Annotated in this window: 51 protein-coding genes (1 of these 51 cut by a window edge); 21 read left to right on the top strand and 30 right to left on the bottom strand. The window is 52.4% G+C overall.

Features of this window, described 5'->3' with window-relative positions:
• The 7 genes from pdxJ to djlA form a co-directional block, all read right to left on the bottom strand.
• Positions 1–222, bottom strand: partial view of a pyridoxine 5'-phosphate synthase gene (gene pdxJ, locus OCL06_RS00745; protein ID WP_262991809.1) — the start only. It extends 519 nt beyond the left edge of the window; the window shows 222 of its 741 coding nt (coding positions 1–222); it begins with the start codon at positions 220–222; its stop codon lies beyond the left edge, outside the window.
• A gap of 170 nt (positions 223–392) precedes the next feature.
• Positions 393–1,121 (bottom strand): DNA repair protein RecO, encoded by a 729-nt coding sequence (gene recO / locus OCL06_RS00740; protein ID WP_262991807.1) that lies wholly within the window; start codon positions 1,119–1,121, stop codon positions 393–395.
• Positions 1,122–1,134: 13 nt separating this feature from the next.
• Complete coding sequence (locus tag OCL06_RS00735) at positions 1,135–1,410, bottom strand: hypothetical protein (protein WP_262991806.1); 276 nt, start codon at positions 1,408–1,410, stop codon at positions 1,135–1,137.
• Positions 1,400–3,127: a single-stranded-DNA-specific exonuclease RecJ gene (gene recJ, locus OCL06_RS00730; RefSeq protein WP_262991804.1), complete on the bottom strand. Its 1,728-nt coding sequence runs from the start codon at positions 3,125–3,127 to the stop codon at positions 1,400–1,402. The genes OCL06_RS00735 and recJ overlap by 11 nt, the downstream gene beginning before the upstream one ends.
• A 111-nt stretch (positions 3,128–3,238) precedes the next feature.
• The gene (gene dsbC, locus OCL06_RS00725; RefSeq protein WP_262991878.1) at positions 3,239–3,934 is read right to left on the bottom strand and encodes a bifunctional protein-disulfide isomerase/oxidoreductase DsbC; all 696 of its coding nucleotides are present in this window, start codon (positions 3,932–3,934) and stop codon (positions 3,239–3,241) included.
• A gap of 148 nt (positions 3,935–4,082) precedes the next feature.
• Positions 4,083–4,988: a site-specific tyrosine recombinase XerD gene (gene xerD, locus OCL06_RS00720; RefSeq protein WP_262991802.1), complete on the bottom strand. Its 906-nt coding sequence runs from the start codon at positions 4,986–4,988 to the stop codon at positions 4,083–4,085.
• Positions 4,989–4,990: 2 nt separating this feature from the next.
• Positions 4,991–5,845, bottom strand: coding sequence for a co-chaperone DjlA (gene djlA / locus OCL06_RS00715; RefSeq protein WP_262991800.1), 855 nt, complete (start codon positions 5,843–5,845; stop codon positions 4,991–4,993).
• A 328-nt stretch (positions 5,846–6,173) separates the two neighbouring features.
• On the opposite strand from djlA, the gene OCL06_RS00710 reads away from it, so the two are divergent.
• From OCL06_RS00710 to OCL06_RS00675, 8 genes are all read left to right on the top strand, one after another.
• Complete coding sequence (locus OCL06_RS00710; RefSeq protein WP_262991799.1) at positions 6,174–8,411, top strand: LPS-assembly protein LptD; 2,238 nt, start codon at positions 6,174–6,176, stop codon at positions 8,409–8,411.
• 59 nt (positions 8,412–8,470) lie between these two features.
• Positions 8,471–9,754: a peptidylprolyl isomerase SurA gene (gene surA, locus OCL06_RS00705; protein WP_262991798.1), complete on the top strand. Its 1,284-nt coding sequence runs from the start codon at positions 8,471–8,473 to the stop codon at positions 9,752–9,754.
• 17 nt (positions 9,755–9,771) lie between these two features.
• A complete protein-coding gene (gene pdxA / locus OCL06_RS00700) occupies positions 9,772–10,755 on the top strand; it encodes a 4-hydroxythreonine-4-phosphate dehydrogenase PdxA (protein WP_262991797.1) in 984 nt (327 codons plus the stop codon).
• Positions 10,752–11,576 (top strand): 16S rRNA (adenine(1518)-N(6)/adenine(1519)-N(6))-dimethyltransferase RsmA, encoded by an 825-nt coding sequence (gene rsmA, locus OCL06_RS00695; protein WP_262991796.1) that lies wholly within the window; start codon positions 10,752–10,754, stop codon positions 11,574–11,576. Before pdxA ends, rsmA begins: the two co-directional genes overlap by 4 nt.
• On the top strand, positions 11,576–11,953 hold the full coding sequence (gene apaG, locus OCL06_RS00690; RefSeq protein ID WP_262991795.1) for a Co2+/Mg2+ efflux facilitator ApaG/CorD: 378 nt from the start codon (positions 11,576–11,578) through the stop codon (positions 11,951–11,953). Before rsmA ends, apaG begins: the two co-directional genes overlap by 1 nt.
• Positions 11,954–11,963: 10 nt before the next feature.
• Positions 11,964–12,782 carry a symmetrical bis(5'-nucleosyl)-tetraphosphatase gene (locus OCL06_RS00685; protein WP_262991794.1) on the top strand — a complete coding sequence of 273 codons (819 nt, stop codon included), beginning with the start codon at positions 11,964–11,966 and terminating at the stop codon, positions 12,780–12,782.
• Positions 12,783–13,010: 228 nt separating this feature from the next.
• The gene (locus tag OCL06_RS00680) at positions 13,011–15,035 is read left to right on the top strand and encodes a methyl-accepting chemotaxis protein (RefSeq protein WP_262991793.1); all 2,025 of its coding nucleotides are present in this window, start codon (positions 13,011–13,013) and stop codon (positions 15,033–15,035) included.
• Positions 15,036–15,250: 215 nt separating this feature from the next.
• Positions 15,251–15,475, top strand: coding sequence for a hypervirulence associated TUDOR domain-containing protein (locus OCL06_RS00675; protein ID WP_262991792.1), 225 nt, complete (start codon positions 15,251–15,253; stop codon positions 15,473–15,475).
• 30 nt (positions 15,476–15,505) lie between these two features.
• On the opposite strand, the gene lysC is transcribed toward OCL06_RS00675, so the two are convergent.
• From lysC to OCL06_RS00655, 4 genes are all read right to left on the bottom strand, one after another.
• The gene (gene lysC / locus OCL06_RS00670) at positions 15,506–16,855 is read right to left on the bottom strand and encodes a lysine-sensitive aspartokinase 3 (RefSeq protein WP_262991791.1); all 1,350 of its coding nucleotides are present in this window, start codon (positions 16,853–16,855) and stop codon (positions 15,506–15,508) included.
• A 66-nt stretch (positions 16,856–16,921) separates the two neighbouring features.
• Positions 16,922–17,368, bottom strand: a complete 447-nt coding sequence (locus OCL06_RS00665) for a DUF192 domain-containing protein (RefSeq protein ID WP_262991790.1) — start codon at positions 17,366–17,368, stop codon at positions 16,922–16,924.
• A gap of 72 nt (positions 17,369–17,440) precedes the next feature.
• Entirely contained in the window at positions 17,441–20,053 is a 2,613-nt protein-coding gene (gene acnB / locus OCL06_RS00660) for a bifunctional aconitate hydratase 2/2-methylisocitrate dehydratase (protein ID WP_262991789.1), read from the bottom strand.
• Positions 20,054–20,239: 186 nt separating this feature from the next.
• Positions 20,240–21,340: a PQQ-dependent sugar dehydrogenase gene (locus OCL06_RS00655; protein WP_262991788.1), complete on the bottom strand. Its 1,101-nt coding sequence runs from the start codon at positions 21,338–21,340 to the stop codon at positions 20,240–20,242.
• 100 nt (positions 21,341–21,440) lie between these two features.
• On the opposite strand from OCL06_RS00655, the gene OCL06_RS00650 reads away from it, so the two are divergent.
• The 3 genes from OCL06_RS00650 (at position 21,441) to OCL06_RS00640 (ending at position 24,608) form a co-directional block, all read left to right on the top strand.
• Positions 21,441–21,911 carry a hypothetical protein gene (locus OCL06_RS00650; protein WP_262991787.1) on the top strand — a complete coding sequence of 157 codons (471 nt, stop codon included), beginning with the start codon at positions 21,441–21,443 and terminating at the stop codon, positions 21,909–21,911.
• A 94-nt stretch (positions 21,912–22,005) separates the two neighbouring features.
• Positions 22,006–23,580, top strand: coding sequence for an AMP-binding protein (locus OCL06_RS00645; protein ID WP_262991786.1), 1,575 nt, complete (start codon positions 22,006–22,008; stop codon positions 23,578–23,580).
• Between the two features lie 200 nt (positions 23,581–23,780).
• Positions 23,781–24,608: a substrate-binding periplasmic protein gene (locus OCL06_RS00640; protein WP_262991785.1), complete on the top strand. Its 828-nt coding sequence runs from the start codon at positions 23,781–23,783 to the stop codon at positions 24,606–24,608.
• A 574-nt stretch (positions 24,609–25,182) separates the two neighbouring features.
• On the opposite strand, the gene OCL06_RS00635 is transcribed toward OCL06_RS00640, so the two are convergent.
• The 11 genes from OCL06_RS00635 to phoB all read right to left on the bottom strand — a co-directional run bounded on the left by OCL06_RS00635 (position 25,183) and on the right by phoB (position 39,255).
• Positions 25,183–26,520, bottom strand: a complete 1,338-nt coding sequence (locus OCL06_RS00635) for a tetratricopeptide repeat protein (RefSeq protein ID WP_373318418.1) — start codon at positions 26,518–26,520, stop codon at positions 25,183–25,185.
• Between the two features lie 5 nt (positions 26,521–26,525).
• Entirely contained in the window at positions 26,526–27,134 is a 609-nt protein-coding gene (locus tag OCL06_RS00630; RefSeq protein ID WP_262991784.1) for an energy transducer TonB, read from the bottom strand.
• 3 nt (positions 27,135–27,137) lie between these two features.
• Positions 27,138–27,545 (bottom strand): ExbD/TolR family protein, encoded by a 408-nt coding sequence (locus OCL06_RS00625; protein WP_262991783.1) that lies wholly within the window; start codon positions 27,543–27,545, stop codon positions 27,138–27,140.
• A gap of 32 nt (positions 27,546–27,577) precedes the next feature.
• Positions 27,578–28,096 carry a MotA/TolQ/ExbB proton channel family protein gene (locus OCL06_RS00620; RefSeq protein ID WP_262991876.1) on the bottom strand — a complete coding sequence of 173 codons (519 nt, stop codon included), beginning with the start codon at positions 28,094–28,096 and terminating at the stop codon, positions 27,578–27,580.
• Between the two features lie 5 nt (positions 28,097–28,101).
• On the bottom strand, positions 28,102–29,466 hold the full coding sequence (locus tag OCL06_RS00615) for a MotA/TolQ/ExbB proton channel family protein (RefSeq protein WP_262991782.1): 1,365 nt from the start codon (positions 29,464–29,466) through the stop codon (positions 28,102–28,104).
• Positions 29,467–29,479: 13 nt separating this feature from the next.
• Positions 29,480–30,238, bottom strand: a complete 759-nt coding sequence (locus OCL06_RS00610; protein WP_262991781.1) for a DUF3450 domain-containing protein — start codon at positions 30,236–30,238, stop codon at positions 29,480–29,482.
• Between the two features lie 180 nt (positions 30,239–30,418).
• On the bottom strand, positions 30,419–33,067 hold the full coding sequence (locus tag OCL06_RS00605; protein ID WP_262991780.1) for a TonB-dependent receptor domain-containing protein: 2,649 nt from the start codon (positions 33,065–33,067) through the stop codon (positions 30,419–30,421).
• A 121-nt stretch (positions 33,068–33,188) separates the two neighbouring features.
• Positions 33,189–35,963 (bottom strand): beta-helix domain-containing protein, encoded by a 2,775-nt coding sequence (locus tag OCL06_RS00600; RefSeq protein WP_262991779.1) that lies wholly within the window; start codon positions 35,961–35,963, stop codon positions 33,189–33,191.
• A 266-nt stretch (positions 35,964–36,229) separates the two neighbouring features.
• The gene (locus OCL06_RS00595) at positions 36,230–37,159 is read right to left on the bottom strand and encodes a PstS family phosphate ABC transporter substrate-binding protein (protein WP_262991875.1); all 930 of its coding nucleotides are present in this window, start codon (positions 37,157–37,159) and stop codon (positions 36,230–36,232) included.
• Between the two features lie 23 nt (positions 37,160–37,182).
• Positions 37,183–38,487, bottom strand: a complete 1,305-nt coding sequence (gene phoR / locus OCL06_RS00590; protein ID WP_262991778.1) for a phosphate regulon sensor histidine kinase PhoR — start codon at positions 38,485–38,487, stop codon at positions 37,183–37,185.
• 78 nt (positions 38,488–38,565) lie between these two features.
• A complete protein-coding gene (gene phoB / locus OCL06_RS00585) occupies positions 38,566–39,255 on the bottom strand; it encodes a phosphate regulon transcriptional regulator PhoB (RefSeq protein ID WP_262991777.1) in 690 nt (229 codons plus the stop codon).
• Positions 39,256–39,456: 201 nt separating this feature from the next.
• Here phoB and OCL06_RS00580 point away from each other — a divergent pair, with 201 nt between their 5' ends.
• Entirely contained in the window at positions 39,457–41,208 is a 1,752-nt protein-coding gene (locus tag OCL06_RS00580) for a sensor histidine kinase (protein ID WP_262991776.1), read from the top strand.
• A 102-nt stretch (positions 41,209–41,310) separates the two neighbouring features.
• On the top strand, positions 41,311–42,216 hold the full coding sequence (gene rdgC / locus OCL06_RS00575) for a recombination-associated protein RdgC (protein ID WP_262991775.1): 906 nt from the start codon (positions 41,311–41,313) through the stop codon (positions 42,214–42,216).
• Positions 42,217–42,263: 47 nt separating this feature from the next.
• Here rdgC and OCL06_RS00570 read toward each other — a convergent pair whose 3' ends face one another.
• Positions 42,264–43,100 carry an HDOD domain-containing protein gene (locus tag OCL06_RS00570; RefSeq protein ID WP_262991774.1) on the bottom strand — a complete coding sequence of 279 codons (837 nt, stop codon included), beginning with the start codon at positions 43,098–43,100 and terminating at the stop codon, positions 42,264–42,266.
• A gap of 331 nt (positions 43,101–43,431) precedes the next feature.
• Here OCL06_RS00570 and OCL06_RS00565 point away from each other — a divergent pair, with 331 nt between their 5' ends.
• Both OCL06_RS00565 and OCL06_RS00560 read left to right on the top strand, forming a co-directional pair.
• On the top strand, positions 43,432–45,114 hold the full coding sequence (locus OCL06_RS00565; RefSeq protein ID WP_262991773.1) for a dipeptidyl-peptidase 3 family protein: 1,683 nt from the start codon (positions 43,432–43,434) through the stop codon (positions 45,112–45,114).
• 276 nt (positions 45,115–45,390) lie between these two features.
• Entirely contained in the window at positions 45,391–45,738 is a 348-nt protein-coding gene (locus OCL06_RS00560) for a Fis family transcriptional regulator (RefSeq protein WP_262991772.1), read from the top strand.
• A 22-nt stretch (positions 45,739–45,760) separates the two neighbouring features.
• Here OCL06_RS00560 and OCL06_RS00555 read toward each other — a convergent pair whose 3' ends face one another.
• From OCL06_RS00555 to OCL06_RS00540, 4 genes are all read right to left on the bottom strand, one after another.
• Entirely contained in the window at positions 45,761–46,129 is a 369-nt protein-coding gene (locus OCL06_RS00555) for a histidine triad nucleotide-binding protein (protein WP_262991771.1), read from the bottom strand.
• A 103-nt stretch (positions 46,130–46,232) separates the two neighbouring features.
• Positions 46,233–47,033: an undecaprenyl-diphosphate phosphatase gene (locus tag OCL06_RS00550; RefSeq protein WP_262991770.1), complete on the bottom strand. Its 801-nt coding sequence runs from the start codon at positions 47,031–47,033 to the stop codon at positions 46,233–46,235.
• Between the two features lie 6 nt (positions 47,034–47,039).
• On the bottom strand, positions 47,040–47,537 hold the full coding sequence (folK, locus tag OCL06_RS00545) for a 2-amino-4-hydroxy-6-hydroxymethyldihydropteridine diphosphokinase (RefSeq protein ID WP_262991769.1): 498 nt from the start codon (positions 47,535–47,537) through the stop codon (positions 47,040–47,042).
• Positions 47,534–47,890, bottom strand: a complete 357-nt coding sequence (locus OCL06_RS00540) for a dihydroneopterin aldolase (RefSeq protein ID WP_262991768.1) — start codon at positions 47,888–47,890, stop codon at positions 47,534–47,536. The genes folK and OCL06_RS00540 overlap by 4 nt, the downstream gene beginning before the upstream one ends.
• Before the next feature lie 179 nt (positions 47,891–48,069).
• On the opposite strand from OCL06_RS00540, the gene plsY reads away from it, so the two are divergent.
• Both plsY and OCL06_RS00530 read left to right on the top strand, forming a co-directional pair.
• Complete coding sequence (gene plsY, locus OCL06_RS00535) at positions 48,070–48,672, top strand: glycerol-3-phosphate 1-O-acyltransferase PlsY (RefSeq protein ID WP_262991767.1); 603 nt, start codon at positions 48,070–48,072, stop codon at positions 48,670–48,672.
• A 254-nt stretch (positions 48,673–48,926) separates the two neighbouring features.
• Positions 48,927–49,109, top strand: coding sequence for a hypothetical protein (locus OCL06_RS00530; RefSeq protein ID WP_262991766.1), 183 nt, complete (start codon positions 48,927–48,929; stop codon positions 49,107–49,109).
• A 28-nt stretch (positions 49,110–49,137) separates the two neighbouring features.
• Here the strand turns inward: OCL06_RS00530 and OCL06_RS00525 are convergent, their stop codons facing one another.
• Together OCL06_RS00525 and tsaD are read right to left on the bottom strand one after the other, a co-directional pair.
• Entirely contained in the window at positions 49,138–50,388 is a 1,251-nt protein-coding gene (locus tag OCL06_RS00525; protein ID WP_262991765.1) for an alkaline phosphatase family protein, read from the bottom strand.
• A 133-nt stretch (positions 50,389–50,521) separates the two neighbouring features.
• Positions 50,522–51,535: a tRNA (adenosine(37)-N6)-threonylcarbamoyltransferase complex transferase subunit TsaD gene (gene tsaD / locus OCL06_RS00520; RefSeq protein ID WP_262991764.1), complete on the bottom strand. Its 1,014-nt coding sequence runs from the start codon at positions 51,533–51,535 to the stop codon at positions 50,522–50,524.
• Positions 51,536–51,770: 235 nt separating this feature from the next.
• Here tsaD and rpsU point away from each other — a divergent pair, with 235 nt between their 5' ends.
• The 4 genes from rpsU to rpoD all read left to right on the top strand — a co-directional run bounded on the left by rpsU (position 51,771) and on the right by rpoD (position 56,539).
• The gene (gene rpsU, locus OCL06_RS00515; RefSeq protein ID WP_012517258.1) at positions 51,771–51,986 is read left to right on the top strand and encodes a 30S ribosomal protein S21; all 216 of its coding nucleotides are present in this window, start codon (positions 51,771–51,773) and stop codon (positions 51,984–51,986) included.
• Between the two features lie 149 nt (positions 51,987–52,135).
• Positions 52,136–52,582: a GatB/YqeY domain-containing protein gene (locus tag OCL06_RS00510; RefSeq protein ID WP_262991763.1), complete on the top strand. Its 447-nt coding sequence runs from the start codon at positions 52,136–52,138 to the stop codon at positions 52,580–52,582.
• A 90-nt stretch (positions 52,583–52,672) separates the two neighbouring features.
• The gene (dnaG, locus tag OCL06_RS00505) at positions 52,673–54,454 is read left to right on the top strand and encodes a DNA primase (RefSeq protein ID WP_262991762.1); all 1,782 of its coding nucleotides are present in this window, start codon (positions 52,673–52,675) and stop codon (positions 54,452–54,454) included.
• Between the two features lie 255 nt (positions 54,455–54,709).
• Positions 54,710–56,539, top strand: coding sequence for an RNA polymerase sigma factor RpoD (rpoD, locus tag OCL06_RS00500; RefSeq protein ID WP_262991761.1), 1,830 nt, complete (start codon positions 54,710–54,712; stop codon positions 56,537–56,539).
• A 91-nt stretch (positions 56,540–56,630) separates the two neighbouring features.
• Here the strand turns inward: rpoD and OCL06_RS00495 are convergent, their stop codons facing one another.
• A complete protein-coding gene (locus OCL06_RS00495; protein WP_262991760.1) occupies positions 56,631–57,587 on the bottom strand; it encodes a YihY/virulence factor BrkB family protein in 957 nt (318 codons plus the stop codon).
• Positions 57,588–57,671: the final 84 nt, after the last annotated feature.

Here is a 57,671-nt window from a genome sequence, read left to right as displayed (position 1 = left end):
TGCCATTTCAAGATTCAGACGTGTATTAATGGTTTCGGCCAACAACCGCACGTCGCGGTCTTTAATGTGGCGACGATCCTCACGCAAATGCACGGTGATGCCGTCGGCACCCGCACGCTCGGCTATATCGGCGGCGTGAACCGGATCGGGGTACTGAGTCCCTCTGGCGTTGCGCAAGGTAGCTATGTGGTCAATATTGACCCCCAGGAAAATGCTCGTCATAGGTTTATCGCTCTGCAAATGATGGGAGGAGTTTATCAAAAATTTTCACGGTTGCGGGGATATACCTGCGTGACAGATAAACTGATCAGCGCAGTAGATCACGTAGGCATGGCCACGCTGCCAGTGTGTACACCCTGCAAACCAATCCGCCAGCGTTGTCCGGCACGGGATCATTGTGACACTTTGCGGCCTGACGGTGGCTGCATACGAATAAACAACTCGCGGCTCTTAAGGGGCTTACTGCCCAGCAACGGCTTAAGTGCTTCCCTGTTTATCAGCTTGGCCGCTTTTTTGGCCGCCGGCGTCCACTCTCCCTGCGCCAGTGCCAGTAGCGCATAACCGGGAATGGCAGGCATGCCGGGACAACGGGCCGCCTCGGCTATCCCCACCTCGGATAGCCAGCCGTAACCGGCGTTTTCCCTGACCGGCGCACCGGAATCCCCCACTTCTGTGAAGCTCCCCAGCTGCCCCATATCTTCCAGCAGAGCCAGCTCAAACTGCCGCAGTGATAACTCGATATCCGGGCTGGTAAGCAGATTGCCGAGCGCCTCGGTATACGCCTCATACAGGGTTTCGCTGGCCAGTCCCACCGGCATCACGCGGTTCATGACTTCATTCACGTACATGCCGCAAAACAGTGCCTGCGCGGTGAGCGGCAATGCCGGCTGAAACGCTTCGGTCTGATTAAGGTTTTTTAATTCGCTTTTACCACTGAACTGCACCCGTATTTGCTGAAAAGGCTGCAGCAGGCTTTTTTTATCGCCCTTACTGTTGCGCACCCCTTTTGCCACCGCACTGACCTTGCCCTGTTCAAGCGTAAAGAAGTCAATCAGGTAACTGGTTTCCCGGTAAGGGCGACGATGCAGGACAAAGGCGTGGTGCCAAACGGCATTTTTCATGGTGTAAACTCAGTTACGCGCGTTTAATGCGCACCACTTTCATATATTCGAACTCAATGCCGGCCACCATCTCTGCGTGAGGATAATAGGTCACATTTACCCGGGCCCCCTGTAAACTGCGGTACACCCCTTTGCGGCGAAAAACGAAAGGTACGTCATAACCAGTTAGCATCAGCGTATGTCGCACCCAGTCACCTTCATCCCGTTGCACATGGCTATGCACCCGGGCATTTTCAGTTTCGGTAAGCTGGGCGTGCTTTTTCAGCAGCGACTTGCTGTCACTTTTCATAAACAGAAAGCTGTTCAATAAGCATTTGCACCGACTCCCGCCCGCGAAAAACATTCACATCGAGCTGATAGGCCACCTCGACGAACCGTACATCTGGGGCAGGCCACACACTGGTATCAACATTAAAGGCAATGCCATCAATCTCGTCGCCCTCTGGCGTACGCAGAACCAGCTTAAGATGCTTTTGACCCACAATTCGCTGATGCACCAGCTCAAATACCCCATCAAATACGGGCATTTCAAACCCCTGCCCGAACGGGCCGGCCTGTCGCAACTGATGGGCAAAAGCCAGACCCAGCTCGGCGGCTGACAGCGGCCCGTCTGACCAGATGGCATCGGTGTCGTCCCGGTTGGCAAGGTGAGCACCCGCAACTTCACTGAATGCTGACTCAAACGCCGTTAAATTAGCCAGTGGCAGACTCAGTCCTGCAGCCATGGCGTGACCCCCGAATTTATCAATTAACCCGGGATTCGCCGTACTCACTTCTTCCAGCACATCCCTGATGTGAACGCCGGGGATTGAACGAGCGGAGCCTTTAATAATGGTGTCGTCCTGGTGAGCAAACGCAATCACCGGCCGGTTATATTGTTCTTTAATGCGTCCCGCAACGATACCGATTACGCCCTGATGGAAGTCCTTTTTGTATAACACCAGCGCCGGTGGCATGTCGTCTTCTGACAGGGTAATGGAAGCGACGGTCTGCATGGCTTCTTCCCGCATTCCGGCTTCAATTTCACGGCGCTGCTGATTCAGACTGTCGAGCTCTGCAGCCATCATGCGGGCCTGCATGGGGTCATCTTCCAGCAAACAGGCAATGCCCATTGCCATGTCGTCTAACCGGCCCGCCGCATTCAGGCGAGGTCCCACCACAAACCCCAGGTCGGATGCACTTAAGTAGGCGGGTTCACGATTAGCCACTTCCACCAGCGCCTTGATACCGGGCCGGCATTTTCCGCTGCGGATACGCTGTAGCCCCTGATGAACCAGGATACGGTTATTCTTATCCAGTGCCACCACATCGGCTACGGTGCCTACCGCCACCACATCGAGCAAATCAGCCAGGTTCGGTACCGGGAGTCCTTGTTGTGTAAACCACTCCCGGGCCTGCAGTTCGGCGCGACAGGCCAGCATCAGATAAAATGCCACTCCGACGCCAGCCAGTGCTTTAGACGGAAACGTACAGCCAGGTTGGTTAGGGTTCACTATCGCATCGGCGTCTGGTAGCTCCTTACCTGGCAAATGGTGATCGGTCACAATGACCTGCATGCCCAGTGCTTTCGCGCGGGCCACACCCGGCAGACAGGAAATACCGTTGTCTACCGTGATGATCAGCTCTGCGCCTTGTTCGTGGGCAATGTCCACGATGGGTTCACTTAAACCATAGCCAAAATCAAACCGGTTAGGGACCAGATAATCTGTGTTGGTATGGCCCATTTGTTTAAGCGCAAGCAGGCACACCGTGGTACTGGTGGCACCGTCAGCATCAAAATCACCCACTATGATAATTTTCCGCTGCGCGGCAATCGCGTCCGCCAGGATGCCCGCCGCTGCGGTGACGCCGGCTAACTGATTGTAGTGCGCCAGCCCCCGTGCTCCTGTGTCAATGTCTTCCATTGAGGTCACAGCGCGAGCGCGATAGATACGGTCAATTACCGGGTGGAGCGAATCGGACAGCGGCTCGCCGTGCAGCGGCCTGCGTAAAATGGGTAGTGACATAACACCATGGATTCTTATTGCAGTAATACCGCCATGATACCGGCCAAAGCGGTTGAGGTAAACGCGACGTCAGTGCGCCGCGTTCAGAGAGTGAGCGCGCTATGCGCCGCCCTAGCCTTTGCTTTTCAGTACCTGTGCAATGGCTTTTGCCGGCTGATAACCCGGGATCACACTGCCATCTGGCATGACAATGTTCGGCGTGCCGGTAACACCCACCTGCTGGCCAAACTGATACTGTTCCGCAACGCTGTTTTTACAGCTTTTGCGCAGCACGTTGTCACCAGCCTTGGCAGCGGTCAGGGCTTTTTGCGGATTCTCCGCACACCACACTGAGACCATATCGCGGTAGCTCTGGCTGTTCAGGCCATTACGGGGAAAGGCCAGATAACGCACCGTAATGCCCATGTCGTTATACTGGTCAATCTCCTGATGAAGTTTGCGGCAGTAACCACACGTAATGTCAGTAAACACCGTAATTACGTGTTCTTCGTCATCGGCTTTGTACTCAATCATGGCGTCGCTGAATTCACTCAGGCCCTCACGACGCATGTCACCTAAGGCTGCTTCTGTTTCGTTACGCATATTGGCTTCGAGGTTATAAATTCGCGCCTGAACCAGATATTTGCCGTCCTTACTGATGTAAAACAACCCTTTGTCGGTCACCACCTGATACAGGCCCTCAACCGGCGCATCCGCCACGGACAGCACATCGAACCCTAACTGGGCTTCAATTTTTGCAGTAACTTCGTCCTGATTTTCTGCTGCGAACGTGCTAGTGGTTACCACAACCCCGGCCAGCATCAGCATTTGCTTAAATAATTTCACACAATACTCCTGAAGATAGTGTATTTATCCAGACCCTGTCCGGACCAAAAAAATTTCATTCTGCCCGCATCCTACCACAGCCATGTCGGCTGCACAGACCCGTTCGGCGCCTGCGGTATTTGCTTCATCGTTACCCACGGGGGTGGTGAGAGTGAATTAAATTCTGCAGACGTTCGGTGGCCACGTGGGTATAAATTTGCGTCGTGGACAAATCGGCATGACCCAGCAACATCTGTACGACCCGCAGATCCGCCCCATGATTCAACAAGTGGGTGGCAAAAGCGTGGCGCAAAGTATGAGGGGACAAATGCTGCTCAATGCCCGCCCTCACCGCGTACTGCTTGATACGATGCCAGAAGGTCTGGCGGGTCATCTGCACGCCCCGCTTACTCACAAACAGCACATCCGTACTATGTTTGACCAATGCGGGTCTGGCCTGCCGGGTATAACGCTCAATCCAGTCCACCGCGTCTTCTCCGAGGGGCACCAGCCGCTCTTTGTTACCCTTGCCGGTTACCCGTACCACGCCCTGTTGTATGCTGACCTGATCATGTCGTAAACCGATTAATTCGCTGACCCGTAACCCGGTTGCGTACAGCACCTCCAGCATACAGCGGTCACGGCACTCAATGGGATCACTAATATCCGGCGCGTCCAGCAAATCATCCACCTGACGCTCACTGAGCGATGAAGGTAACGACTGTGGCAGCCGGGGATTTCTTAACGGCGTAATGGGATTGTCTACCCGCTGATGCTGCGCGACCTGATAAACATAGAAGGCGCGCATGGCACTCATTGCTCGCTGCGTACTGCGCGCAGCCAGCTTCCGTTGATGACGATCATGCAGGTAATCCTGCACCATTTCCGTGGTTGCCAGAGTCACATCTTTAAGCCCTTGTGCCTGACAATACAGCGCCAGCTTAGTCAGATCGGTACGATAGCTTTGCTGCGTGTGATCGCTCAGACCTTTTTCCAGCCAGAGCATGTCAATAAAGGCATCAATGCTGCGCTGGTTCGCTTCAGACAGGGTGGTCATTGTCAGAAACCACGCTTTTCTTTAATCAATTCATAGGCCGACTGAATGTCCTGGGCCTTGGCTTTAGCAATTTCCATGGCTTGCTGCGGCAGCCCTTTTGAGACCAGTTTGTCGGGGTGATGTTCTGCCATCCGTTTACGATAAGCACGCTTTACAGTTTTTTCGTCAGCGGTTTCACTCACCCCAATAATTTTGTAGGCATCTGCCAGTGACTGGGTGTCGGAATAGGGGCGCTGCTGATGCTGGCGGCGGCGCTGGTGAGACTGCTGACCGGCCTCACTCCGCTGCCGGAAACGAAGTTCCGCTTCGAACATGGAGATCAGGTAATCCAGATCCCGGCGCCGGAAGCCTAACAGCCGGGCAACCTTTTCCAGTACGTTGTACTCTTCCTGAGACAATTCGCCGTCCGCGAAGGCGGCCTGAATGAGGATCTCCAAAAAGACCTGTAAGATATCCCGGCGGCCGTGGCAGGCCTCATGCAACCCCCGCAGGTTTTCCTGCAGAGGAAAATCCCGCGCCTTGCCTTCGCGAAAGGCATCCTGCGCCTCTTTACGGGCATCACCGGTAAGTTGCATATCGTCCATTAGTGCGGTGGCAATCTGAATTTCACGTTGCGTGACTTGTCCGTCGGACTTTGCCAGATGCCCCAGCGAGGAAAACAAACTGTGAAAAAATACCGCCTGTTGTTTAAGACTGTCCTGATCAGCAAAAAAACGACCGAATCCACCTAAGCGGCTGAAATCCTGACTATAGGCCTTGTCAAACAGATGCCCCACTACCAACCCAATTATGGCGCCGGGTATTTTGAGAAACATAAAACCAAACACAAGACCGAGGATTTTTCCCCAAAACGCCATAGCACATCGCTCCTGTTACTTTATTAGGGTATGTCACTGACTTTCCGCCGGATGCGGCATCAAACCTGTCAGCGGCTACTGCTGAAAAATGTGGGCAAATGCACTATAACCAATGCATCAGACAAAAAGAAGCCGCCCGGGATCGATGTTTTTTTTACGCTACAGGTTGGTTATTAAGCCATAAGCACTTAGAATTGGCGCAATAATCCTCTGCGGGCTGCAGGCCGTCTGTCAGTCGACGACGTTTTTTAGGGCACACAGTCAGGTTTCCGGGACACTCCCGGTACAACACTGGCTGTCAGAATGAATACGGGCTACTCACCTGAGCATGAAAAAACACTGCGCCTTGCTGGTTCTGGCGGGTCTGACTACTCACACCATTGCTGCGCAATCTGTTACTTCCGCACCTACTGACTCTGCACTTCAAACGTGTAGCGTGGAGCCCGTGCGGTTTTCCAGCCAACAGCTTATGCCCCGTGGGCACGTCAAAGTGGAAGCCAACCGCACCGAAATTATTGAAAACCAGGTAGCCCTGTTCTCCGGCAACGTCGATATCACATCAGACAGTGCCACTATTCGCGCCAACCAGGCACAGGTCAACGAAAACGGCCGGGATATGTTTGCCGAAGGCGACGTGCAGTATCAGGATAAGCAGCTACGGGTTAACTCTGATGCAATTTCTCTGGATCAGAGTGAAGAACGCCTGGAGCTTACCAACACCCGTTATCAGTTATCTGGTGTGGCCGGCCGCGGTGCTGCAGATAATATTTTGCTGGATACCGATCAGGGCCTGATCCTGAGTGATGTCAGTTTTACCACCTGCCCTCCCGGCGATGAAGACTGGTCTATCCGGGCCAGCGAAATTAGTATTGAGAAAGGGACTGTCTGGGGCCAGGCCAAGCATACCCGGTTCTATTTGGGCGGTGTGCCGGTCTTTTATCTGCCCTACTTTGCCTTTCCGGTGAGCGATCAACGCCAGACCGGGCTGTTGTTTCCGGAAATTACCAGCTCCAGCAACACTGGCGTTGACTATGAACAGCCCTTTTACTGGAACATGGCGCCCAATTATGACATGACGATTTCTCCCCGTGTCATGAGCAAACGCGGCATTCAGCTTAAAACCGAATTCCGGTACCTAACCGAGGCCAGTTACGGCCAGGTTAATCTGGAATATCTGCCCAGTGACCGGGATCTCAGCAATGAAATGGATCGCTACTTTTACCGGGTGGAACATCACGGTTTGCTCAGCGACAACTGGGAAATGCATGTTGATGTAAACGGCATGAGTGACGATAACTACATCGTCGACCTTGGCTCCAATTTTTATAATCGCGCAGACACGCATTTATACCGCACGCTGGCATTTAACTACTATTCCCCATCGCTGACCATGGACCTGGCGCTGAAAGACTTTGTGGTTATTGGTGATTTCCCTAATACCTACCGGGCCTTACCGGAAGCCAGACTCAACTATACCACCGGGTTAGGCGACTACCTGGAGTTTCGAGTCGACTCAGAACTGGCCTATTTCGACAATACACAAGACGCCGCCCCAGAGGCGCTGCGCTGGCATCTGGCGCCCACTCTGGCGCTGCCTTACCAGCGGCAATGGGGTGAAATTACTGCCGAGGCGACCCTCTTGAATACGTATTACCAGCAAGACAACGTGGCCGGAACTGAGCTGGAAGAAGAAGTGAACCGCACCCTGGGCCAGTTTCGTCTTTTCTCGGCCCTGTATTTTGAGCGGGACACGCAATGGCTGGGCAATGGGTCCATCATGACTCTGGAACCGAAACTCCAGTATTTGTATACCTCATACGAAGACCAGGCAAGCATTGGCACCTACGACTCCACAGTCCTGCTCACCGACGTTGACGGGTTATTCCGTGGTCAGGAATTTACCGGCTTGGATCGCATCAGTGACAACAATCAGATAACGCTGGGTGTCACCAGCCGAATAATTGATAGTGCCAACCGGGAACAATTTGTGGTGAGCCTGGGTCAGATATTCTACCTTGAAAAAAACCGTCTGATTGCGGCAACCAAAGAAGAAGACCGTTCTGCTCTGGCAGGAGAAGTAGACTGGCGCCTGAGCAACACCTGGTATTTTCATACCGACATGCAGGTTACTACCGATACCGACAAAGTAGAGCGCAGTGGCGTAGCGCTGGAGTATCGTCGTGATAACGAAAGTCTGGTGCAGTTTACCCACCGGTTTGTTCGTGACCTGTCCGGGGAAATGATCGATCAGGCTGGCGTGTCGGCCAGTTGGCCGGTAGCGAAAAACTGGCACCTGGTAGGCCGCACGTACCGCGACCTGGAGCGTGACAGAAGCATTGAGAACTACCTGGGAATTCAGTACGAGTCATGTTGCTGGGCCATTCAGGTTGTCGCTCAGCGTTTTCTGAGCAACCGCTACGCCGCAGGGGGCATGCAGGCCAGTGACGAGTACGAATCAGGTATTTCGCTGCAATTCATTTTCAAGGGAATGGGGTCATCGGGCTCCAGTCGACGTATGCTGGAAGACGGCATGTTTGGCTATCGGCAACCATATAGTTTAAATTAACCGCCCTGCGCAGGCCCACCGGGTTGGCCAGGGGAATCTAACAACTAAAAAGAGTGTGTATGAAGTTCTTATTTCGGGCATTGTGTTTAAGTGCGCTACTGAGTTTTTCCTCCGTTGCGCAGGAAGTCATGCTGGACAAAGTGGCCGTGATCGTTGATCAGGGTGTTATTTTGGAAAGTGAAATTGAAGCGCTGGTTTCAGAGGTAAAAAAGAATGCCGCGCTGAATGATCAACAATTGCCGTCAGACCGGGCCCTGCGCACGCAGGCTATTGAGCGACTGATCATGAAGAGCCTGCAAATGCAGATGGCTGAGCGCATGGGGATCCGCATTAGCGATCCGCAGCTTGAGCAAACCATTGCTAATATTGCGGCCAACCAGGATGCCACCGTGGAAGATTTACGCTTTCAGTTACGTGAAGAGGGCGTGGCGTATGAAGACTACCGCGAAAATATTCGCGAAGAAATGATCATGGGTGAAGTACGCCGCGCGAATGTGCGTCGCCGTATCTACATCACTGATCAGGAAGTGGATACGCTGGTTAACCTGATGGAAGAACAGGGCGCCGAGCAGGCTGAATACCGTTTAGGCCATATCCTGATTGGTTTCCCACCCGAGCCCAGCGACGAAGATGTCACCGAGTCCCGGGAGCGTGCGGATAAAGTGCTGGAGCTGCTTAACGGCGGTTCAGACTTTGCCAAAATTGCACTGGCCTCCTCCTCTGGTTCAGAAGCACTGGAAGGTGGTGATATGGGCTGGCTGAACATTAACTCTATGCCCACCTTATTTGCCGAAGCCGTACAGGGTAAAAAGGCCGGTGAGTTGATTGGGCCTATTCGCAGCGGCGCCGGTTTTCACATTCTGAAAATTATGGATACCCGGGGCATTGAAACCGTCACTGTAGAAGAAGTGAATGCCCGTCATATTCTTATTAAGCCGTCGATTATTCTGAGCGAGGAAAAAGCCCGCCAGCAGCTGATTAAATTTAAAGAACAGCTGATGAACGACGAAGCTGATTTTGCCGAACTGGCGAAAGAACATTCCGCGGATCCGGGCTCCGCCCTGCGCGGCGGTGAACTGGGCTGGGCCGATCCTACCAACTACGTGCCTGCGTTCCGCGATGCGCTGGCGGCACTTGAACCCGGTGAGTTCAGTGATCCGGTACGCTCATCTCACGGCTGGCATCTGATTCAGTTAAACGACCGTCGTATTGACGATGCCACCGAGCGTCGTAAAGAAGACAAGGCACACCAACTCATTTTTAACCGTAAATTTGCGGAAGAAACAGAAGCCTGGTTACGTGAAATGCGTGATGCTGCTTACATTGAAGTGCTGGACTCTTGAGAGATAATCGCGCCACTATGACAGCCATTACCCTAGCTATCACTCCAGGCGAGCCGGCCGGTATCGGTCCGGATCTGACCATTGCACTGATTCAGCAGCAATGGGACGCCCGCCTGGTGGTGTTCGCCGACGCAGATATGATGCAGGCGCGAGCCGAACAGCTAGGCTTGCCGCTGACGCTGGTGCCCTTCACTGAAGACAGCGACGCAGTGCTTCCTCCGGGGAGCGTGTATATCCATCAGGTCGATATCGCTAAACCTACCGTGCCCGGCGAGCTGGACAGCGAAAACGGCGGCTATGTGGTCGAAACGTTACGTCAGGCATGTCAGGCGAATATGGACGGCACCTTCGATGCGGTGGTGACCGGTCCGGTGCACAAAGGCATTATCAATAAGTCCGGCGTGTCCTTCAGTGGCCATACCGAATTTTTTGCGCACCAGTCGAATACCATGGATGTGGTGATGCTGCTGTCCACTGAAGGACTGAATGTGGCACTGGCGACCACCCACATTCCGCTGGAATACGTGGCCAAGGCAATTACCCGCGAACGGCTGCATAAGGTTATCCGCATCATCAATACTGATCTCAAGCTGAAATTCGGTATTGAGCAGCCACAGATTTACGTATGTGGCCTTAACCCTCACGCTGGCGAAGACGGCCACATCGGCACAGAAGAGATCCGCACGATTCAACCGGCACTGGACGAACTACGTGCTGAGGGCATCGCACTGACTGGCCCGTTGCCGGCCGACACCATATTCCAGCCAAAATATCTGGCGGAAGCTGACGTGGTGCTGGCGATGTATCACGACCAGGGATTACCGGTACTCAAATACAAAGGCTTTGGGGCCGCGGTTAACATCACTCTGGGTCTGCCCTTCGTCAGAACGTCGGTAGATCACGGTACGGCTCTGGAATTGGCCGGTACCGGTAATGCTGACCCAGGCAGTTTTAAGAAAGCAATTCAAAAAGCCATCGAACTGGCAAGTCATCAACAATGAGTAAAACACATTTAGGTCATACAGCACGTAAGCGCTTCGGTCAGAACTTTCTGCACGACGAATACGTGATAGACAAGATTGTCGCGGCCATTAATCCGCAAAACGGTGAGAACCTCGTTGAAATCGGGCCCGGATTGGGCGCCATCACCGATCCTGTTTGCGAACGCGTCGACAAACTTACCGTGGTGGAACTGGACCGCGATCTGGCCAAGCGCCTGCGCCACCATCCGTTTCATGGCGATAAACTCACCATTATTGAACAAGACGCGCTGACCCTGGATTTTTCCAGCGTGCTCGCCAACGCGCCGAATGCTGGCCAGCCACTGCGCGTGTTCGGTAATCTGCCGTACAACATCTCTACACCGCTGATGTTCCATCTCTTTGATTTCACTACTGACATCAAAGACATGCACTTCATGCTGCAAAAAGAGGTGGTAACACGACTGGCAGCCGGCCCGGGCTCTAAAAATTACGGGCGTTTGTCCGTCATGGCGCAGTATTACTGTCAGGTTGTGCCCGTACTGAACGTACCGCCCGGCGCTTTCAAGCCCCCCCCGAAGGTGGACTCCGCGGTGGTCAGACTGACCCCCCATGCAGAACCGCCTGTAGAGGTACAATCGGTTACCACCCTGGAGCGGGTGATTGCCCAGGCGTTTAACCAGCGTCGTAAAACCATTCGTAACTCATTACGGGACTGCATTTCCGAAGCCGATATTAAGGCGCTGGGATTAAACCCTACAGCCCGGGCCGAAGTGTTGTCGCTGCAAGATTTTGCGGCCATTGCTAATGCCGTGACCGACCGCGAGTGGCCAGGCGAATAATGGCTGACGATCCGACCATTGAAGTTCAGGTGGTGACCCGGCATTTACCGGATCACCTGCCACCCGACTCGGTACAGTATGCGTTTGCCTACGAGATAACCATTATTAACCACAGCGATGTGCCTGTGCAGTTAATCAACCGCTACTGGCAGATCACTGACTCTGACGGGAAAACGTCTGAAGTTCAGGGCAGTGGTGTGGTTGGGAAGCAACCCAAAATAGCGCCGGGGGCAACGTTTTCGTATACCAGTGGCGCCATTCTCGACACGCCCGTGGGCAATATGCAAGGCTACTATGAAATGCAGGGGCCCGATGGCGGCCTGTTCAGGGTGCCTATTGATGTTTTCCGGCTGGCCCTGCCAAACGTAATTAACTAGCAGGATGGCTATGGCTCAGGCAAAAACTTTCGTAATCGGGGACATCCAGGGCTGTTTCGGCGGTCTTACCGCATTACTTGATGAAGTTGGCTTCGATGCCCGGCGCGATACACTCTGTGCCGTAGGTGATCTGGTCGCCCGTGGCGAGGACTCGCTCGCGACAGTGGAGTTGCTGATGAGCCTTGGCGATCGTTTCCACGCCGTGCTGGGCAACCACGACCTTCATCTGCTGGCTGTCACTCAGGGGATCCGCAAGGTAAAAGCCAGCGATAAGCTGGAGAATCTGCTGAACAGCCCCCGTCTGCCGGATATTATTGAGTGGCTGCGCCAGTTTCCACTGGCTAAACGAATCGATCCTCAGCATACCATGGTCCATGCCGGGTTATACCCCGCGTGGTCTACCGACACCTTGCTGGCGTTAAGCGATGAAATAAGCAATAAGCTGTTAGGCCCTGACTGGGTCAGCGTGCTGCAGAATATGTATGGCGACTCACCGCGGTTGTGGAAATCGTCGCTGTCCGGAGATGCCCGGGCCCGGTTTATTATCAACGCCTGCACCCGAATGCGTTTTCTTAACGAGGATAACGCATTAGAGTTTACTGCCAAGGGCAGTCCCCTGGACGCCCCGGCGAATTTGCACCCCTGGTTTACCCCGCCGAATCCCCAGTTAGCAGACAATGAACGGGTGCTGTTTGGCCACTGGGCGGCGCTCAATGGCCGTACTCAACACCCTCAGTTTATCGGTTTGGATACCGGGTACGTGTGGGGTCAGTCGATGACCGCCTATGAAGTGAATTCACAGCAATTGATTTCAGTACCCGCGCGATAATCAATACATACTGTCAACGCCGAATAAGCACCCGGTTTTCCTTCCGCATTTCAGTTAATTCGCTTAAGGATCCTGTTGTTTTGTCGATAAAAATGTCAGTGGCGCGTTAAGTGCCAAATAATATACGTCAAAAGTAGGGAATGGTTAGTGAATTTATGCTCAAATTTTGTCAAAATTCACCCAAAGTAGAATCTCTATAACAAAAACAATGATACATCAGGAGTTCCGATGAGAATTACAGTAGCCATGCGGGTCATTGGCGGCTTTCTTGCTATCAGTTTGTTGCTGATCATCATAAGTGCCGTGTCGTTATTCAACCTGAATTCCGTCGGCTCTGCCACCGAAGAAGTGAATGAAGTGGCCCTGCCAACTCTTTCCGGCAGTAATGCGTTAAAAGCCAGCTTTTTGAATATGGGCCGGCTGACCTTTGAAGCCTACATTGAAGAAAGTCTGAGCGGGCTGAATGAAAAGGAAGAAAGCTTTAAAGCCAGCAAAGAGAATTTTGAAGAACAGTATACCTTGCTGGCTAAGGCCGTCAGCAACGACCCGCAGCTTAAGTCTTCACTGAACTCAGTAAAAGCCACTTACGACGAGTACGTCGATAATGTGCAAACGATGTATGACAGCCACCGTTTGTACATGAGTCTGCGCAACAACATTGACGATCAGCTGGGTGTGGCCGAAGACAACGCGGATGATGCGTCTACTTACCTGTTGGATTTCTCCGACATGGATGCGGTGCGTAATAATCCGGACTTACAGGAAGCCGCCCGCATTGGCAGCGAACTGGAAACGGCACTGTTGTCGCTGCTTACCGTGTCCTATGAGTACGTTAAAACTGACACGCTGATACGTTCACAGACCATTGGCAATGAAGTTGAACTGGTGGTGGAACGGGTTGCCGGCCTGCTGTCAGATATGGTAGCGGCCGCCAATGGCGCCGATGCGTCCGGCGCGCTGGACGAAATTAATTCACTGGTTTCTGATGCCCTGAATGCCATCACGGCCAGCAATGGGGTATTGCAGCTGCAGGTAGACCGTCTGGAATACCGTAATGCCGCAGAAGTTGCGTTGAATGCCTCGGACGAAAATATCAACCAGGCCACCGTGGAGCTTGAACGTCTGCTGAAGCTGGCCAACGAAAAAGCCCAGAATATTGATGACGAGGTCAGTACCGCTGTCTCCACCGGTAATGTCATCGTGATTGTGGTGGTGCTCGCCTCCATCGCCATTGCAGCTATCATTGGTTACTTTACTGTTCGTGCGATTACTCGTCCGCTTTATCGTGTGAACGAGTTGCTGAATGTCGCTTCATCAGGCGACCTTACCCAGCGTCTTGACGATTCTGCTCAGGACGAGTTTGGCCAACTGGCGCGCAACTGTAATAAACTGATTGGCAACCTGAAGTCGCTGATTGCGGGGATTAATACCCGTGCCGAGCAGCTGGCTGCCGCGTCTGAGCAAACCTCTACGGTAACCGCCCAGACCACCCACAGTATTCAGGATCAGAAGTCACAGATTTCACAGGTAGCTACGGCTACCACTGAAATGCACTCTACCTCGCAACTGGTCATGCAGAATGCGGAAGATACGCTAAGCCAGATTCGTCATGCGGACGCTGAAGCAGAAAACGTACGGAAGATTTCACTGGAAAACCGCGACACCATCGAAGTGCTGGCCCGGGAAGTACAGGATGCTGCCGAAGTAATTAACAAGCTGCATCAGGACAGTGCCTCTATAGGCGGGATCCTGGATGTTATCCGCGGCGTTGCTGACCAGACTAACCTGTTGGCTCTGAACGCGGCTATCGAGGCAGCCCGGGCCGGTGAACAGGGTCGCGGCTTTGCGGTGGTAGCCGATGAGGTCAGAACGCTGGCCAGTCGCACCCAGGAGTCTACCCAGGAAATTAATGCCATGATTGAAATGTTGCAGGCCGGTGCAGAAAAAGCCGTGAATGTGATGAATCAGGGTAAAGAACAAACCGCAGTGTGTGTGGCTCAGACCGAAAAAGCCACCCAGGCGCTGGATGTGATTTCTGAAGCGGTGCATAAGGCTCACGATGTCAGTTCGCAAATCGAACAGTCTGCCCGCGAGCAAAACACGGTGTCGCAGGAAATCAGTGAGAAGCTGGAGACCATTGTCGGTATTGCCGAGGAAACCACCTCTGGTGCTCAGCAAACCTCTGAGTCCAGCCACGAAGTGGCGCGGCTTGCCGAAGAGTTGCAGCAGTCTATCCGCCAGTTCAAAGTGTAATCACCCTCAGGCAGGTCGCCAGACCTGCCTTTTATCTTCCCTCTGACACTGCTACTTCCGCTTGTCTGCTTCCCCTGGGTGCTCTCCTTAAGGTGCCATTGATATTGTCCCATCACGTGCGTGCATGGGCATAGTGACTGTCGTAAAGCGATGCTCAGTGACCCGTCCTGTGCTTGCTGGCGTACCAGAAGGTGGATCACGGACAGGAAGACGGCATGAGCAACGCGTATCAAACCAATACAGAAGTGGAGTGGGAATGGGGTAACGGTTACGGCACCGGGTACGTCAGAGAAATCTTTCGCGAGAAAATTACCAGAACGCTGCAGGGTGAAGAGGTCACCCGTAAAGGCAGTGATGACAATCCCGCCTATGTGATAGAGCAGGCTGACGGGGATAAGGTGTTAAAGCTCCATTCTGAACTGGAACAAGCCAACGCTTAGTTAAGGCGGGGCCGTCTGGCCCCGTGTAAATTATTCGAACAGGGTCTTATGCAACCCGGTCACTATGTCGTCGCTGTCTGTTTCATTAACCAGAAATGACATATTGTGTGGGTTGGCACCAAAACAAATCATCCGCAGATTGTAGTCCGACACCGCAGCAAAGATTTTGCTGGATACCCCCTTGGCAGTCTGCATGTGATTACCGACCACCGTCACCAGGTCGTAACCATGCTCTACAGAAACCTCACACAAGGTTTCCAGTTCAGCAATGGTTTCCTTGTTCAGGCGCTGCGCCACCGAGTTAGCCGGATTATCCAGTGTAAATGACACCGAAATTTCCGAGGTCGTCACTAAATCCACACTTAATTTGTGTTTCGCAATGATGGCGAATACCTGTTGCAGAAAGCCTTGGGCATACATCATTTTCGGCGTTTTCACGGTCACCATGACCTGCTCTTTACGGCGGGTAATGGCACGGTAAGGAGGCTCTTCCTCACAGTCCCGCATGATCCAGGTGCCGCCTTTCTCTGGCTCTTTACTCGACCCTACAAACACCTTGATGTCTTTGCGCAGCGCTGGCTCCATGGTCGCCGGGTGCAGCACCTTAGCGCCAAAGGTGGCCATTTCCGCCGCCTCTTCGAAGCTCAGTTCAGGCAGCGGTCTGGCCGCCGGCGTGATGCGCGGATCAGTGGTGTACACACCAATCACATCGGTCCAGATTTCACAGGTATCCGCGTCCAGTGCTTCGGCCAGCAGCGCGGCGGTAAAATCGGAGCCGCCCCGACCCAGGGTCGTGGTTTTGCCTTCGGCGTCGGCGCCCACGAAGCCCTGAGTGACTACCACTGACTGCGCAATCTCAGGGCGCAGCAGGCTGTCACTCAGGCTGGCAATGGCTGCCAGGTCTGGCGTGGCTTCACCAAACTCGCTGTCAGTACGCAGTACTTTGCGTACATCGAAATTCATGGTGACCACCTGCTCTTCCGCCAGCACCGCACTGAACAACAGGGAAGACATACGCTCCCCCATCGACAATAACTGATCTTTTAAATCATTGCGGTGCAGCAGTTCTTCGTGCAACGCCAGTCCGCGCATCTCGTCGAGCAGATCATCGAGTTTATCCGCTACGTGCTGCTTATCGTGCAGACAGGCAAGAATGGCATACTCAATCTCTGCGATAGCCTGGCAGGTCTGGGTTATTTGCTCTTGCGTTAAGGCAGTATGCGCCAGTGTGACCAGATAATTGGTTACGCCGGCTGACGCACTGACTACCACAATGCGGGTGTTGGTGTTACCCGCCACAATCCGGGCACAGTTTTGCATGGCGGCGTAGTTGGCTACGCTGGTGCCGCCAAACTTAGCAATGGTTAAAGCATTCGTCACAGTTATCTCCGCGTTTCGCCGGGCTACCCTGGTAGCACAGCGCCTGACCGTTTACTCGCTAGTTGATCAGGGATCCACAATAATTCGATCGCCAACCACAATGTCGTGTCTGGCAAACCACCCTTGGTTCATCTCCAGCGCATAGGTGACCTTTTGTGATGCGCCCACAGCTTCCAGCTTGTGGGGCTCAAGGTTTTTTATATCGGTAATGACGCCGTTTCTGTCGATAAATGCCACGGTGAGTGGAATAAAGGTGTTCTTCATCCACATGCTGGCTTGCTTTGCAGGATTGAATTTAAACAACATGCCGCAATCGTCACATAACGATTTGCGGTACATGAGTCCGCGCGCGCGCTGCTCATAGGTTTCGGCATATTCAACCTCATATACCTGTCCGTTTACCTGAATGGCAGCGCTGGCAAACTTAACAGGCTCTGCGGGAATAGCCTGAACCGTGGCAACTCCCAGCAACAACGCCCAACAAACTAACCACAACGACTTTGCCTGCGACATGCAATTCTTCTCCAGCAGCCATAAAAAAAGCCGGGCCCTTGCGGTGCCCGGCTTGCTAGTTTATACGCTTACTTAGGCAACATTCAATGTTGGAATGATGTTCGCCTTCGCATCGTCTTCCGCTTGTTTGAAGCTTTCGATCTTGTCGAAGTTCAGGTAACGGTATACGTCGCCAGCCATGGAGTCGATTTTACCTGCATACTCCATGTACTCTTCCGCTGTTGGAATGTGACCTACAATGGCACCTACCGCTGCCAGCTCGGCAGAAGTCAGATACACGTTAGCACCATCACCCAGACGGTTCGGGAAGTTACGTGTAGACGTAGACAGTACCGTGGCACCTGCATCAACCCGGGCCTGGTTACCCATACACAATGAACAGCCTGGCATTTCGGTGCGCACACCAACCCGACCATAAATGTTGTAGTAACCCTCTTCCATCAACTGTGCCTTATCCATTTTCGTCGGCGGAGAAATCCACAGACGGGTAGGCAGAGTTTTGTTGTACTGCTCAAGCAGTTTACCAGCAGCACGGAAGTGACCGATGTTGGTCATACAAGAACCAATGAACACTTCATCTACGTTGTCACCCGCCACTTCAGACAGTGTTTTCGCATCGTCAGGGTCATTCGGGCAGCACACGATAGGCTCTTTGATGTCATCCAGATTAATCTCGATAACTTCGGCGTACTCAGCGTCTTTGTCTGCACGCATCAGCTCTGGGTTGGCCAGCCACTCTTCCATCTTCTGAGCACGACGCTCAAGTGTACGCGGGTCGCCATAACCTTCGTTGATCATCCAGCGCAACATGGTGATGTTTGAGCGCAGGTATTCAGAGATAGACTCTTCAGACAGGTTAATAGTACACCCGGCCGCAGAACGCTCGGCAGACGCGTCAGACAGCTCAAAGGCTTGCTCAACGGTAAGATCTTCCAGACCTTCAATTTCCAGCACGCGGCCAGAGAACTGGTTAATTTTGCCTTTCTTCTCAACAGTCAGTAGACCTTGCTTGATACCGTACAGCGGAATGGCATGAACCAGGTCTCGCAGTGTGATGCCAGGCTGACGCTTACCGGTGAAACGCACCAGAATAGACTCTGGCATATCCAGCGGCATAACGCCGGTAGCAGCGGCGAAGGCCACCAGACCAGAACCGGCCGGGAACGAAATACCCAGCGGGAAGCGGGTGTGTGAATCGCCACCGGTACCCACGGTATCAGGTAGCAACATGCGGTTCAGCCAGCTGTGAATAATGCCGTCACCAGGACGCAGCGAAACACCGCCGCGGTTCATGATGAAATCAGGCAGCGTGTGCTGTGTTTCAATATCAACCGGCTTAGGATACGCCGCCGTGTGACAGAAAGACTGCATAGTTAAGTCGGCAGTAAAGCCCAGACATGCCAGATCTTTCAGCTCGTCACGAGTCATCGGTCCGGTGGTATCCTGAGAGCCCACAGTGGTCATTTTCGGCTCGCAATAGGTGCCAGGACGAACGCCGTCTACACCACAGGCTTTACCCACCATTTTCTGCGCCAGTGTATAACCTTTGCCGGTGTCTTTTGGCTGTTCAGGCTTGCGGAACAGTTCAGTTGGCTCAAGGCCCAGCGACTCACGGGCTTTGTCAGTCAGCCCACGACCGATGATCAGGTTAATACGACCACCGGCACGGACTTCGTCCAGAATCACTTTCGACTTGTAGCTGTACTCAGACAGCACTTCACCGGTTTCGTGGTTAGTGATTTTGCCTTCATATGGGTAAATGTCGATAACATCGCCCATGTTCATTTTTTCTACGTCGGCTTCAAAAACCAGCGCGCCGGCATCTTCCATGGTGTTGAAGAAAATTGGCGCGACTTTTCCGCCAATACATACACCGCCACCACGTTTGTTAGGAACACCCGGCATATCTTCGCCGAAGAACCACAGTACCGAGTTGGTGGCCGACTTACGTGAAGAACCCGTACCTACCACGTCACCTACGAAGGCAACGGGATAGCCCTTGGCTTTCACTTCTTCAATTTGCTTCATGGGGCCTTTCACGCCGTGCTCTTCCGGCTCCAGGCCGTCACGGGTCATTTTATAGGCCGCCAGGGCGTGCAGTGGGATGTCAGGACGTGACCATGCGTCAGGTGCCGGAGACAGGTCGTCAGTGTTAGTCTCACCGGTTACTTTGAACACGGAGTAGGTAATTTTGTCAGCCAGTTTCGGGCGTGACGTAAACCATTCTGCGTCCGCCCACGACTGCATAATTTCCGTGGCGTAGGCATTGCCGGCTTTGTGCTTTTCTTCCACATCGTGGAAGGCATCAAACATCAGCAGGGTGTGCTTTAATTCTTTCGCTGCCATTGGCGCCAGTGCGTCTTCGTCCAGCAGGTCTACCAGCGTGACGATGTTGTAGCCGCCGTGCATGTTACCCAGCAGTTCAACCGCTTTCTCACGGCTGATCAGGTCACAGCTGTCTTCGCCCTTGGCAATAGCGCTCAGGAAACCGGCTTTAACGTATGCGGCTTCGTCAACACCAGGAGGAACGCGCTCTGAAATCAGCTCTAACAGATACTCTTCTTCACCAGCAGGCGGGTTTTTCAGTAATTCTACCAGACCAGCTACCTGTTCAGCGGTCAATGCTTTCGGCGGGATACCCTCTGCAGCACGTTCTTCAACGTGTTTACGGTATTCTTCTAACACGATATCTTCCTCATGGTTAATCCTGCCCGGTTGAAACGGTCTTAAAGCAGGACGTGACTAGATAAACGCCGGGATTATAACGGCTTGTGATACAAATTTAAATTTTAATACGCTTTCGGCCGCTTATAGCGGCTATTCAGAGTGGCTATTGTGCCCGGGTCCGGGCTATCGGGTGGCAGGCTTAGATTATTCTGGCGCGATTTTTAATAGCGCGGCACTCTCGCCGTCTGTCAGCACGACAATATTGCCGTCAGCGTCTGCCACTACATCCCGAATGCGTTGCTCTATAGTAGCAAATATTCGACGACTACTGAGGGGTTTGGCCGACATATTTATGGCAAACAGCCCTTTTGCTTTCAGGGCGCTCACCAGCAGGTGCTGGCGCAGGGCGGGAAAGGCGTTACCCGCATACCAGGTCATGGAAGACGGGGCAATAGAGGGGGTCCAGTTATACAGCGGGTCGCGCATTCCGGGATACTCTTCAAAAGGACTGATACGTGCCCCGGAATAATCGATGCCTTTCGTCACTACCGGCCAGCCGTAATTCTCACCGGCTATCAGTAAGTTAATTTCATCGCCGCCAGCCGGGCCGTGCTCCTGTTGATAGAGCCGGCCAGTGTGCGGATCACTAGCCAGCCCCTGAGGGTTGCGATGCCCCAGCGAATATACGTAGGGAGCGTCAGGAAACGGGTTATCGGCAGGTGCCTGACCGTCTTCTCTGAAGCGCAGTACTTTGCCCAACTGGGAATCCAGCCGCTGGGCTTGCTCCCGGTAATCGAAGCCGTCTCCGGTGGTTACCAGCCAGGTGCCGTCAGCGAGCACCGCCAGCCGGCCACCAAAATGTGCCGGCGTGTCCCGGCAAGGCGAAGTGGTGAGCAGTGGCGCTATATTAACAAGTTCGCCGTGCTCGCTGAGGGATGCGGTTGCTACCGTCAGGGCATTGCAGTCGTCATTGCCGGTGGCATAAGACAGCATAACCCGCTGCGACATGCTGAAATCCTGCATAAGCGCGATATCCAGTAAGCCTCCCTGCCCGTTTACATAGAGATCCTGCAAGGCTAACGATTGACGTGTCATTGACCCGTCCGGCTTCACCGTCACCACCGTGCCGCCCATTTCGGTGATCAGCCAGCGCTGGTCCGGCAATTGCACTGCCGCCCAGGGGGAGTGTAACGAGGTGGCGATTTCAGTGACGAGATAGTCGTTAGGTCCATTATCAGCCGTCGCGGCCCGGAGCTGGCCAATAAGCAGAATAAACAGCAAAGAAAGGTTTACTTTCATCATCATAGAGGTAAAAGTGACTTGAGGGTTCTACCCTACCATGGAATGATAAGCGGGTGCTATCGCCAGCCTCAGACGCTGGCTCACATGACCCCCAGGAGCGCGTGTGCAACGGACAATTCGATTCATCTTAATGCTGATCCCTGCGTTTATTGTTACTTATGGCTTTGCCAGTATTTTTCATACTCAGTCGGTCCTTGCCCGGTTAGCCCGGCTAGACGTGACCATTCCACTGACCGAGCGACTCGCAACCATTATGTTTGACCTCGCCGGATTGCTGCCTACCTATGGCCTGGCCATCCTGATAATGCTGACCCTGGCATTGGGCAGCGCAGGGATCCTCGGACGCCATTTGCCTCACCGTGGCGCCCTGTACTCCTTGATGTGCGCCGTTGCCGGCGCCACCGGCATGCTGGTGATGTTACTTGCCATGCATCCTCTCATGGACGTTACCCTGATAGCCGGTGCCCGTGGGGTGGGCGGTAAACTGCTGCAATGTAGTGCGGGCTTCCTCGGCGGTCTGACCTTTGCGATTTCTCATCAATTGCTGCCGCGTCGGTTTAAATCAAAACGCTGAATAGTTTTTATCATGTAAGGGAAATGTTAATGACGGAGCGGCTCTGCTAGGCTAGTCTGCTATAAACCTTTTGAAATTGCAGATTGGGAGCCGCATGACCACACTACGCTATCCGGACAACATTTCTTCTTTGGCAGATTACATTGAGCAGGTGTTTGCCCGCTTCCCTGATAATCCGGCGTATACCGCGCTGGGCCAGACGCTCACATTCAAAGAGACTGAGCGTTATTCCCGCGCATTCGCCGCCTACTTGCGCGAAGAAGCGGGATTGCAGCCTGGTGATCGTATTGCCATTCAGTTACCCAATTTGCTGCAGAACCCGATAGCAGTGTACGGCGCGTTACGTGCCGGACTGGTGGTGGTGAATACCAACCCGCTATATACCGAGCGGGAAATGAAGCATCAGTTTTCCGACAGTGGGGCGGTGGCGCTGGTGATCTTAAGTGACCTGCTCCCGAAATTTTCCGCGATCAAGCAAGACACCCACATCCGCACTGTGATTGCCACCTCAGCCACCGAGCTGCTAGACCCAACCACAGCGCCACAACTTGACGGCGCTGTAGCCTTTTCTGAGGTGCTGGAACAAGGCAGCGCGTTGCCCCTGCCGGCACGTTCGACAACTGAGCTGGATGCATTGTGTATGCTGCAATACACCGGTGGCACCACAGGGGTGTCCAAAGGCGCAGCGCTCAGTCATAACAATATACTCAGCAACAGTCTGCAGACTCTGGATCGCTTAGGGGCGCGGTTCCGGGACGGCAAAGAGGTGGTGGTGTGCCCGCTGCCGCTTTACCATATCTACGCCTTTACAGTGTGCATGATGACGTTCTTCGCGAAAGGCTGTCATACCTTGCTCATCCCCAACCCACGGGATATAGACGGCTTTATCCAGACCCTGAAGCCCCACAAATTTACCACCTTTGCCGGTATCAATACCTTATTCGTGGGATTGGCGCGTCACCCGGAATTCGCCCGACTCGATTTCTCAGAGTTACACCTGACCTTATCCGGCGGTACGGCGCTTACTAAGGGCGCCGCGTCTGTGTGGCAGTCCGTTACCGGGTGCAGTATTACCGAAGGCTACGGGTTGTCTGAAACGGCGCCGGTGCTGTGCTTTAACCAGCCCGGCGAAGAGGAGCTTGGCAGCGTTGGACTGCCGCTGGCCGACACCGAAATCCGTCTGCTTGATAGTGATGATAATCCCGTGCCCGACGGCGAGTCCGGTCAGATTGCCGCAAGGGGGCCGCAGGTAATGCTGGGTTACTGGCACCGCGACGATGAGACAGCAAAAGTCATGACCAAAGACGGCTTCTTTAAAACCGGTGATATCGGCGTCATTACTGAATCTGGCAGCATTAAAATTGTGGATAGGTTAAAGGATATGATCCTGGTATCTGGATTTAATGTTTATCCCAATGAAGTTGAGGAAGTACTGACCTCTCATCCAAACGTGATGGAGGCCGCAGTAGTCGGCGAGCCTGATGACCACGCCGGTGAGAAGGTATGTGCCTTTGTTACCTTGAGTGACCCCATTGAAACCGAAGCATTACAAGCTTATTGCCGAGAACACCTTACCGGCTACAAGATACCGAAATCTATTACGGTACTGGACGAGCTGCCGAAATCTACAGTGGGTAAAATTTTGCGCCGGGAGCTTCGTCAGCATTAGTGCCCGGCGAAGTCGGGCAGATGACTCACAGTGATTAAGCCAATGATTACATGAATATTTTTTAATAACTTCATTACGCCGCATGAAATAAGACTCCGTGCAGGCCCTGCACAAATAGTCGACGACGTTAGACCATGGTTGAATTGTTGGCCTTCACAGTAATTGCTATTCTGAAACTTTGAGTCTCTGAGAGTTCTACGGTGGCATTGAGTAGTCTGCTGACCGTCATTTCGCGTCTTACGTTGTTATGGCTTTTGTTGTGTCCAGTTTCGCTGTTTGCGCAGGTGCCTGCGACGGCAAGCATTGCGGTTTTCGAAGATCATGACAAATATATAGAGGCATCCCGCAGCTATGGTACCGCCTGGGGCTTGATTAAGCTGGCCGCGGACCATCAAGGCATAGCACTACAGCCCCAATCCACGTCCTGGAGTGCAGCGATGAACCGTCTGCAGGCGCAGCGTGTCCATCTCATTTTTGGTGCGTTTCAAACCGCCGAACGCCAGGCGTGGGGGACGTTTAGTTTACCTCTCAGTGAGGAAGGCTCCGCCATTTTTACCACTCCGGACAATCCTATCGACAGAATAGATGATATTGACATGGCAACCGCCACTATCGGCGTATCGGCAAACTCAGTTCAGGATGAAATAGCACGCGAGTTAGGCTTCGTAAACGTGTATGCCTCTACTGCCCGTCCGCAACTCTACTCAATGTTGGAAGAAGGCCGGTTAGACTATTTACTGTTCGGGCAGAGCATTGTCGCCTACTACTGTGCGAACTTCACAGCGACGCCCCATGAAGCCTGTATGAAGCAGATAGGCCCCGCGCTATTGCCCAGCTGGGTGCGCGTAATGGCAGCTTCGGACAACCGCATCGCAAAGCAACTTATTGCATCGTTGAATGAAGGTTTGATGGCAATCCGGCATACCCAGGCGGCCCGTGATATATTTTCAAAATACCCTAATGCTGCGCTGCGTCATAAGCAATGGTTAACCCAACTCAAACAAGAAGCAGGCTCGCTACCTCACTAGCCCGCTACTTAACGTTACTGAAGCGGTTATCCCGGCCATCGTTCACCCTGTACGCCAAGTTTTTCCAGGTCATTCCGATTATTTGTAACTTGGTCACCCACACTCGTCACTCTGTGGCCGATGCCATCAGATGAGACGTTATTCCCTTTCGCAGCGCTGGATACCTTCAGCGGTATTTACGTCGGGGCCGACAGATGGTCTGCGAATTAGCACAGGCAACGTAATCAGCCACCGCGCACGTGGTTATCTACGTTTATCAAGATAGTGGGTCCAGTTACTGCATCGGTTGCGTCCTGAGAGTTTCGCGGTGATTAGTACAGGCAACGCAGTCAGGCACAGCGTTAGTGGCTATGCACGCTATTCAAAATAGTGTGTGTCCGGTTACTACACCGTGCGTTTGGGCACCGCCTAGGGCCAGGAGGTGAGTGTCCATGATATAAGTAATGTGTGGGTCTCCACTTTTTACGATGATAGTGAATGTCCATGATAGGAGTAATGTGTGGGTGTCCACTTTTAACAGGCATAAAAAAACCGCGCAGTGCGCGGTTTTCGTCATGGGATAGAACAGGTCGGGTTAACCGTCACCCAGTTCTGCAGCCATGCGCTCAGCTGATTGCTTTTCGTTGGTCACAAATTGCTTCCACTGCTGTGCCATGGCACGGCTTTTCTGGTGCTCTTCGGCTTTAGCCAGTTCATTCAGTGCCCGTGCGAACTGCTGCTGATTATAAAGGGCCATGCCCTTAATCAGGTAAGCTAGTCCCGGGTTACGCAAGTCGCCTTTGTCGATGGCTCTGTCCGCGGCGGCTATGGCCTCGTCCCACCGTTCTTCGTTTAGCAGGATCTGCGCAACCTGAGCATCCAGCTCGCCGTTATCGGCCAGTTCTGCAGCCTGCATCATCACCGGAATGGCTTTGTCCTGCTCTTTGGCCAGCGTCCAGCTTTGCCCCAGGAATTTCAAATTGCGCAGGTTGGCTTCCAGTACACCCTCGTCAATTGCCTGCTGCATCAGCAATGCTCCCTTGTAAGGCGCCCGGTGGTAGTAATACAGCTGTGCCAGATTAAAGATATCTGCAGCACTTTCTACATACCCCTGCTGATATGCGGCTTCCATAATGGCCAGCTGCGTACGTTCTTCGCCTAACTCACCGTACATTCCGGCAAGCTGAGTCCAGTACTTCGGCTCGTCATACAGCTTTACCAGCTTCACCAGCACATCCTTTACCTTTTCAGGCTGCTTAAGCTCGTAATACACCGCCCGTTGCAGAATCAGCCAGCCCTCATCCGGGAGCATGCCCTCGGCTTCATGTGCAGCAATTGCGCGCTCAATCCATTCTGCGGCTTTCTCGTATTGCTTGTTCTGATAATACGCCTGAGCTTTAAGCACTTTGTTTTTAGCCGGAATAGCCCCTTCGTGCAACGCTTCCCAACGCTCAATAAACTCAATGGTTTTGTCGTAGTTACCCTGCATCAGATGCAGTTGCGCCAGTGAGAACAACGTGGTCATCTCGAATTTACGGGGAATGGGCTGCTGTTCAACTACCTGTTCAAATTCCGCCAGCGCTTTTTCATACTGTTCATCGTTGTAGTAAATGAACCCGTAGAAGTTATGCATCATGGCGCGTTCATAACTATTCATTGAATAGTCTTTGCTCTCCACCTCTTTTAGGATGGACAGCGCTTCTTCTACGTCGCCGTCTTCGTCGGCCGCGGTTTGCGCCCGGGAAAGCTGCTCATATACCGTTGAACGCAGCGTGGGTACGCGCCGGGTTGGCTTGTCGCTGGCTTTTAGCTCCTGCTCTGGCTGCGCTTGGGCCACCGCGTGATTTGCTACGAACATAGTGGGTGTGGCGGTCAGCAATAAAGCTGAACAAACCAGCGCACTATGGATTGTTTTAACTATTGCATTATTCATAGCACTTACCCGTCAATCTGGAAGGTGATGCGGTTCTGAACCCCGGACACCTCTGTGGCTTCGCCATTGACAACCCGTGGCTTGTATTTGAACTTGGTGGCAGCATCAATGGCGGCCTGTTCAAAGATACCTTCGGGATCTGCCTCGACCACAACAGGGTCGCGTACCGCGCCTTGTTTCGTCACCGTAAACTCGACGATAACGAAGCCCTCAATACCGCGTTGTAACGCACGGCGAGGATACACCGGCGACACTTTCACAATGGGCAGGTATTCACCGTCCCCAGAGTCCAGTGCCAGTCCGCCTTCCAGTGAAATGTCATCACCTACATCGGCAGCGAAGTCCATCCCGGCGCTATCCGCGTTCGGTGTGGGAGAGTCCATTTGTGGCTGCTCCATGGGCGGCGGCGGCTCTTTCGGCTTGGGCGGCTTCTTCGGCTTGCGGTCTTTTTTCTCGACCTGCTCTTCCTGCTTCACCCTGACAAAATCCAGCACACTTCCCTTAGGCGGTTCCGTCAGTGCACTGCCACCCATTTTGATGAGTGATGACATCAGGAAGAACAACCCAAGCGTAATGGCAAGTGAAGCTAAAAACGCAATCAGATAACGTGGCATGGCTTATGGCTCTTGCGCTGCAATTGAGACATCGTAAACCCCGGCGGCGCGTGACGCGTCCATCACCTTAATCAGGGTTTCTGTGGTGGCTTTTTTATCTGCCTGAATCACTACCGTACCCTGCGGGTTCTCTGCATGCAGACGTTCGATGTTGGCCTGCACCGCACGCACGTCAATCTGACGCTTATTGATCCAGATTTCGCCTTTATCAGAGATAGCAATCAGGATATTGGCGCGATCCTTTTTCACCGCAGTGGCTGCTTCCGGGCGGTTTACATCAATGCCGGCTTCTTTTACGAACGACGCGGTCACAATGAAAAAGATCAGCATGATAAACACCACGTCCAACATGGGCGTCATGTCGATGTTTGCTTCTTCTTCATCAACCAGGTTTTGAAAATGCTGCTTCATAATAATGTCCTTACCTTAATGCCGTCAGGGCATTAACGTTGAATAATCAATGCATCCTCGAGATGCGTGCGTTCAGATTTCACCATGCGGTTCAGCCAGGTTGCGGCAAACACGCCGGACAACGCGCCAACCATGCCGGCCATGGTCGGAATAGTCGCTTTCGACACCCCTGACGCCATCGAGCGGGCATTGCCGGAACCGGATATGGCCATCACGTCAAAGACTTCGATCATGCCGGTCACCGTTCCCATCAACCCCAGCAGCGGACAAAGCGCCACCAGAGCCTGAATGATAGGAATGCTGCCATTAAGGCGCATAGTGAGTTGTGAAATTGTTTTCTGACGTACCTGTTCGGCGAACCAGGAAGAGCGATCGTCGCGGGCTTTCCACGTTTTGATAGCGCTCTTCTTGGCCTTTTTGTGCCAGATAAGCAGGTACATTGCACGCTCGAGGATCAAAAGCCACATAACGAATATCAGCACTCCGATGGCCAGGAGAACCTGACCGCCAGACTCTGTGAAATCGCGAATTGCTTCCAGAAACTCGATAATCATGATTAGCTCCGTTCAGCGCGCTCAGCGATAACGCCCGATGCCTGCTCCTGAAGGATGTAAACAATGTTTTTGCTACGCGTATTCAGCATGGCGTACAGCAGCGTCATTGGGATAGCAACCACCAGACCCAGTACCGTGGTAACCAGAGCGGTGGAAATACCACCCGCCATTAGTTTCGGGTCACCGGTACCGAACAGGGTAATCGCCTGGAAGGTATTAATCATACCGGTTACCGTACCCAACAGACCCATCAGAGGTGCTACCACCGAGATAATTTTGATGATGGTCAGGTTGCGGCTCAGTTTCGGCACCTCACCCAGAATGGCTTCCGTCAGGTGCAGTTCCAGGGCTTCGGTGTCAGCATCCGGATACTTGTCGCGCACTTTAAGCACGCGGCCAAGCGGGTTGTTAGTCTTGATCTTCTTCGACTTCAGCTGTTTATTCACCTTGGTGCGAATGATAGTCAGTGAAATCAGACGCTCAATGGCCAGCAGTAAACCAAAGGCACCCACAATCAGGATAATGTAACCTACGGCACCGCCCTGCTCTACACGCTCTTTCAGATTAGGCGCCTGTACCAGCAAGCCAAGGATTGAACCGCCAGTAGGGTCGATACCAAACTCTACCAGTTTGCCATCAGACTCCTGCAACTCTTCCGCAGAGTCCATGTAACGGTCAGCGGGCTGGCGAACCAGTTCTGATACCGTTCCGGTCGCGCCGTTGTAATCCAGGTACTTACCGTCAGAGACCAGTGCGAACGGGCCAACCCGGACCACTTCTTTATTCACTTTTTCACCGCCGGCTTCAACGACCGAGGTATCGAACTTGGTGACCTTGCCAGACTCGGTCATCTCACGCTGCATTTCAAACCACACACGCTCGATTTCTTCGATAGACGCCAGTTTCGAGCTTGAACCCATTTCCTGTGCCATTTCATCAAGGAATTGCGAACGACCAGGGATCTGCGCCGAAATCATTGAGTTGTGGAATTTGTTTTTGGTGTCACCCGCCACTTGCTGCAGCACACCAAACAGCTCTTTCAGTGAACCCAGGCGGTTGTCTAACGCGCCATTGAGATCTGCCAGTTTAAATTCATTTTCTTCAAACTGGGTTTCCAGTTTTTCAGACTGTGCCAGTAGCGCATTGCGACGCTGTCGCGCTTCTTCCAGCAGGCGATCCTGCTCGGCGCGCTGCTGCATGAATTCCCGCTCACGGGCCTGGTTTTGTTCAGACTGTGCAAACTGGCCTTCTTCAAGCTGTTTCAGCAGGGCGTCCAGGTCCATTGCACGGTCGTCTTGCGCCATAGCGCCTACGCTGATGCTCAGAGCAGCCAGACCAACAGCGATTCGTTTTACAGTGTTCAACATTCTCATCAACCTCTTAGTCTGTGATTGCTACGGGCAGCATTAGCATATCGGGGGCCAGTTGCTTTTTGGCCATGCGTAAACCCTTGGTGATTTGGGTGCGGTAGCTGCTATCCAGCTTTTCCCACTGGCGGGTTTGCTTGTTCCACACACCCTGTTCACTGGCATCGCGAGTTTGATAAATAAGTGCCGTACGACCCAGGCGCAGGAATTCAACGTCGCGCTCCTGGCCGTCGATGGAATGGATGCCGCTGTAGGCTTCCATGGTGCGACCGTATTCCATCTCAACCTGGTAAGCTTCCATTACACGGCGGAATTTTTCGGAGGTAGCCACATCGGCGCGGTCCATCATCGCTTTTAAGTCGGCAATGCGGTTTGCGCGCTCTTCTGGCAGGAACGGCACGTCCAGTTCAACGAACTGTTCCAGACCGGTGATCATGCGCAACATTAACGGCGTAATCTGACGTTCTACTACTGATACTTCGTCAATGGCAGCATTCAGGTCGACCATTTCCTGCTGCTGGTTGTCAATTTGGCGCTGCAACTGGGCGTTGTACACTTCCAGTCCTTCAATCTCTTTGTTCAGTGTTTTGAACTGCTGCAGTTTCGAGCCAATCTGGTCGGTAATATCATTGATTTTTTCCTGTGACTCAGCCGCAGACTCATTAATCTTGGCAGCTTCATCGACAACGGGTTTTAAGACTTCATCGTCTTGTGCCATCGCTGGAGCGGTGAGCAGCGCCCCGGCCATCAGCAACGAGTTGAAAAGCTTCATACATTCAAACCTTATTGTTTAAAAAAATCGGTATTACCCGACCCTGAAAATTCTGCGCGTAGAATAGGCGTTTACTGTGACAGTTTTATTACACAATCGTCATATATGTGGCGCTATTCGCAGCGAGCATAAACAAAAAAGGGCCGCAATTTGCGGCCCTTTTCACACTTACTGTATACGTTAAAAATCGTATTTGTAAGACAGACTGAAGCTGGTGCCCCGTGTTTCAGAGCGCAGCAAGGTGTCCTCGAACACAATTTCCTTGTCCTCATTAAGCACATTCTGCACTTTAAATGTGACAGTGGTATTAAAGTCCGGGTAGTACTTGTAAACCATATCCAGGGAGTGGAACGGCTCTTCGAAGCTGTCATCAAATCCGTCGATACCGGGGATCAGAATTCGCTCGCCAAACACGTTATACACTACCGAAGCAGAGTGCTCGCCGTTGTCAGAATCGAAGCCAAACTGAAAGTTCACCACGTATTCCGAGTGGCCGGTCATACGCCGGGTGGTGTTAGTGATAGCAGCAGAAACCCCGGTTTGATCAACAATATTCTGGCGATCCAACACAATTTCAGAGTCACTCACCGTGATGTTACCGGTGGTGAACAGGTTGTCCCAGATGCCGTTGCCGATAAAGTCTAACCCTTGCAGGAATTCCAGCTCCACGCCGTACACCTCTCCAGTCTCGGCGTTAGCAATACGAATCAGCGGCGGACCATCCTGTGCCGGTGACTGTACAGACTCTATGGGCGCTTCCATGTCCTTGTAGAAGAAACCGACAGACAGGTTATTACCCGCTTCGCGATACCATTCCCAACGCAGGTCGTAGTTAATGATATCGGTAGTTTCCAGACCGGGTGTGCCCGCAATAGGGAAGTCAGTCAGCGGATCGATATACGTCGATGAAGACACTTCACGTAAGTCGGGGCGAACCACAGTCTGACCGATACTGGCACGAAGCTGCATGTCGTCTTTTAAGAAGTACGTCACTGCCAGCGCAGGATAAAAATCATCTTCCTGGAATGCCAGCTGTGCACGATCCGCGTCGTCATTCAGGTCAAACTGATTGGTACGCGGGTCGAAAGGCGCCACTACCTGACGGAAGTCCTCCCAGCGTACCCCACCGGTGAAGCGCCACTTATTGTCATAAAAAAAGTCAGCCTCAACGTAATACGCATCCACTTTCTGACCGGCAACATAGTCATCGCCGGCGACCGTAGTATCACGCAGTACGGCACGGTTACTCAGCTCCGCGCTGGCCAGGTTTTCGTCGCTTAAGATATCGCCAAACACACTGCCACGAAGAAACTCACGGTTCGCAAAGCCCAGTGTATTGACGTCGAAACGGCGGGATTCTGCGGTACGCACTTTCGACACGAAATCGGCGCCGAATTTGTATTCGGTCTCCCACTTACCCAGCGTTAACGGTAACGAGAAGTTGTAGCCGTAATTTTCTAAACGGTCGTGCAGGTTCTGAAACGAATAACGCGCAGCGGTTTGCGCATCAATCAGGAAGCCCTCATTGGCTACATCGAACACGTCATCCTGATTTTCGTCAGCCAGTACAAAGCGCGCTTCCATATTACCCGGAGCATTCCGGATGGAGCGACCTTCTGACCAGCGCCAGTCGAACCCTAAGAAGTTCAAGTCCGGAAAGGTGTGCATGCCTTTCAGCTGATTGGTGTATAAGGTGCGCTCTTCATATTCAATATCGATATCGCGGATACGCAGGCCTTCCGCCTGGTTGAGGTTTTCAGTATTACCGAATTTCTCGCGGATCTCATCGCGGGTATCGTTAAGCGCAATGATGCTGTAGTCAATTTGATGCTGGCGGTTATAGTCGATGCCCAATGTCAGCAGTGAAGACCACTGTACCGTGCGCTCGGTGCCTTGAATGTCATCAAAGAAACGTACCAGGATCACGTCATCACCAATGCGGTCAGGATCCTGAAGCTCATACTGCTCGGTCGCGCGGGTTTGCGCATCGTATCCCGCCGTGGCTAAAAAGCCAAAGCGCCAGTCTTCGTCATAATCGAAGCTGTTACCCAAGGTTACATTCAGGCCCATGTCAGGGGCGGCGCTGGTACGCTCTGGACCATAATCGCGGTTAACGTCACCCAGTAAATCCCGGGCAAGTTCTGGCTCCAGATTATCCAGAAACTCGCGGTCTTCCCAGCGCTGCCGGATTGATTCGGGAGCTGCACGGGTGCCGTCATCTTCACCGAACCAGTCCCGTCCACCGCCGGGATAATCCAGCACGTCACCGGAGCTTTCAGTGTTGTAGCCCAGGCTGCCACTGACGTTAAAGACCTTTTGAGAAGGAATGGATTTCAGTCGGATGTTGACATTACCGCCACCAAACGAGGCAGGCATTGACGGTGAGAATGACTTTTGTACTGACAGACTTTCAATGATGTCTGAAGGAAACAAATCCAGCGGAATAACGTTACGGGTAGGGTCCGGGCTGGGCACCACGGCCCCGTTAAGCTGCGTGGATGAGTACCGCTCACCCAGGCCCCGTACATAGATGAATTTGCCATCCACCAGCGTCAGCCCCGTGACCCGGCGTAATGCAGACGCTGCGTCACCATCCCCGGTACGTGAGATTTGCTCCGCGCCCATGATATCCGCAACGAACGCCTGATTTTTACGTTCCTGCATCACCGCCGTCGCCGTTCCCTTCAACCGGGTACCGGTAGCCACCACTTCCTCAATGGCTTCACTTTCGTCAGACTGCGCAAAGGCAGGAGAAGCGGGAGATAGCAGGCCAGCCACTACCGCCAGGCTGAGCGGCTTAAGAAAAAACCTGTTAGCAGGTCTGTTCATGATTAACCTCGTTGTACGCAATTCTTATGCTACGGAATAATACCCGTGCTTGATACTTAAAAAGCAAGTACGCCACTTAATGTCACGTACTTGCTTCCATGTCAGCAAAATTACTGGCTGCTTAGTTATCCAGTGCAACAGTCCATTCTGCTGTCCAGTCATTATCAGCATCTTTCACCGCGCCGATAAAATCGACTGACGTAAAGAAGCTGTCCAGAGCAGAAACATCTGTCGCTGTCGTGGTGTCTACTGTGTAGATACCATCCAGCACTGTTGCAGTGTTGTCCAGCAGGCTGTTGTTGTCCTGCGCAGTAAACCAGGCTTGTTGGTCAAAATCGCCAGAGTTTTTGATATTTTCCGCACAGGCCAGAACTGATGACTGCATGACCATTTGCGGCGTATTGGTGCCGTCCATATTACCCAGCGCAGTGGTGTCACCGTCACTCAGGTCAACTTCAAAGCACTCACCCATGCCAGCAGGGCCGGTTACCAGGATGTTGTACAGCTGTGCGTTGGTCTGGTCTCGCAGCAGAATGCCTTCTGAATCCGCGTTCGCAGTATCAAAGCTATTGCCGATCACTGTCATGTTAGCCACGGTGGGGTTGGAGAATGCCAGTCCATCACCGCCGTCGCCGTCACCTTCGATGGCGCGGTTGGCATCCGAGTTATCATCCGCATGCTTAACCAGTACAAACTGTAATTTACCCTTATAACCGTTATCCCAGTCTACAGAGTCATCCTGAACACCAGTGAAAGTCAGGTATTTTGCGTTAACTGCACCGCCAAAGAACTCTACACCGTCATCGGCATTTTTGTGCACCTGCACGTATTCCACCGTGGTACCTGAACCTACACCGCCAAAGGTGATGCCATTGAGCTCGTTATCAGGCGCTATTTCGAAGCCGCCGTGCATAACACGAACATAGCGCAACACGCCGGAATTATCGGCATTATCAGTACCGCCGAATACCGCCCCTTCGGCTGCGCCTTCTACCTGTAACGCACAGTCGGTGCCATCCTGCGGACATTTGGTTGATTCACCATTACCCAGAATAATCATGCCGCCCCACTGGCCGGCTGTCCCCGCTTCCAGGCCGCCAATAACATGGTCACGCGAAGTGAATGTGATTGGGTCAGCAGCTGTTCCGTTAGCCATGATTTGCGAGTCACGGCTGACTACCAGGTAGTCATTTCCTGAGTTACCGAAAACCGTCACACCGGGCTCAATCGTCAAAACCGCGCTGTCAGTTTTGTCACCACCTACGAATACCGCACCAGACAGGGCATACAGGTTGCCTGCAGTCAGTGTCAGGTCAGCAGTGATAGTGCCTGAGATTTCACACGTTGTTGTAGAACCGTCTACTGACGCGATGTTAGTAGTCCCAGCCGGGCAGCCTGATGTGGTTTCAACCAGCTCGATGTTACCGCCGCCAAAACCAAAGGCCCAACCCTGACGCCAGTCAGTTTCGCCCACCGCACCCACGAAGGTATTAGTTTCAAAGAAAGTATCTAGCATCGCTGCATCGCCGCCTGCTGTCAGCAACATGCTTTCTGATGTCAGTGAACCGTCGATGTTCAGACCCAGATTAGCACGATCTTCAAAGGCGATTAGCTGGTTACCTTCCTGACCAGTGAACCAAGTCTCCAGGTCAACTGCACCGTCAGGCGTGTTGAAAGGTTCGCTACAAGAGATAACAGAGTAAGTCATGGTCAGGTCGCCGTCAGACAGGTTTGCCTGTACCGTGTCGTCCGTATCCATTTCTAAACACTCACCCATGCTTTCAGGGCCAGTGATAAGGAAGTTCATCAGATGAGCGCCTGTCTGATCGCGTAGTAACAGGCCTTCAGAGTCAGCGTCCGCGGTGTCGAAGTTGTTACCCACAACCGTCATGTTCGCAACCATAGGTTGTGAAAACTCCAGGCCGTCACCGCCGTCGCCGTCACCTTCGATACCACGGTTGGCATCAGAGTTGTCAGAGGCATGCTGTACATATACGTACTGCAGCTTGCCTTTATAACCGTTGTCCCAGTCTACTGAATCGTCCTGGTTAGCAGTCAAAACCAAGTGTTTCGCGTTTACGGTTCCACCAAAGAATTCAACGCCGTCGTCCGCGTTGCCGTGAACTTGCACGTAATCCACTTCTGTTCCTGAACCCACACCACCGAAAGTGATGCCGTTCAGCTCGTTGTCGGGGGCGATTTCAAAACCTGCATATTTCACGACCACGTAGTTCAGGATACCTGAGCTATCGGTCTCGTCCGTTCCGCCGAATACGGCACCTTCTTCAGCACCCTCAACCTGAAGTGCACAGTCTGAGCCGTCTTGAGGACATTTGGTTGATGGTGCGTTACCTAATACAACCAACCCTCCCCATTGGCCGGCGCCAACTTCATCACCGATAACATCATTGTAAGACGTCATGATGACCGGATTTTCTGCGGTACCCGTCGCTTCAATAGCAGAGTCGCGGCTGATTACCAGATAATCTGCACCGGTACGACCGAATACGATAGCACCTTCTTCAATTTCCAGCGTGACACTGTCAGCTTTATCGTTACCAATAAATACCGGACCTTCAAGCGCCCATACTGTGTCGTTAGTCAGTACGATGTTGCCGCTGGCATCCGCGTCAGCGTCGGTAAGACGGCCTGATAATACCCGCACTTCAACGTCAGTACCGAATGCCTCTGAAACCTGCCCACTAAGAAAAGCACTGGCATCTCCCGGACGTCCATCATTTTCAGCCGGGGGGTTGGTGGGAGTTTCATTGCCACCGTTATTATTGGTCACACTGTTATCAATATCGCCTTCGCTGATATTGATATCACCACCACAACCAGCTAGTACGAGTGCGGTTGCAATCGCCGAAGCCTGAAATAAGTGCTTAAGTTCCATTCGTTTCTCCAAGTGCAGATTTTTTATGGATTTTGAAAACGCTGGCACTTTACCTTCGTTAAATGACATAAATGTTACACTGTGAACCTGTCACAAAACTTTCACAATGTAGGTGTCGGTGGAATGCGACCATTGCTATGTTCAGTTGACTGCCGGTCGGATGCCACACAACCGGGCGAGTGAGTTGTGATAAGAGGCTGTTTGCAGGACACCCACCTCGCCAATTGTCTGGCAACATTAGCCGCAGCGATTATGAAGTGACTGTCTTAGTCACTTTGGATAATGCGGCGCTGCCGCTGCAAAATGTCTGCCCGGATAGGAAAGTAGCCATCGCGTTCAACTTGTCGCTGTCCTTCCTTAGACAGCACAAACCGAAGGAACTCCCGCTCAAGCGTAGGTAATGGTTCACCCGGCTTTTTATTAATTACCAGGTACAGATAACGGGCAAAAGGGTAAGTTTCATTACGCACTGTTTGCGAGGTTAACGGGATCAGGGTCTCTGCGGTCTCGCCTATTGGCAACGCCCGCACGCCGGCTGTTTTATAGCCATAGGCGGCATAACCAATCGCGCCGCGGCTCGACCCCACCGATAACACCACAGAGGCAGAGCCGGGTTGTTCGTTAACGTTCTTGCGAAAGTCACCGTCACACAGGCCATCAATTTTGAACAGGCCGTAGGTGCCTGATACCGAATTCCGACCGAATAAGCGTATGGGCGCCGTAAAGTTGTCCCCATACACATTCAGCTGCGACCAGCGGGTGATGGGAGCAGGGGCGCCGCAAAACTGGGTAGCTGAGAAGATGGCGTCCACCTGCTGTTGGGTCAGTCCGGTTAACGGGTTGTGTCGCTCAACAAATATGGCAATGGCATCCATGGCTACCCGTAACACCAGCGGCGGATAGCCGTGAGCATTAATAAAATCACGTCGTTCACTTGGTTTCAGTTCCCGGCTCATGGGGCCGATGGTAGCGGTGCCTTCGGTTAGTGCCGGGGGTGCGGTAGAGGAGCCGGAGGCCTGGATCTGAAACTTAACCTGCGGATAAAGCTCCCTGAACTCCTGAGACCAGAAAGTCATAAGGTTGGCCAGCGTGTCCGACCCCACCGAGGTAATTTTGCCCGCCACGCCTGGCTGGCGCTCATAGTCGGGGATTTCGTCAGTGGCGCTAAGCGCATCCATCGAGATGGCACACCACATCAGCAAGCACAGTAGTCGTCGAATCATGATGCAGACCGCTCAGCAACCATGTCATTGGTCAACGTAAATGAGAACACACTGCCCTCACCTACCACGCTATGTATCTCCAACTGCGAGTTATGATGATTCAGCACGTGCTTAACAATAGACAAACCCAGCCCGGAGCCGCCGGTTTTCCTGGAGCGGGCCTTATCAACACGATAAAAACGCTCAGTCAGCCGGTTTATATGTGGAGGGGCAATACCGTCGCCGTTATCCTGTACGGCAAATTTCACCTTGTGAGCGTCCTGTTTCCAGTGCACCTGAATATGCCCGCCGGGGGGAGTGTAATGAATGGCGTTAAATACCAGGTTTGAGCAGGCACTGCGTAACTCCGTTTCCACGCCATACACTTTCAGGCTGGGATCTACATGAAATTCAATTTTATGATGTTTATCTTTGTTGAGTGACAGTGCCTCACGCTCTATCTGAGCAAGAATTGCCGGCATGTTTACCACATTCTCGTAGATACGTTCTGAGCTGGCTTCTATACGAGACAATATCAGCAAATCTTCAATCAGGTTCTGCATACGCTGGGTTTGCGATGTCATTTCGGTCATCGCCTTTTGCATAAACGGGTTGTCATCGGCAGCCGGCAGCATTTCCAGGTACCCGTTAATAACGGTAAGGGGAGTGCGCAATTCGTGGGACACGTTGGCCACGAAGTCTTTACGCATTTCCTCTAACTGCGATACCCGCGTCACGTCCCGGGCCACCACCAGCAAGTGTTCCTCACCATAAGGCATAATCCGGTATTCAAAAGTTTTATTAGGGTTGGTTGGCGATGGGATCTCAATAGGATAGTGATAATCACCGGTGTGAAAATACTCAATAAAATCAGGGTGGCGCAACAGATTATCTAAACGACGACCGGCATCTGCAGGCCACTTCAAACCCAGCTCTAACCGCGCCAACCGGTTACACCATATAATACAGGCCTTGGCGTCGACCACCACCGCAGCATCCGGTAACGCTTCCGAGCCCTCCCGGAAGCGTTTCACCAGCTCACCGAGTTCCTTGCGTTTGTTTCGGTTGCGCCTTTGCAGGTAATAAATCCCTTCATAGATATGCTCCCACACACCGCTCACCGTAGGCGGGGAGATTTTTCTGCTATGCCACAACCAGCGGTTGAGCTTGTAGAGTTGCCAGTAGTTGAAAATTAGCAGCAGGGTAGCGCCGAGAGCCACAGCGACCAGCATATCGTCTGCCAGCAAACCAATCAGAGCGAACGCGACAAGGTATACCGCCAAGTGGAGAAGGCTTCTCAACCATGAGAACGGATAATACATAATGCCTGATTGCCTGTTCGTCGGTAACTATGAAAGAAAACGGCCTGTCCGTGCTGTTCGCTCAGGCCGCCCCTGATGTTAGGGTTTGGTGGAGAAGCGATAACCGGCGCCGCGTACTGTTTGGATCATAGCATCATGACCATGCTTGGCAATGGCCTTGCGCAACCGGCGGATATGCACATCCACGGTGCGGTCTTCAACATACACATTGGTGCCCCACACGTTGTCCAGCAGCAGTTCGCGACTGTATACACGCTCCGGGTGCGTCATAAAAAAGTGCAGCAGCTTAAACTCTGTCGGCCCCATATCAATAGGTTCATCATTGGCCTCAACCCGGTGTGAAATGGGCTCCAGCTTTAAACCATTAAATTCAATGGGTACCTCATTAGAGGTGGGTGTGACCCGGCGCATGACCGCTTTAATCCGCGCCACCAGCTCTTTCGGCGAGAAAGGCTTGGTGATGTAATCGTCCGCGCCCGCGTCCAGTCCCCGTATCTTATCTTCTTCTTCACCCCGGGCCGTAAGCATTATGACCGGAATATCGCGGGTAAACTCATGTTGTTTGAGACTTTTCGCTAACTGTACGCCGCTGCCGCCTGGCAACATCCAGTCAAGCAGAATGAGATCTGGGTACGGCTCGCAAATTTTATCCATTGCAATGTCGTAGTCTTCGGCTTCAACAGTATCGAACCCCGACTGCTCCAGTACAAATTTCAGCATTTCACGGATCGGCGCTTCGTCTTCTACCAACAAGACCGTTCGGGACATAGTTTTTTTCCTGGTCATATTAAAACGCCGTTATTATTAATCTGCTGTGTGACAGTTTTATTAAATGTATTACCAACCCGTGTCAAGTTTTGTCCGAAAGTCTAGTTGCCAGCCAGCGCATTTTTCTTGTTTATTCACAGTATTACGCATATTCTTTGCTTTCAGGAGTCGTTCATACCATTGCAACAGGGTGCTAATTACATGGGAACCGTAAAGACCGGACTGTCGAGGAAGTTACTGACGCGTGTTCTTTCGGTTTACTTCGTACTGACGCTGATTGTCACGGTTGGACAAATCTTTACTGAGTACCTCAGTACCAAACATCACATCGAAGATGAGCTACGCACGCTCAAGAACACCTTTGCCACCAGCCTGACCCGCGCCATCTGGGAACTTAATACACCACAAGCTCGCCTGATAGGACAGGGATTGCTGGAGCTGCCCATTGTGCAAGGTGTGCAAATACGGGATGAAAATGGCGATGTTATCGTTGCTTATGGTGAAACTATTCCAATGCAGGGCCAGACTGTCGATGCCGGTGTGATGCGCGACCATGTTGGCGGTTTGTTTTCTTACAGCTTTCCCCTGGTCTTCAAATTCTCCGGGCGAGAATCAAACGTGGGTGATGTGTCACTGTATTCCGACTTCGACACGATTTTTAGTCGCATCGAGGTTGGCATTTTCTTTCTCATCGGTAACGCCATTGTTAAAACTGCCTTTTTGGTATTCTTATTTATGACAGCGTTCCGGCGCATGTTGTCCGAACCTTTGTCTGAGATCACCGACGAAATGAGCGCGTTTGATCCTGAACGACCGAATGAGTCGAAAATTCAGGTTATCCTCGACGATGATAATGAACTCCAGCAGTTAAAAGATTCTTATAACCAGGTCATTGACGACTTGATTGCCTCGCAGACTAAATTGCATGGCACCCAGGAACAGTTAAGTGCTGCCAATAAAAAGCTGGATGATCAGAACCTGTTGCTGGAACAGGAAGTGGCTAAGAAGACCGCCTCCCTGTCGCAAATTATGTTGGATCTTGAACAGCAAAAAGATGAACTCATTGCTAACCAGCGCGAACTGCGCCAGGAGAATGAGAATCGCCAGTACATTGAGGATGAGTTGCGCAAACGGAATGCCGAGCTGGCGAAATCCATGGACACCCTAAAAATGGCCAAAGACCAGCTGCTGGAGTCCGAACGCATGGCCTCACTGGGCGGTCTTGTTGCCGGCATCGCTCACGATGTAAATACCCCGATGGGCGTGGGCGTGACGGCGGCAAGTTTTCTGGAAGAACGCCTGCAACAGCTCAAGAGCGCCTTTGAAGATAAATCGCTGACCCATAAAGCCATGGTGAATTTCCTTAGCGAAGCAGGCCAAACCACCCAACTGTTGCTGACCAACTTACACCGGGCCTCCGACCTGGTGGCCAGCTTTAAACAGGTGGCAGTCGATCAAGCCAGCGAAGCTGAACGACAATTCAACCTGAACAGCTACCTGCATGAGGTGTTGCAGTCACTGCAGCCCAGCTTCAAGCAGACCCGCCACAAAGTGGCGATTGATTGCCCGGAGGACCTGGAAATACGCTGCGCACCGGGTGTAATTGCCCAAATCACCACCAACATGATCATGAACTCACTGAACCATGGCTTTGAAGACATGCGCAGCGGGCATATTCAGCTGTCGGTAAAAGCAGAGGATGATGAAATTATCATGGTCTACAAAGATGATGGCCGCGGTATGAATGAGGATGATCTCGCCCGATTGTTCGACGCCTTCTTCACGACTAAGCGGGGCCAGGGCGGCAGTGGCTTAGGCACGCATATCATGTACAACCTGGTGACCCAGACACTGGGTGGAAAAATAGAGGCCAACAGCCAGCCAGGTCAGGGCCTGGAGTACATTATCCGGTTCCCTAAGCGCACCCGCACCACCAGTGGTAGTGCTGAATAACAACCGCTGTCTGCTCACCAAAAATATCCCTTTTCCTGATTGCGCAGGCACGCGTCGATTGGTACGCTTGCCGGCCTTTTCTTAGCAACAAGACGCAATCCAATGTGGTTTAAAAACGTAAAAGCGTATCAGCTGACCCAGCCCCTTTCCCTGGACGATGACGACCTGCAGACTATGCTGCAGGAGAATGCCTTTCGCCCCTGCGGCAGCCATGACACTGCTACCATGGGCTTCGCTTCACCTTTCTCGCAAGCCGGAAAAGACGGCGCCATGTTCCACAAAGTCCAGGAACGTTACTGGATCACAGTGAAAAAGCAGGAAAAGATTTTACCTGCCGCGGTTATCAACGCCGAACTGGCTGAAAAAGTTGCCCAGATTGAAGTGGAAACGGGTTCTCCGGTGGGTAAAAAGCAGCAGTCTGACTTAAAACAGGAAATCACCACCCGTTTGCTGCCTCAGGCATTTACCAAAAACAGTTATATTCACGGCTTCATTTCAATCCCTGAAAAATTAGTGGTCGTGGATGCCTCTGCAGATGGTAAAGCTGAAGGCTGGCTGGCATTGGTGCGCAAAGCTATCGGTTCGCTGCCGGTGGTGCCCATGGCCCGCCACAGCCTGCAGAGTGAGCTGACGCACTGGGTGACCGACGGTGCGCCGGACGGTATTACCCTCACCGAAGAAGCCGAGTTAAAATCCACTGATGATTTAGAAAGTGTGGTGCGCGTTAAGAATCAGCCGCTGGACAGTGATGAAATTAAACTGCACCTGGATGCTGGCAAGTTGGTACAGAAAGTCAGCTTCGAGTATCAGGAAACGTTAACAGCGGTTATTGCGGAAGATGGCTCTTTCAAGCGCATTAAGTTTACTGACCGCATTAAAGAAGAGACCGGCGACATTCCTAAAGATCAGGTAGAAGCCCGTCTTGATGCTGAATTCGCGCTGATGTCAGCGGAACTCAGCACCTTCCTGGACTTTGTCCGCGACGCCCTGACGCTGAACAAAGAATAAAGAGTATAGTCACACGCAGCGGTTTACCGCTGCGTGCAGACACCAGATCAGGCGAATATTTGTTTTGCCGCCTCGCGCATTTCGACAAACTCATCAGACGTAAGCGAGCTGACATCTTCAATGACACCGCGCTGAACAGCGAGGTTGAATACGGCATCCTTTTGGCTGTCCATTTTGCCGGCTAATGCCGCCCCTACCCTTACAAAGTCAATGTAAGAAAGGTTGTCCGGGATCACACCCAGGTCACGCCAGTGCTCTGCGATATTTACCAGCTCATCACCAAACGCCCATTCCCGCATAATCCGACCACCAATTGGCCCTGCCATTTTATCAATAGCGACTTCCAGGAATGTAGGGTTGGCAAAGACTTCTTCATGACGCTCTGCTTCGGTTAAAATGGGCAGTACACCGATATTATGAACCAGTGCCGCTAAGGTCATGGTATCCATATTGAGCTCACGCTTTTTAGTGCGCGTAATATACAGTTGCAGGGCAGCCATTGAGTTTGCTACCACATTGACTGTGTTAGCCCATTCACGCTGCATATATTTACCCACTACCTCGTTCTTAGAAACGAACAGCTGCTCCATGGCCAGGGCTGTGGAAATATTTTTAATCTGGCGCAAGCCAATACGCGTGACGGCCTGGCCAATTGAATTGACTTTTACCGACCGGCCCATATAGGCGCTATTGGCAATTTTTATCATCCGCGCGGTGAGTGATGGATCCTGACCAATCACATCGCCCATCGCGTTTAAGTTAATGTCAGGATCATCCGCCGCCTTTCTCACTTTCAGGGCAATTGCCGGCAGTGTGGGCAATACCAATGTGTCATTGTTGATTTTTTCAACCAGAATGGTCAGAAGCGCATTTTGCGTTGACATATACCTACCTTTTTGAAGTTCTCAGCATAGCGGCCATTGAGCGAAGCCATGCCGGATTGATTATGCGTACCTGCTGTCATCACAATCCTTGACTGACAGTTATGAGAAGCCAGGTCGCAGCAGCATGTTTTATAAAAATATATCATGATTCGATAACCATGCACTGAAAAGCATCGTTTTTTCGACCATCTGCGTTCTCTGTAATCAAGATAGTCGCTGTAGCGCTTTGTCTCCACCTTCGTTATGCTATCCAAAAGTCTAGTATTGCTGTCATATGCAGGTGTGAGTGTGTTCACCTGACCGGCAGTGTCGATTACAGAGAGAACATAGTATGACATTATCAAAGTTAAGCCTCGCCCTGTCGGCCTCGTTGTTGCTGTTAACCGGCTGTAACGAAGCGCCGGAAACCGTAACACCCAAAACACCTCAGCCCGAGCAACCGGTGGGAGCCAATGAGCAACTGCTGGTTGACGAAAGCCGTCTGGATATTTATCACCCAGTGACACTGACAGCAGACTTATCTCACCTTAGTGACGATCAACAAGCCATGGTCAGTACTCTTATTGATGCATCAAAAATTATGGATGACCTGTTCTGGAAACAGGCTTTTTTCGAGGACAAGCAAACATTTCTGTCACGTATAAAGGACGAGGACGTACGGCACTTCGCCCGCATCAATTACGGGCCGTGGGATCGCCTGAACGGCGACGAGCCGTTTCTGCCGGGGTATAACGGCAAGCCAGCCGGTGCTGAGTTCTATCCTCATGACATGAGTAAAGAAGAGCTCATGACCGCGTCACTGGAAAATAAGGACGGGCTTTATTCGCTGGTACGCCGGGATAAAACAGGTCAGCTCATTACCATCCCCTATTCAGAAGCCTACCACGAAGAGTTAACCAAAGCCGCCAGTCTGCTGAGAGAAGCGGCAAAACTGGCGGAAGATGAGGCGTTTGCAAATTACCTCAACCTACGTGCCGATGCCTTCCTGTCTAACAACTACTTGGCGTCAGATATGGCCTGGATGGACATGAAGTCAAACCCGGTAGAGGTGGTGATTGGGCCTATCGAAACCTATGAAGACCAACTGTTTGGCTACCGCGCAGCGTTCGAATCGTATGTGCTCATCAAAGACATGGCATGGAGTGAAAAGCTGGCGAAATACGCAGAACATTTGCCCGAGTTACAACGTGGTCTGCCGGTGGATGAGCCTTACAAAGCTGAAATGCCGGGCTCTGATGCCGACCTGAACGCTTACGATGTGGTGTATTACGCGGGCCACTCCAACGCCGGCAGTAAAACGATTGCTATCAACCTGCCAAACGATGAGCGCGTGCAGCTGGAAAAAGGCACGCGCCGTTTACAGCTGAAAAACGCGATGCGCGCCAAGTTCGACAATATCCTGTTACCGATTGCCGATGAGCTGATTGTGCCGGAGCAGCGTGACCATATCACTTTCAACGCGTTTTTCGCCAACACCATGTTTCATGAGGTTGCCCATGGTCTGGGTGTCAAAAACACTCTCGACGGCAAAGGCACGGTGCGTGCGGCACTGAAAGAACACGCGTCGGCACTGGAGGAAGGCAAGGCCGATATCCTTGGCCTGTACATGGTGCAGAGCCTGTTAGATAAAGGCGTGATCACCGAAGGCGAACTGGAAGATTACTATGTGACCTTTATGGCAGGCATTTTCCGTTCAGTGCGCTTCGGGGCCTCCAGTGCGCACGGCAAAGCGAATATGATCCGCTTTAATTTCTTTGCTCAGGAAGGCGCGTTTGAAAAAACAGACGAAGGACTGTATCGGGTAAATATGGAAAAAATGGGCGCAGCAGTGGCTGCCCTGTCCGAACTTATTCTGACCCTTCAGGGCGACGGCAACTACGACGGTGTGGTTGAGCTGGTCGAATCAATGGGCGTTATCAAGCCCGTACTGGCGTCGGATTTAGCCAAGCTTGAGGCAGCCAATATCCCTGTGGACATCCACTTCGAACAGGGTAAGGATGTGCTTGGCCTGTAAGCTGGCCTTCTGTTGAAAAGAGCCCGGGAGATACCGGGCTTTTTTGTGCTTACCGACAAGGCGCCCATATATACCGTCTCCCTACTCTGATATACGCGCCACTTACCTTTTATCTTACGGGGTGTGGACCACCACAACGCCATGGCTTCTTTGATGCTGCAAGGCCTTGTTATCGCGCATGCACGTCTACGCCCACACGCCGGAAGTGAAAAATCACGCAGTTTACAGCACTGCCCACAACCACTAAGCTACCCGTCCGACTTTTCATGTGGTGGTATGATGCGCAAACAGGATAAAAAACAGGAGCGGGCGATTGTCAGTTCACTGACCCGGGCGTGTGAGGAATGGCTGGAAGCGTTGCCTGGCTTTGAGTGGTTAACCCACACGGTGGATTATCGGCACTTTCCCGACTCGTTGATGGTGACACTCATATTTACCACACCGCAGACAATGCAGGACGCACGCAGCACTCAATATACCGCCATCGTTAAGCGTATTCAGCAGGCACTGGGTGATGCCGGCGTCTCACTGCATCATCCGGAACGCCACGTGTTGTTTGACAACGAAGTTGACTGCGAGCGCCAACATCAGGGCAACTGGGCGGCGCGACTCGCCACCCACTAGCGTTATTGGTCGATACCCGCGGTTATTCCAGCGTCTTCGGCTTATCGGTAAACGGCGGCCACCCCAGTAGTTTACCTGCCAGCACATGTAAATGGATGTGGTAAACCGATTGCCCGCCAAATTCATTACAGTTCATCACGGTCCGATAGCCTTCATGGGCAAATCCCATCTCGTCTGCCAGTTTGGCGGCAATATAAGATAGGTGCCCGACCAGTTCCCGGTCGTCCTCGCTCATATCGTTAAGGGTTGCAATGGGCTTTTTGGGAATGACCAGAAAGTGGATGGGCGCCTGTGCATTGATATCTTTAAACGCCAACGCCTGATCGTCTTCATACAGAATATCCGCGGGGATTTCGCGGTTAATAATTTTAGTAAAAATAGTGTCTGACATTGATGTTAGTCCTTTTTATAAAATGCTATTAGCCTTTGCGGCGGCGCTCACCGGGGCTGTACGACGCTGTGGCAATCACTCAGCCAAATGCCATAGCGGCTAATTACATGAACACGATGCCCAGTAATATTACACCCAATACAAGGCGATAGATTACAAAAGGTAGCATGCCGATGCGGGCTATCCAGCTGAGAAACAGGTAGATGCACAAATACGCACTGACGAACGAGAATGCCGCACCGTAGAACAGCGCTGCCCAGTCAACCTGTTGCCCCTCTGCAATAAGGTCAATGGTAGCCAGCGTGCCGGCTCCGAGAATAACGGGGATAGATAACAAAAACGAAAAACGCGCAGCACTTTCCCGGTCAAGCCCAAGCATGAGTCCCGCCGTCATGGTGATCCCGGAACGCGAGGTGCCGGGAATAAGGGCCAGTACCTGTGCCAGGCCAATCATCAATGCTTGCTTCCAGCTCAGTGACGTCAACGACTGATTGCGTTTTGCGGTGGCATCCGCATACCAGAGTAACAGGCCGAACAGTATGGTAGTACAGGCAATCACCAACGCCGTTCTGGCGTTCAGTTCTATCCAGTCCTTGAGTAAAAAGCCAATAATCACAGCCGGTATAGTTGCCAGTATCACCCACCAGGCTAACTTACTGTCTGTGGATTGTTGCCTGGAAAAACCTTGCGTACACCAGGCGACCGTCATCGAGGCAATTTCATTGCGAAAATAAATCATCACGGCCAACAGGCTGCCGACATGCACAGCCACATCAAAGGCCAGCCCTTGATTTTCCCAGCCCAGTAATACGGCGGGCAACAATAAATGCCCGGAACTGCTGATGGGCAAAAACTCGGTAATTCCCTGAATAATGGCCAGAATAATAATTTCAAATAGTGTCATGGGGATTTACGAACTCCATTCGAAGGCAATGGGATGCAGTGCCTGGGATGATTTATCAAAATTTTGCCAGAGGGCGGCGTAGCTTTCGTTTGTGACGGGGTGTAACCCGGCAGGAACCAGTTCAGCCAAAGGCTGCAGTACAAACGCGTTATACAGGATTTCTTCTCTGGGCAGCACCACAGGCTGCGTGGTAACTACGTCATCGTAAGTTAACAGATCCAAATCCAGCGTCCGTGAGCAGAATTTCTTCTGACTATGGACACGGCCATTGTCCACCTCAATTTGCTTCAGGATAGCGCACACTTCCTCAATGGACTTGCTGGTATCGGCCTGTACTACCAGGTTATAAAAGGGCTTACCATCAAATCCCACCGCCTGGCTTTCATACACCCGGGAACACACCAGGTTGTCAAAGTAATGCGCTAAGGCAATGCGGGACTGGCGAGTATGATACGTGCGTTCAATGTTAGAACCCACACTGATTAAAATGCGATGCTGCTTCATTCCGCTGCCGATCTTTCCATCCACACAGTAACCGAGTCTGCGTCAGCAAGGATCCCCGGCTTGCAGATACCCAGCGCCACATGTTGGCTAGGGAATGTGCGCAGGATGCTGTTCATTATGTGATGGCCAAACGCCTCTAACAGTTCGTACTGACAGTTCTTCGCTTCTTTTTGCACGTGTTCAGCCAGCGCCGCATAGTCGATGGTATCGTTTACGTCATCAGAGGTCATTGCACTGATAAGGCTGGCTGTGAGGGTAATATCCAACTTGAGAGTAGTGAGTTGCTCACGTTCCCAGTCATACACGCCAATCAGAGTATCTACGCGTAAACCCGTTATCGTAATCTTTTCCATTACCTGTACCGTCTCAAATCAGGGTTGTGAGTCTGCCGCCGAGCGTTTCCTGTTATCCCCCTTATGCAAGGGCGATACCCGGTCGTCTTACCAGCGCGGAATTTTTTGCCCCCGTATGGCGCAGACCCGCGGATTTTAGTAGTGTGGCAGCAGTGTAACCTGAACGCCGGTAGTAATACATGATCGCACTGATAATTCTGATGACCGGAGTGGCCTACCTGGTGGGCTCTCTTTCCAGTGCTATTATCATTTGCAGATTATTTCGCTTACCCGATCCCAGACTCGCCGGTTCGGGTAACCCGGGGGCGACCAATGTATTCCGTATCGGTGGCAAAGTCCCTGCCATCCTGGTGCTAATCAGTGACATTCTTAAAGGCACACTGCCCGTCTACGGCAGTTATTTTCTTGGCATAGAGCCTGTGTTTCTGGGCGTCATTGCGATTGGGGCATGCCTGGGACACATTTTCCCGCTCTACTTTGGCTTTAAAGGCGGCAAAGCTGTGGCCACCGCGTTTGGCGCCATGTTACCCATTGGCCTCGACCTGGCTGGCTTATTAATATTTACCTGGATTATTGTGGTGTTTATATCTGGGTATTCGTCTCTCGGTGCCATTGTCGCGGTCTCACTGGCTCCGCTGTTTACCTGGTCTATAAAACCCGACTATACGCTTCCTGTGGCCATGCTGGCCGTGCTGATTATTGCCCGCCATAAAGACAACATTGTGCGTCTGCTCTCACGGACGGAAAGTAAAATCTGGCATAAAGGCCGGATCAAAGAATAACGTCCGGGCATTGATAACGCATTCCGTCGCTGGCCAACGCTGGTCACCCACCCGGTATTGTCGGCTTCGCCCTAGCTGAAATAGCCCTGCTTTGCCGCATTCCAGGGCTGACGAAGGTCTGTCCCCATGTAACCCGCAGTAAGAGGACGCCACGTCCACCGGTGTCCGGCTTTGTGAAAGTGGTCCGGCTAAACCAAACCGGACGGCCTGCGTACGCAGTAATACTGAAAAGTAGAAAGCAGAAGGACAGACTAATGGGTGCTGAGGAAATTGAAATTGACGGCATGCTGATATCGGTTCGCATGCCGGTGAGTGATGTTAAGCAACATGACAACGTGGTGGAATATCAGGACGCCACCGGGCCCTCCCGGTGTGAGTTCAGCACCCAGGCTATTGCAAGCCGCTTTGCCGACTGGTTGGATGCACAGACACTTTAGTCTTTGCGCTGCGCAAAGGGCAGGTTACTTACTCGGCCCCTGCTATTTTCTCGGAAAGCCCCTGTTTAAACACAGCCCCGTCACTGACGGTTTCGCTTAGCAGGGGCAAACCGAGCAGGTGCGCAATGCCGGGATAGATTTCCAGCGCCGACAGAGCCGGCAACCGCGCCCCCTTTTTAAATGCAGGGCCAGCCGCCACAAAGGTGGCTGCCATGTCGGGGTGGCTGGGTAAATAACCGTGCCCGCCCGGACTGCTAAATGTGTGGTCGGCATCAATAAACCGGGCTGGCGGGGCAATTTCCAGCACGATGTCGCCGGTGCGCGGCCCCCGCTGAAAATGCCGCTCGGCGCGCTCCGTATCACTTAATACGGTAAACCGCCCGTCTGCCAGTGCCCGTAACCTAGTGGCTTCTTCCTCTACCGCTTGCGGCGGCACACCCGGTCTGGCGTACACCATGATTTGCGCGCCTTCATTTTCGTATACAAAGCTTTCATCTATGCCCAGTGACTCGGCGGTGATCAAACGTTCCTCGTCCACTGACGTCATGCCGTGATCGGCCACAATGATCAGGTTCACAGGTACCGGCAATGCCTGTAGTCTGTCGTAAAGCTCACCCACAAGCGCATCAACCCGCTGCACGGCGGCTTTGGTTTCTGGCGCGTCAGGGCCATAATCATGCCCTACCGTGTCAGTGAGTGAAAAATAACCTGCCACAAATACAGGTCGCGAGGCATCAGGTAATGACAGCCACTGCACAATCTGGTCTACCCGTTGTTGGTAGCTGGCATATTTGTTGTAGTGATAATGATAGGTCGGCACCGCGCCGTTGATGCGTGCATCAGCTTCCGGCCAAAAAAAGCTGCCAGCTTTTTTGCCATGAAATTCCACCAGGTTCCACAGCGGCAGCGCATTTATCCACGAACTGTCTTGTTTGCCTTTACCCAGGCTGTAAGCGGCGTAGCCGTTTTTCTTCACCCGCTGTTTATCATAAAAGCGATTATTCACAATGCCATGTGCAGTGGGGTAAACACCGGTGACAATCGAAAGATGGTTTGGAAAGGTATTCGCCGGATAAACTGGGATCAGCCCCGCTGCCCGCACGCCTTCATCGGCAATCCGGGCCAGATTACCGGCATCGTGCTTTTCAATATAATCGTGGCGAAAACCATCCAGAGACATCAGCACCACGTGTTGTTGCGGCGCTGGTTGGGCGTTCACGGCTGCAGCAAAGATGAAGGAAGCGGCCACCAAGCCGCTTAATAGCAAAAAGAATTTCATGGATGGGTAGTCACAGCGGGCGATAATTAATACCTGCAAATATGGCCAGATAGCGCAACCAAGTCAACGGGCGTTACGGCCAGGCAACGCCTGATGACGACAAACTCCGCCGCTGCTGTGTGCAGAGTGTGTGCTAAACCGCTTCCAGCGTATCCAGTGGCCAGCGCGGTTTGGCCGGCGCCGCCAGCCCGCATTGCTCGCCACTCTTAAGGCGCTGCATGCCGGCATACGCAATCATGGCACCATTGTCGGTACAATATTCCAGCGCGGGGTAGAACACCTCGCCGTTCATATCACCCATGAGTTGCTGCATTTTCTCCCGCAGCATGGTGTTGGCGCTTACCCCGCCGGCAATCACCAAACGTTTCATACCGGTTTGCTTGAGCGCCCGGCGACACTTAATGATCAGCGTATCGACCACGGCTTCCTGAAATGCATAGGCTATATTGGCATGGGTCTGTTCATCATTGGCGGCATCGCGGATGGTATTTGCAGCAAATGTTTTCAGGCCGCTGAAACTAAAGTCCAGTCCGGGGCGGTCGGTCATAGGACGGGGAAATTTATAATGACCCGGCTCCCCTTTCTCCGCCAGTTTAGCCAGCAGCGGCCCACCCGGATAATCAAGCCCCAGCAGTTTGGCGGTTTTATCAAACGCCTCACCGGCGGCATCATCAATAGACTCACCCAGTACCTCGTACTGGCCTATGCCGGCTACCTTTACCAGCATGGAGTGGCCACCGGATACCAGTAACGCAACGAAGGGAAATTCCGGCGCGCGGCTTTCCAGCATGGGCGCCAGCAGGTGCCCTTCCATGTGGTGTACCCCAACTGCAGGCACGCCCCAGGCATACGCAAGTGCCCGGCCCACTGACGAGCCCACCAGCAACGCGCCGACTAACCCCGGGCCTTGGGTGAACGCCACGCCGTCCAGATCCTGACCGCGGGTATCGGCGTCGTGCAGTGCTTTCTCAATCAACGGAATGATTTTACGTACGTGGTCGCGGGAGGCCAATTCGGGTACCACACCACCATAATCCGCATGAAGCTTCACCTGACTGTACAATTCGTGCGATAATAGCCCCAGCGTGTCGTCATAAACGGCAACCCCGGTTTCATCGCAAGAAGTTTCTATACCCAAAATCCGCATTACATCTGGCCTGTTGACTGAAAGTAAAAAGTTAAACGACGCCAGAGTGTACCGCTAATGGCTGTAGCAGGGAATGGCAGCGTGGCAATTTTGCCATAAACTGACTATTTTTTAGCAAATCATGCTTTACATTCGCGCTGGATATGATTAGAATTTCGCACCATTTTTAACCCGGGTGCCTTTTTCGCGCACAATATTAACCCGGATATCAGTTAAGTTTTGAGGTGAGAATTTAATGCCTATCGTTAAAGTTAGAGAAAACGAGCCATTTGATGTGGCGCTGCGTCGCTTTAAGCGCTCTTGTGAAAAAGCAGGCGTTTTGTCTGAAGTTCGTCGTCGTGAGTTCTTCGAGAAGCCTACTTGGGAACGCAAGCGTAAGAAAGCTGCCGCTAAGAAGCGTCATCTGAAAAAACTGGCTCGTGAAAACGCACGTCGCGTAAAACTCTACTAAGACTGAGTTGGCAAACGAGTCACAAAAGGTGTTGCTTCGGCAGCACCTTTTTCATTTGCGCTAAACAAAAGTGACTATTGCCATATGCACAATATCCCTAGGGTATAGTGCATAGCGCAATACGAGCTCTCAGTAGAAAGGAAACTAGCATGTCATTAGTTGATGATTTGAAAAACGCTCAGAAAGACGCCATGCGCGCCAAAGATAAAGTTCGTCTGGGCACCATTCGAATGACCCTGGCCGCCGTTAAACAGCGTGAAATTGATGAGCAAATCACCCTGGATGACGCCGCGGTACTGGCCGTGATCACCAAGGCGGTAAAACAGCGTCAGGATGCTGCCAGTCAGTACGACGATGCAAACCGTCCGGAGCTGGCTGCCAAAGAACGTGAAGAAATTGCGGTGCTGGAAACCTTCCTGCCGCAACCGCTCACCGACGATGAAGTGGCGGCGCTTATCGACAACGCTATTACGTCCACGGGTGCTGCAGGTATGCAGGACATGGGTAAAGTGATGGGCGTGCTTAAACCACAAGTACAAGGGCGCACCGACATGGGCGCACTGAGCGGCAAAGTAAAGGCGCGTTTAAACCCATGATGTCCTTGCGCAACAGCGCACTTTCGCTGTTGCGCAACGCCGCCATCCTGCTAAAGTACGGCATCCTTATCCATTTGCTCTCGTTGTATCATGGCCGGTAAAATTCCACGCGACTTCATAGATGACCTCCTCGCCCGCACTGATGTAGTGGATGTGGTAGACAGCCGTGTGAAGCTAAAAAAAGCCGGTAAAAATTACCAGGCCTGTTGCCCCTTCCATAACGAAAAAACCCCGTCCTTCACGGTGAGTCAGGACAAACAGTTCTATCACTGCTTTGGGTGCGGCGCGCACGGTAACGCCATTTCCTTCATGATGGAGTTCGACCGCCTGGAATTCGTCGAGGCCATAGAAGAACTGGCCCGTTTCCACGGCTTGGAAGTCCCTCGTGAAAAGGGTATGCGTCCGGCCATGAGCGAAGAGAAAAAGCAGCAACTGGAAGACGACTATTCGCTTATGGAGCGGGTGGCGCGCTTTTTCCAGCATCAGTTGCGCAATCATCCGCACAGCCAACAAGCCATTGACTACCTTAAACAGCGGGGATTATCCGGTGACGTAGTGAAGCGCTGGGAAATTGGCTATGCGCCCGATGAATGGGACGCGGTGCTGAAAACCTTTGGTACGGACCATGACCGTATTCGTCAGCTGATTGACCTAAAGCTGGTGAATAAAAACGAGCAAGGCAAAACCTACGACTTTTTCCGCAACCGTATCATGTTTCCCATCCGCGATCGGCGTGGTCGGGTCGTCGGTTTTGGTGGCCGGGTATTAGAAGACGGTGGTCCGAAATACCTGAACTCACCGGAAACCCGAATATTCCACAAAGGGCAGGAGTTGTTCGGCTACTATCAGGCCAGACAGGCGAACCGGCAACTGAACCAGGTGATTATTGTGGAAGGGTATATGGATGTGGTGGCGCTCAGCCAGTTCGACATCAATAACGCCACCGCGGCGCTGGGTACCGCCACCACGCCGGAACATATGCAGTTGCTGACCCGGGGCACCTCACATATTGTGTGTTGCTATGATGGCGACCGGGCTGGCCGGGAAGCGGCCTGGCGAGCGCTGGAAAATGCGTTGCCGGCACTGAAAGACGGCGTGCAGCTGGGCTTTCTGTTTCTGCCTGACGGCGAAGACCCCGATACCATGGTCCGTGCTGTAGGAACCGAAGCGTTTACCGCCCTCACCGACCAGGCTATGCCGCTGTCCCGGTTCTTTTTTGATAATTTACTGAAAAAACACCAGGTGGGCACGCCGGAGGGCAAACTGGCCCTGAAGAATGCGGCTCAGCCGCTTATCGATCAGGTATTAGGTGACGAGCAGCGTGCCCTGCTGCAGGAAGAGCTGGCCAAACATGTTGGCGAATATGACCGCTTTCGGTTACAGCAGGACATTGCCAAAGCCAACCACAACCCGCGCAATAGCCGCAATACCCAGCCCCGCCATGCCGTGCAACGCTCACGGTTATCGCCGCTGCGTATGATGATAAAGCTGTTAGTTGAGTCCCCTGTATTAGCCAGCCAGTGTGAAGAAGTGTCCCCCACTCTGCTGCAAAGCAGCGGCATGGCCGGCATGGACTTGCTGATTGATGTACACCAATATTGCCAGCAACACCCACAGGCGACGACAGCGCAGGTGATTGAAAACTTTCGTGATCACCCCCATTCATCACATATTACGAAATTGCTGTTACAGGAAAATCTGGTCAGTGACGAAGACGCCCGCCAGGTATACAGCGACAGTTTTGCCAAGCTTTTGGACTGGCATTTCGACAGTCGGATAGAAACACTGATATCCCGGTCTCGGGTTCAGCCGCTTTCACAGGCGGAAAAACAGGAACTGAACCTGCTCATGAAGGAACGCCAGCGATCCTAAAAGTGTGATTTCTGGTTAAAAATTCCGCCGTCAATCTGGCCAAAATAACAATAAATCTGCTATACTGGCTAATTCGCCGCAGACCATGTTAACCATGGTGTCGTGAGAATTACTCGCCAGAATCGGGCAGCAAGACCCAGACAAGGTAACCAGAAGAACAGGTTACAGCCGGGTGGGCGGCAATGAAACGACAGCAAACAGGGAGCAACAGCCCTGTTTATTGCAAATTAATTGAATGTGAGAAGTGTAGGGTATATGGCGCAAAGCAAGCAGTCTCAGATTAAACTCCTGATTGCAAAAGGTAAAGAGCAAGGGTATCTCACTTTTGCAGAAGTAAACGACCACCTGCCGCAAGACATCGTCGATTCTGATCAAATCGAAGATATTATCCGCATGATCAATGACATGGGTATCCAGGTTTCGGAGTCTGCTCCAGACTCAGACGAGCTGCTCATGCAAGAAGCCACTGCCGATGAAGACGCAGCCGAAGCGGCGGCACAGGCACTAGCTACCGTTGAAAGCGAAATTGGCCGTACTACCGACCCGGTGCGCATGTACATGCGTGAAATGGGTACCGTTGAGCTGCTGACCCGGGAAGGCGAAATTGAAATTGCTAAGCGTATTGAGGACGGCATCAATCAGGTGCAGTGCTCGGTCGCTGAATATCCAGAAGCAATTACCTATCTGCTTGATCAGTGGGACCAGTACGAAGCGGAAGAAATCCGCCTGAGTGACATTATTTCTGGCTTCGTCGATCCCGACGACGACCAGGACCTCGCGCCCACCGCCACACACGTCGGTTCAGAGCTCTCTGAAGAAGAGCTGGAAGACGAAGATGACGACGAGGACGAAGACGACGAGGAAGAAGATACTGGTGTAGACCCTGAGCAGGCCCGCGAAAAGTTCGCCGAACTGCGTGATCAGTACATCAAGGCCCGCGGCGTAATTGAAGATAAAGGCCGTTCGCACCCTGACGCACGTGAACAGATCACGGCTCTGAGTGATATCTTTAAAGAGTTCCGTCTGGTACCGAAGCAATTCGACCGCATGGTTAAAAACATGCGTGCCATGATGGACAAAGTTCGTATCCAGGAACGTCTGGTTATGAAGTTCTGTGTGGTTAATGCGAAAATGCCGAAGAAAGATTTCATTCGCTCATTTGCGGGCAATGAAACCTCTACTGCATGGTTAGCTGAAGCCATCGACTCTAACGCGGACTATGCCAGCGAGCTGGCCAGCAACCGCGAAGAAATTGAACGCTGTATTTCCAAAATGAACCAGGTTGAGCAGGAAACTGGTCTGGTCATTGCCGACATAAAAGACATTAACCGTCGTATGTCGATTGGTGAAGCGAAAGCGCGTCGCGCCAAAAAAGAAATGGTGGAAGCCAACCTGCGCCTGGTAATTTCTATTGCGAAGAAATACACCAACCGTGGCCTGCAATTCCTGGATCTCATTCAGGAAGGTAACATTGGTTTGATGAAGGCGGTGGATAAGTTCGAATACCGTCGCGGATACAAGTTCTCAACCTATGCAACCTGGTGGATCCGACAGGCCATTACCCGTTCGATTGCCGATCAGGCCCGCACCATTCGTATCCCGGTGCATATGATTGAGACCATCAATAAGCTGAACCGGATTTCCCGTCAGATGTTGCAGGAAATGGGCCGTGAGCCTACGCCGGAAGAACTGTCTGAACGTATGCTGATGCCGGAAGATAAGATCCGCAAGGTGCTGAAAATTGCCAAAGAGCCTATCTCCATGGAGACGCCCATTGGTGATGATGAAGATTCGCATCTGGGCGACTTTATCGAGGACAACACCATCATTCAGCCGCTTGATTCAGCGACTGGCGGTAGCCTTAAAAATGCTACTCAGGAAGTGTTGGCCGGCCTTACGGCCCGTGAAGCCAAGGTACTGCGTATGCGCTTCGGTATAGACATGAATACCGATCATACTCTGGAAGAAGTAGGTAAACAATTTGACGTAACCCGCGAGCGGATCCGTCAAATCGAAGCCAAAGCGTTGCGTAAACTGCGCCACCCCAGCCGCTCTGAGCAGCTGCGAAGCTTCCTCGACGAGTAAGTCTGTCAAACTAACAAAGCCGGCAACTATGCCGGCTTTTTTGTGGTTGCAGAACAGCGGCGGGCAGTTCACTTTGCCCGCTCCAGCAGTTTTACTTACGCTTCTCTTTCAGTCCTTCGGGCGTGTTATCCGCCACAAAAGCACCGCGTTCACCCATGGGCTGGTCTTCTCCCACCGTACTGTCTTCGGTAGTCTGTAATTCAATGGCTGAGTTTATTTCTGCGCCCAACAGAATGATAAAGGCGCTGATATACATCCACATAAGCAACACAATAATGCCGCCTACCGAGCCGTAGGTCTTGTCGTAAGCGCCAAAGGACTGGAGGTACCAGGAGAACGCAAACGTGGCGAGCAACCAAAGTACAGTGGCACTGCACGATCCTACTGTGACCCAGCGCCATTTGGCTTTTTTACGATGTGGGCCGTAACGGTACAACGCAGCCAGCGTGGCGTTAAACATCACAATAAGCGCCGGCCAGGTTATCCACTTTGCCTCTGTATCACTTAGCTTGTACCCTCCTAACCAGCTGATGAGGTCAGGCAGTACTGTCATGGCAAGTAATGCAAATACGATGATGGCTATCCCGCTAAGCGTAAAGCCCATTCGTGCCAAAATTGCGCGAAAAAAACCCCGGTGGGTTGATTCGTAGTAGGTAATATTACAGGCGGTGATTAGCGCATTGGCCCCCTTACTGGAGCTCCACACCGTAATCAGTAAGCTTAACAATACCCCACTTCCCAGCGTGGCGTCCGACTTTTCCATCAGGTTCCGCATTTGTTCCTGAAGAATATCGCGACTCTCCTGAGGCACCGCTTCCAGCAGCGTATTCATATGTGCCTGCAGGTTTTCCGGTGTTACCAATAAACCGTATAACGAGATGATCCCTGCCAGGAGAGGAAAGATAGCGAGGAGAAAATAAAACGCCACCCCGGCAGCAATTAATGACAGATTGTGTTCTTGTATCTTGGTATATACCTGTTTTATCACCGACCACCAGGCTTTTGGTGGCAGCTGGGTAAACGAATGTACATCGTGCCCTTTAGCCATTCAGGACTCCTGTCTTTTTCTACACGGGTAAGGTATTTACTGTGGAATCCTCAGACAGGATTACTGTGGGCAATTGTTAATAGT

It is taken from the genome of Alteromonas salexigens (assembly GCF_025628895.1).
Lineage (GTDB): Bacteria > Pseudomonadota > Gammaproteobacteria > Enterobacterales > Alteromonadaceae > Alteromonas > Alteromonas salexigens.
The sequence above is the reverse complement of the archived record's forward strand: the minus strand, read 5'-3'. Positions and strand labels throughout refer to the sequence as shown.

Bases quoted from the DNA above. Each gene is read 5' to 3' on its own strand.
- recO (WP_262991807.1), bottom strand. From the start codon at position 1,121: ATGAAAAATGCCGTTTGGCACCACGCCTTTGTCCTGCATCGTCGCCCT.
- OCL06_RS00735 (WP_262991806.1), bottom strand. From the start codon at position 1,410: ATGAAAAGTGACAGCAAGTCGCTGCTGAAAAAGCACGCCCAGCTTACC.
- recJ (WP_262991804.1), bottom strand. From the start codon at position 3,127: ATGTCACTACCCATTTTACGCAGGCCGCTGCACGGCGAGCCGCTGTCC.
- dsbC (WP_262991878.1), bottom strand. From the start codon at position 3,934: ATGCTGATGCTGGCCGGGGTTGTGGTAACCACTAGCACGTTCGCAGCA.
- xerD (WP_262991802.1), bottom strand. From the start codon at position 4,988: ATGACCACCCTGTCTGAAGCGAACCAGCGCAGCATTGATGCCTTTATT.
- djlA (WP_262991800.1), bottom strand. From the start codon at position 5,845: ATGGCGTTTTGGGGAAAAATCCTCGGTCTTGTGTTTGGTTTTATGTTT.
- OCL06_RS00710 (WP_262991799.1), top strand. From the start codon at position 6,174: ATGAAAAAACACTGCGCCTTGCTGGTTCTGGCGGGTCTGACTACTCAC.
- surA (WP_262991798.1), top strand. From the start codon at position 8,471: ATGAAGTTCTTATTTCGGGCATTGTGTTTAAGTGCGCTACTGAGTTTT.
- pdxA (WP_262991797.1), top strand. From the start codon at position 9,772: ATGACAGCCATTACCCTAGCTATCACTCCAGGCGAGCCGGCCGGTATC.
- rsmA (WP_262991796.1), top strand. From the start codon at position 10,752: ATGAGTAAAACACATTTAGGTCATACAGCACGTAAGCGCTTCGGTCAG.
- apaG (WP_262991795.1), top strand. From the start codon at position 11,576: ATGGCTGACGATCCGACCATTGAAGTTCAGGTGGTGACCCGGCATTTA.
- OCL06_RS00685 (WP_262991794.1), top strand. From the start codon at position 11,964: ATGGCTCAGGCAAAAACTTTCGTAATCGGGGACATCCAGGGCTGTTTC.
- OCL06_RS00680 (WP_262991793.1), top strand. From the start codon at position 13,011: ATGAGAATTACAGTAGCCATGCGGGTCATTGGCGGCTTTCTTGCTATC.
- OCL06_RS00675 (WP_262991792.1), top strand. From the start codon at position 15,251: ATGAGCAACGCGTATCAAACCAATACAGAAGTGGAGTGGGAATGGGGT.
- OCL06_RS00665 (WP_262991790.1), bottom strand. From the start codon at position 17,368: ATGTCGCAGGCAAAGTCGTTGTGGTTAGTTTGTTGGGCGTTGTTGCTG.
- OCL06_RS00655 (WP_262991788.1), bottom strand. From the start codon at position 21,340: ATGATGATGAAAGTAAACCTTTCTTTGCTGTTTATTCTGCTTATTGGC.
- OCL06_RS00645 (WP_262991786.1), top strand. From the start codon at position 22,006: ATGACCACACTACGCTATCCGGACAACATTTCTTCTTTGGCAGATTAC.
- OCL06_RS00635 (WP_373318418.1), bottom strand. From the start codon at position 26,520: ATGAATAATGCAATAGTTAAAACAATCCATAGTGCGCTGGTTTGTTCA.
- OCL06_RS00630 (WP_262991784.1), bottom strand. From the start codon at position 27,134: ATGCCACGTTATCTGATTGCGTTTTTAGCTTCACTTGCCATTACGCTT.
- OCL06_RS00625 (WP_262991783.1), bottom strand. From the start codon at position 27,545: ATGAAGCAGCATTTTCAAAACCTGGTTGATGAAGAAGAAGCAAACATC.
- OCL06_RS00615 (WP_262991782.1), bottom strand. From the start codon at position 29,466: ATGTTGAACACTGTAAAACGAATCGCTGTTGGTCTGGCTGCTCTGAGC.
- OCL06_RS00610 (WP_262991781.1), bottom strand. From the start codon at position 30,238: ATGAAGCTTTTCAACTCGTTGCTGATGGCCGGGGCGCTGCTCACCGCT.
- OCL06_RS00605 (WP_262991780.1), bottom strand. From the start codon at position 33,067: ATGAACAGACCTGCTAACAGGTTTTTTCTTAAGCCGCTCAGCCTGGCG.
- OCL06_RS00600 (WP_262991779.1), bottom strand. From the start codon at position 35,963: ATGGAACTTAAGCACTTATTTCAGGCTTCGGCGATTGCAACCGCACTC.
- OCL06_RS00595 (WP_262991875.1), bottom strand. From the start codon at position 37,159: ATGTGGTGTGCCATCTCGATGGATGCGCTTAGCGCCACTGACGAAATC.
- phoR (WP_262991778.1), bottom strand. From the start codon at position 38,487: ATGTATTATCCGTTCTCATGGTTGAGAAGCCTTCTCCACTTGGCGGTA.
- phoB (WP_262991777.1), bottom strand. From the start codon at position 39,255: ATGTCCCGAACGGTCTTGTTGGTAGAAGACGAAGCGCCGATCCGTGAA.
- OCL06_RS00580 (WP_262991776.1), top strand. From the start codon at position 39,457: ATGGGAACCGTAAAGACCGGACTGTCGAGGAAGTTACTGACGCGTGTT.
- rdgC (WP_262991775.1), top strand. From the start codon at position 41,311: ATGTGGTTTAAAAACGTAAAAGCGTATCAGCTGACCCAGCCCCTTTCC.
- OCL06_RS00570 (WP_262991774.1), bottom strand. From the start codon at position 43,100: ATGTCAACGCAAAATGCGCTTCTGACCATTCTGGTTGAAAAAATCAAC.
- OCL06_RS00565 (WP_262991773.1), top strand. From the start codon at position 43,432: ATGACATTATCAAAGTTAAGCCTCGCCCTGTCGGCCTCGTTGTTGCTG.
- OCL06_RS00560 (WP_262991772.1), top strand. From the start codon at position 45,391: ATGATGCGCAAACAGGATAAAAAACAGGAGCGGGCGATTGTCAGTTCA.
- OCL06_RS00555 (WP_262991771.1), bottom strand. From the start codon at position 46,129: ATGTCAGACACTATTTTTACTAAAATTATTAACCGCGAAATCCCCGCG.
- OCL06_RS00550 (WP_262991770.1), bottom strand. From the start codon at position 47,033: ATGACACTATTTGAAATTATTATTCTGGCCATTATTCAGGGAATTACC.
- folK (WP_262991769.1), bottom strand. From the start codon at position 47,537: ATGAAGCAGCATCGCATTTTAATCAGTGTGGGTTCTAACATTGAACGC.
- OCL06_RS00540 (WP_262991768.1), bottom strand. From the start codon at position 47,890: ATGGAAAAGATTACGATAACGGGTTTACGCGTAGATACTCTGATTGGC.
- plsY (WP_262991767.1), top strand. From the start codon at position 48,070: ATGATCGCACTGATAATTCTGATGACCGGAGTGGCCTACCTGGTGGGC.
- OCL06_RS00530 (WP_262991766.1), top strand. From the start codon at position 48,927: ATGGGTGCTGAGGAAATTGAAATTGACGGCATGCTGATATCGGTTCGC.
- OCL06_RS00525 (WP_262991765.1), bottom strand. From the start codon at position 50,388: ATGAAATTCTTTTTGCTATTAAGCGGCTTGGTGGCCGCTTCCTTCATC.
- tsaD (WP_262991764.1), bottom strand. From the start codon at position 51,535: ATGCGGATTTTGGGTATAGAAACTTCTTGCGATGAAACCGGGGTTGCC.
- rpsU (WP_012517258.1), top strand. From the start codon at position 51,771: ATGCCTATCGTTAAAGTTAGAGAAAACGAGCCATTTGATGTGGCGCTG.
- OCL06_RS00510 (WP_262991763.1), top strand. From the start codon at position 52,136: ATGTCATTAGTTGATGATTTGAAAAACGCTCAGAAAGACGCCATGCGC.
- dnaG (WP_262991762.1), top strand. From the start codon at position 52,673: ATGGCCGGTAAAATTCCACGCGACTTCATAGATGACCTCCTCGCCCGC.
- rpoD (WP_262991761.1), top strand. From the start codon at position 54,710: ATGGCGCAAAGCAAGCAGTCTCAGATTAAACTCCTGATTGCAAAAGGT.
- OCL06_RS00495 (WP_262991760.1), bottom strand. From the start codon at position 57,587: ATGGCTAAAGGGCACGATGTACATTCGTTTACCCAGCTGCCACCAAAA.